At 70.7% G+C, this 57,671-nt stretch carries 44 protein-coding genes (1 of these 44 running past the window's edge); 5 read left to right on the plus strand and 39 right to left on the minus strand.

Features of this window, described 5'->3' with window-relative positions:
* From A6F73_RS38010 to A6F73_RS38075, 14 genes are all read right to left on the minus strand, one after another.
* Positions 1–262, minus strand: a 262-nt coding sequence (locus A6F73_RS38010; RefSeq protein ID WP_159398757.1) for a hypothetical protein, incomplete at its 3' end; no start/stop codon positions are given.
* A gap of 31 nt (positions 263–293) precedes the next feature.
* Positions 294–1,388, minus strand: coding sequence for a hypothetical protein (locus A6F73_RS38015; RefSeq protein ID WP_244293880.1), 1,095 nt, complete (start codon positions 1,386–1,388; stop codon positions 294–296).
* 115 nt (positions 1,389–1,503) lie between these two features.
* The gene (locus tag A6F73_RS38020; protein WP_063353028.1) at positions 1,504–2,472 is read right to left on the minus strand and encodes a hypothetical protein; all 969 of its coding nucleotides are present in this window, start codon (positions 2,470–2,472) and stop codon (positions 1,504–1,506) included.
* Positions 2,473–2,494: 22 nt separating this feature from the next.
* Positions 2,495–3,472 carry a hypothetical protein gene (locus A6F73_RS38025; RefSeq protein WP_063353029.1) on the minus strand — a complete coding sequence of 326 codons (978 nt, stop codon included), beginning with the start codon at positions 3,470–3,472 and terminating at the stop codon, positions 2,495–2,497.
* Entirely contained in the window at positions 3,456–7,640 is a 4,185-nt protein-coding gene (locus tag A6F73_RS38030) for a hypothetical protein (RefSeq protein WP_063353030.1), read from the minus strand. Before A6F73_RS38030 ends, A6F73_RS38025 begins: the two co-directional genes overlap by 17 nt.
* A gap of 264 nt (positions 7,641–7,904) precedes the next feature.
* Positions 7,905–8,438: a hypothetical protein gene (locus A6F73_RS38035; RefSeq protein ID WP_063353031.1), complete on the minus strand. Its 534-nt coding sequence runs from the start codon at positions 8,436–8,438 to the stop codon at positions 7,905–7,907.
* 76 nt (positions 8,439–8,514) lie between these two features.
* A complete protein-coding gene (locus tag A6F73_RS38040) occupies positions 8,515–9,105 on the minus strand; it encodes a hypothetical protein (protein WP_063353032.1) in 591 nt (196 codons plus the stop codon).
* A 74-nt stretch (positions 9,106–9,179) separates the two neighbouring features.
* Positions 9,180–9,617 carry a hypothetical protein gene (locus A6F73_RS38045; protein WP_063353033.1) on the minus strand — a complete coding sequence of 146 codons (438 nt, stop codon included), beginning with the start codon at positions 9,615–9,617 and terminating at the stop codon, positions 9,180–9,182.
* A complete protein-coding gene (locus tag A6F73_RS38050) occupies positions 9,617–9,844 on the minus strand; it encodes a hypothetical protein (RefSeq protein WP_063353034.1) in 228 nt (75 codons plus the stop codon). Before A6F73_RS38050 ends, A6F73_RS38045 begins: the two co-directional genes overlap by 1 nt.
* Positions 9,845–9,886: 42 nt before the next feature.
* Positions 9,887–10,420 carry a hypothetical protein gene (locus A6F73_RS38055; RefSeq protein ID WP_063353035.1) on the minus strand — a complete coding sequence of 178 codons (534 nt, stop codon included), beginning with the start codon at positions 10,418–10,420 and terminating at the stop codon, positions 9,887–9,889.
* Positions 10,420–10,743: a hypothetical protein gene (locus A6F73_RS38060; RefSeq protein WP_244293881.1), complete on the minus strand. Its 324-nt coding sequence runs from the start codon at positions 10,741–10,743 to the stop codon at positions 10,420–10,422. The genes A6F73_RS38055 and A6F73_RS38060 overlap by 1 nt, the downstream gene beginning before the upstream one ends.
* Positions 10,740–11,606 (minus strand): hypothetical protein, encoded by an 867-nt coding sequence (locus A6F73_RS38065; protein WP_063353037.1) that lies wholly within the window; start codon positions 11,604–11,606, stop codon positions 10,740–10,742. The genes A6F73_RS38060 and A6F73_RS38065 overlap by 4 nt, the downstream gene beginning before the upstream one ends.
* 6 nt (positions 11,607–11,612) lie before the next feature.
* Positions 11,613–12,062: a hypothetical protein gene (locus A6F73_RS38070; protein WP_063353038.1), complete on the minus strand. Its 450-nt coding sequence runs from the start codon at positions 12,060–12,062 to the stop codon at positions 11,613–11,615.
* A gap of 93 nt (positions 12,063–12,155) precedes the next feature.
* Entirely contained in the window at positions 12,156–12,617 is a 462-nt protein-coding gene (locus tag A6F73_RS38075) for an IPT/TIG domain-containing protein (protein WP_063353039.1), read from the minus strand.
* A gap of 959 nt (positions 12,618–13,576) precedes the next feature.
* Between A6F73_RS38075 and A6F73_RS38080 the strand changes: the two genes are divergently transcribed.
* Both A6F73_RS38080 and A6F73_RS38085 read left to right on the plus strand, forming a co-directional pair.
* Complete coding sequence (locus A6F73_RS38080; protein WP_244293882.1) at positions 13,577–14,038, plus strand: MarR family transcriptional regulator; 462 nt, start codon at positions 13,577–13,579, stop codon at positions 14,036–14,038.
* On the plus strand, positions 14,035–14,364 hold the full coding sequence (locus A6F73_RS38085; RefSeq protein ID WP_079136670.1) for a hypothetical protein: 330 nt from the start codon (positions 14,035–14,037) through the stop codon (positions 14,362–14,364). The genes A6F73_RS38080 and A6F73_RS38085 overlap by 4 nt, the downstream gene beginning before the upstream one ends.
* A 468-nt stretch (positions 14,365–14,832) precedes the next feature.
* Here A6F73_RS38085 and A6F73_RS38090 read toward each other — a convergent pair whose 3' ends face one another.
* From A6F73_RS38090 to A6F73_RS38185, 19 genes are all read right to left on the minus strand, one after another.
* Complete coding sequence (locus A6F73_RS38090; protein WP_244293883.1) at positions 14,833–16,122, minus strand: phage major capsid protein; 1,290 nt, start codon at positions 16,120–16,122, stop codon at positions 14,833–14,835.
* Between the two features lie 162 nt (positions 16,123–16,284).
* Entirely contained in the window at positions 16,285–18,162 is a 1,878-nt protein-coding gene (locus A6F73_RS38095) for a 2'-5' RNA ligase family protein (protein WP_063353041.1), read from the minus strand.
* A 218-nt stretch (positions 18,163–18,380) separates the two neighbouring features.
* Positions 18,381–18,599 carry a hypothetical protein gene (locus A6F73_RS38100; RefSeq protein ID WP_063353042.1) on the minus strand — a complete coding sequence of 73 codons (219 nt, stop codon included), beginning with the start codon at positions 18,597–18,599 and terminating at the stop codon, positions 18,381–18,383.
* 12 nt (positions 18,600–18,611) lie between these two features.
* Positions 18,612–19,040 carry a hypothetical protein gene (locus A6F73_RS38105; protein ID WP_063353043.1) on the minus strand — a complete coding sequence of 143 codons (429 nt, stop codon included), beginning with the start codon at positions 19,038–19,040 and terminating at the stop codon, positions 18,612–18,614.
* A gap of 69 nt (positions 19,041–19,109) precedes the next feature.
* Complete coding sequence (locus A6F73_RS38110; RefSeq protein ID WP_063353044.1) at positions 19,110–19,394, minus strand: hypothetical protein; 285 nt, start codon at positions 19,392–19,394, stop codon at positions 19,110–19,112.
* A gap of 182 nt (positions 19,395–19,576) precedes the next feature.
* Positions 19,577–19,891, minus strand: a complete 315-nt coding sequence (locus tag A6F73_RS38115) for a hypothetical protein (RefSeq protein WP_063353045.1) — start codon at positions 19,889–19,891, stop codon at positions 19,577–19,579.
* Positions 19,888–39,996, minus strand: a complete 20,109-nt coding sequence (locus tag A6F73_RS38120; protein ID WP_159398758.1) for a UvrD-helicase domain-containing protein — start codon at positions 39,994–39,996, stop codon at positions 19,888–19,890. Before A6F73_RS38120 ends, A6F73_RS38115 begins: the two co-directional genes overlap by 4 nt.
* Positions 39,997–40,255: 259 nt before the next feature.
* Entirely contained in the window at positions 40,256–40,468 is a 213-nt protein-coding gene (locus tag A6F73_RS38135) for a hypothetical protein (protein ID WP_063353049.1), read from the minus strand.
* The gene (locus tag A6F73_RS44315) at positions 40,458–42,977 is read right to left on the minus strand and encodes a phage portal protein (RefSeq protein WP_063353050.1); all 2,520 of its coding nucleotides are present in this window, start codon (positions 42,975–42,977) and stop codon (positions 40,458–40,460) included. Before A6F73_RS44315 ends, A6F73_RS38135 begins: the two co-directional genes overlap by 11 nt.
* Positions 42,977–43,186, minus strand: a complete 210-nt coding sequence (locus A6F73_RS42050) for a hypothetical protein (protein WP_159398759.1) — start codon at positions 43,184–43,186, stop codon at positions 42,977–42,979. Before A6F73_RS42050 ends, A6F73_RS44315 begins: the two co-directional genes overlap by 1 nt.
* Before the next feature lie 40 nt (positions 43,187–43,226).
* On the minus strand, positions 43,227–43,592 hold the full coding sequence (locus A6F73_RS38145) for a hypothetical protein (protein ID WP_063353051.1): 366 nt from the start codon (positions 43,590–43,592) through the stop codon (positions 43,227–43,229).
* A gap of 176 nt (positions 43,593–43,768) precedes the next feature.
* Positions 43,769–44,740 carry a hypothetical protein gene (locus A6F73_RS38150; RefSeq protein ID WP_063353052.1) on the minus strand — a complete coding sequence of 324 codons (972 nt, stop codon included), beginning with the start codon at positions 44,738–44,740 and terminating at the stop codon, positions 43,769–43,771.
* 197 nt (positions 44,741–44,937) lie between these two features.
* Positions 44,938–45,690: a ParA family protein gene (locus tag A6F73_RS38155; RefSeq protein WP_063353053.1), complete on the minus strand. Its 753-nt coding sequence runs from the start codon at positions 45,688–45,690 to the stop codon at positions 44,938–44,940.
* 195 nt (positions 45,691–45,885) lie between these two features.
* The gene (locus tag A6F73_RS38160; protein ID WP_063353054.1) at positions 45,886–47,244 is read right to left on the minus strand and encodes a tyrosine-type recombinase/integrase; all 1,359 of its coding nucleotides are present in this window, start codon (positions 47,242–47,244) and stop codon (positions 45,886–45,888) included.
* Entirely contained in the window at positions 47,238–47,747 is a 510-nt protein-coding gene (locus A6F73_RS38165) for a hypothetical protein (protein ID WP_159398760.1), read from the minus strand. The genes A6F73_RS38160 and A6F73_RS38165 overlap by 7 nt, the downstream gene beginning before the upstream one ends.
* Positions 47,744–48,064, minus strand: coding sequence for a hypothetical protein (locus A6F73_RS38170; protein ID WP_063353056.1), 321 nt, complete (start codon positions 48,062–48,064; stop codon positions 47,744–47,746). Before A6F73_RS38170 ends, A6F73_RS38165 begins: the two co-directional genes overlap by 4 nt.
* Before the next feature lie 62 nt (positions 48,065–48,126).
* On the minus strand, positions 48,127–48,891 hold the full coding sequence (locus tag A6F73_RS38175) for a hypothetical protein (protein ID WP_063353057.1): 765 nt from the start codon (positions 48,889–48,891) through the stop codon (positions 48,127–48,129).
* A 53-nt stretch (positions 48,892–48,944) separates the two neighbouring features.
* Positions 48,945–49,301, minus strand: a complete 357-nt coding sequence (locus A6F73_RS38180; RefSeq protein WP_063353058.1) for a hypothetical protein — start codon at positions 49,299–49,301, stop codon at positions 48,945–48,947.
* Positions 49,302–49,474: 173 nt separating this feature from the next.
* Complete coding sequence (locus A6F73_RS38185) at positions 49,475–49,699, minus strand: hypothetical protein (protein ID WP_063353059.1); 225 nt, start codon at positions 49,697–49,699, stop codon at positions 49,475–49,477.
* A gap of 223 nt (positions 49,700–49,922) precedes the next feature.
* On the opposite strand from A6F73_RS38185, the gene A6F73_RS38190 reads away from it, so the two are divergent.
* The 3 genes from A6F73_RS38190 (at position 49,923) to A6F73_RS38200 (ending at position 52,809) form a co-directional block, all read left to right on the plus strand.
* Positions 49,923–50,384 (plus strand): hypothetical protein, encoded by a 462-nt coding sequence (locus tag A6F73_RS38190; protein ID WP_063353060.1) that lies wholly within the window; start codon positions 49,923–49,925, stop codon positions 50,382–50,384.
* A 927-nt stretch (positions 50,385–51,311) separates the two neighbouring features.
* The gene (locus A6F73_RS38195; protein ID WP_159398761.1) at positions 51,312–51,938 is read left to right on the plus strand and encodes a hypothetical protein; all 627 of its coding nucleotides are present in this window, start codon (positions 51,312–51,314) and stop codon (positions 51,936–51,938) included.
* Between the two features lie 202 nt (positions 51,939–52,140).
* The gene (locus A6F73_RS38200; RefSeq protein WP_063353062.1) at positions 52,141–52,809 is read left to right on the plus strand and encodes a hypothetical protein; all 669 of its coding nucleotides are present in this window, start codon (positions 52,141–52,143) and stop codon (positions 52,807–52,809) included.
* 183 nt (positions 52,810–52,992) lie between these two features.
* Here the strand turns inward: A6F73_RS38200 and A6F73_RS38205 are convergent, their stop codons facing one another.
* The 6 genes from A6F73_RS38205 to A6F73_RS38230 form a co-directional block, all read right to left on the minus strand.
* Entirely contained in the window at positions 52,993–53,550 is a 558-nt protein-coding gene (locus A6F73_RS38205) for a hypothetical protein (RefSeq protein ID WP_063353063.1), read from the minus strand.
* Positions 53,551–53,794: 244 nt separating this feature from the next.
* Entirely contained in the window at positions 53,795–54,385 is a 591-nt protein-coding gene (locus tag A6F73_RS38210) for a hypothetical protein (RefSeq protein ID WP_063353064.1), read from the minus strand.
* A complete protein-coding gene (locus tag A6F73_RS38215; RefSeq protein ID WP_063353065.1) occupies positions 54,375–55,124 on the minus strand; it encodes a hypothetical protein in 750 nt (249 codons plus the stop codon). The genes A6F73_RS38210 and A6F73_RS38215 overlap by 11 nt, the downstream gene beginning before the upstream one ends.
* Positions 55,114–56,187 (minus strand): hypothetical protein, encoded by a 1,074-nt coding sequence (locus tag A6F73_RS38220; protein WP_159398762.1) that lies wholly within the window; start codon positions 56,185–56,187, stop codon positions 55,114–55,116. The genes A6F73_RS38215 and A6F73_RS38220 overlap by 11 nt, the downstream gene beginning before the upstream one ends.
* Positions 56,188–56,719: 532 nt before the next feature.
* The gene (locus A6F73_RS38225; protein ID WP_063353067.1) at positions 56,720–57,217 is read right to left on the minus strand and encodes a hypothetical protein; all 498 of its coding nucleotides are present in this window, start codon (positions 57,215–57,217) and stop codon (positions 56,720–56,722) included.
* Positions 57,218–57,245: 28 nt separating this feature from the next.
* Positions 57,246–57,671, minus strand: partial view of a hypothetical protein gene (locus A6F73_RS38230; RefSeq protein ID WP_159398763.1) — the end only. The gene runs 834 nt beyond the window's last position; only the last 426 of its 1,260 coding nucleotides appear in the window; its start codon lies off the right edge, out of view; the stop codon is at positions 57,246–57,248.

Here is a 57,671-nt window from a genome sequence, read left to right on the forward strand (position 1 = left end):
CCGCCTTGGCAGGTTCGATGATCGGGGCGAGCGGGGTGGGAGGCGGTGGTGAGGTGGCCACGGTGACGCCGACCGTGCCGTCCGCCTGACGGCCGACGGTGCTGATCACCGCACCGGAGTCGTCGACGACGTGGAACTGTCCGCGGGCGGCACTGTACGGGAGCTGGGAGGCGCGCTCCATGTTGGTGAGCCGCTGGTCCAGGCTCTTGAGGAGGGCGGCGAGTTCACGCTGCTGGACGGCCTGATCGAGTGCGTTGGTCACGTGTGCGTCCCCTTCTGACCGAAGCTGGTGATCAACCCATCGCGTCCGAGCGCTTGAGGGTCAACACCGCCGTGCCGTCGGGGCGTAGCTCGTCGGAGATGATGCGGTGCCAGACCTGGATGTCTCCCACCCACGGGACATGGGCCTGGACGAGGATGTCGTCGCCGGGTGACCAGGAGCCCAGGGGCGCGTTGGGGTGATCTCGGATCTCCAACATGGGGATGTAGAGGGCTTGTGTCCTGGACTGCAGTTCGCGGTTGCCGCGTGCGCGCAGGGCGGCTTCGCTGGTGGCCGCCTTGTCTGCGACGACGTGGACGCGGCGTAGCCGGCCGTCGGGGCGGGCGAGCTGGAGACGGGGCATCGTGGCGCCTTCGCCGCGGCCGAGGACCAGGACCTCGTTGGCGAAATCCTCCCCCATCGCGCGGGGCGTAGCGGTGGCGCTGATGTTCTCGCCATCAGCGAAGCGCAGGTCGGTGCGTTTTCGGCCGAGTCGGGGGGTGCCCAGACGCAGCCGGTGAACGATGGTGCGGTCGTTTCCGGTGGTGGTGGACCAGGAGTGTTCTTCGAGGTAGTCGAACTCGTGCTGGAGGGCGATGGTGTCGATGGCGTTGCCGCAGTCCGGGGTGTCCCACCAGGCGAGTTCGTAGGGGTCTGAGCCGTCTTCGGCGCCGAGGAGGATGTCAGCCTTGTGCTGGTCGAGTACCAGATCGAGGCGGGCATTGTCGTAGGACTGCAGGTGGTCCCAGATCTGGCGGACGGCGTCGTAGGCGTCGATACGGGGGCCGCCGTAGGGAGGCGGCGGCGGTGGGACCTGGACCGAGCGCGGCGGGTCAGTGAAGTCGATGTAGCCGTCGTGGTTCTTGTCGAGGCCGGCGTTGGGGTCGGGTGGGGTGATGAGCATGCCGGACTGGAGCAGGCCTTCGAAGGGCAGGCCGTGGGGGTAGGAGGTGTAGCCGGCGCACTCGACGACCCACTGGCCGTTCTCGGGCCGGGTCCTGACGACCAGGCCGCCGCCGCGGATCTGCCCGTCGACTTCGGCGAACACTGCTGTGTCCCACTCCTGAAGGACGGGCTGGCCGTCGGCGGCGATGAGGCGGGCGTACTCGGGTTCGATGTGCCCGGTCATGCCACCCGGGCCGGACAATTGGCGCACGGGAGCGGAGGTCAGCGTGAACGGCACGTCCCAATCGAGGATCTGCCCGGTCAGGACTCGGAGGGCGATGAAGCGCCAGCCCACAGCGCTACGCCCCGTCCTGGGCGGCGGCTTCCTGGAACTGCACGCGGCAGATGAGTTGGGTGGAGCTGTTGACGTCGATGCGGCCGGGGTCGATCGCGGTGGTCTGGATGTTCAGGGGCTTGGTGGTGCCGCGAAGGGCGGCGGGGATGGCGAACCTGTCGACGAGGAGCTTGTCGGCCCGGCGGAAGCCGGTGCCACCGTCGTCGTCGAGTTCGCTGTTCGAGCCAGCGATTCCAGCGAGGACGTGATGCATCTGGGCGTAGACGTTGTCGCCTGACAGGCGCAGGCCGCTCAGGTTGGTGGTGATGATCGCGGTGACCGCCCACTCCGGGATGTCGATGCTCCAGGCGGCCTGCTCCGGCCAGTTCTTCGGGTTGCCGTCGGTCGGTTCGATGTAGGAGTAGGCGCAGCCGATGACGGTGTAGACCCGCTCCTCGGTGCGGGGGCGGGTGACGCGGCGCAGGTCCTTGATGTGGGCTGGAAGGACGCTGGTGGTGTTCGGTGGCAGGTCGATGCGGGCGAGAGCGATCGCGGAGTCGCCCGGACGGGCCTGGCGTGCCGTGGTGGTGTTGGCCGGCACTCCGGAGATCACCCGGGTGGCGATGTACGGGCCGGTCGCCGGGGTGCTCGGCTGTGGCCAGGTCTCGCCCATCAGATAGGGGTTCTCGACCCGGGCGATGATGAGGTCGGAGCGCCCGGTCGGGCCGGTGGGGGTGATGGGGATACGGTCGGTGGAGATCATGCGGCCCGCGTAGGCCTCGTACTGGGCTCCGGCAGCGCGGTTGAGGATGGAGCATGCGCCGGTGAGGACTTCGACCTGCTGGCCGGGGGAGGAGAGTGCGCGAACACACAGGTCGGTGGGGCCGATGACACCTTCGGCGCCGCCGACGGAGTTGTAGGCGAGCAGGCGGGCGATCTGCGCGGAGTGTTCGGCGGATCCTTCGATGAACCACGGCACGCTGTCCCAGGGCACTTGTTCTCCTTCTCCGGGTGGGCTAGTAGAAGCGGTGGGCGGGACGCCAGGCGACGGTGGCGCGGGAGGTGCCGGTGTCGTCGACGACGGAGTAGCGGACGTGCTGGAGGCCGGGGGCCAGGAGCATGTCCTGCATGCGGGGGCTGCTGCGGGTCAGGGCGCCGGCGACGCTGGCGGTGTCGTCGCGCAGGACGGTGCGGGCCCAGGGGCGGGGGTCGATGGTGACCCACTCACCGTCGGCCAGGGCCAGGTCGAGGCCGATCGTCATCCGCTGGCGAAGGTCGCCCTGCTGGGTGCGGTCGGGTCCGAAGAAGGTGAGCTTGGGGTTGCGGCCGGGGCCGTAAACGGTGGTGACGGGCCAGGTCGGCACGGTGCCGGCCACGGGCATCGCCCCGGGGGGCTGCGGGGGCGCCGGCACGCGCTGCGACAGGGCGGCGGTCAGCGGCGACGTGAGACCGCGAATCGGCGCCGGGGCGGCGGTGGGGGTGGTCGACTCCTCGGCGTCGTCGTACCACCGTCCGTCGGCGATGAGGAACGTGGCGACGAGACTGGTGCTGCCCTGTCGGGTGAAGCGGGTGTTGGCCGGTGCGATGCTGCGCGGCCGGCCGTAAGCGCGGCGGATTCGTCCACCCTGCATGGTCCGCAGCACGGCGACCGCGCCCATGCGGCGGCGGATGGTGGCCGCGTCCCAGGCCGCGAGGAGGGTGTCGACGGCGCCGAGGTTGGCGGTGTGGCGTCCGACCGTAGTGCGTGCGGCGTTGACGGTGTCGACGGCCAGTTCGAAGCTCACGGTGGTGGAGGATGTGGTGTCCTGGCCGAAGCGCAGACCGTCTTCCTGGGGCAGTGGCGCGTCGCCGAGGACTCCGTCAGCGTGGTCGAGGCTGGGTTCGTTCAGCAGGTAAATGCCGGTATTGAGGGTGCCGAAGAGCAGGTCGGCGCCCGGGCGCAGGCCGTCGCCGTCGTAGGTCAGGTTCCACTCGCCCTCACGCAAGAACGCCATGGACGCCTCCCAGTCGGGCTCGGCGGAGCTGGAACATGGCGCCTTGGAGGGCGTCGCCGCTGGTTTCGCGTTCGGAGCGGGTGATGATCAGATCCCCGCCGACCAGTGCGGAGGCCTGCGCGGTGGGGGTGGCGCGCATCGTGTACTGGGCGCTGCGATACAGGTCAGCAGCGGTGAGGCTGGGCTGGCGCAGCGAGCCGGCCGCGTTGTAGACGACGTGGCCGCCGAACATGTCGGCGACGCGGGCGAGGATCTGCTCGGAGCGGGCACGCTTGGCGGGGCTGAGCGGGATGTACGCCTCGCCGCCGGTCTCCGGCTCGGCCCACACGCGCCACTCGCCGGGGCGGGCGATCTGCGCGATGTGCTTCTCGGTGCCGCGGGCGAACGCCTGGACGCGGCCGCGAATGCCGCCGTTGGCGAATCCGGTGAGGATGCCTCCGTCCGCCTGGTTACTGCGGGGAGGGCCGGAGGGGTAGTTGTACTGGACGTCGACGTTGACGGTGCGCCCGCGCAGCGTGTTGATGATGCTCTGGATGGCGGACACGCTCTGCGAGACCTCGGTGCTCGGCGCGGTGATGCGAACCTGGTGGTCCGGCAGCCGCTCGACCTTGAACCCGATGTTCTGGAGTTCGGAGATGGCCCGATCGGACGGGGCCTCGACGGTGATGCTCTTCTGCCCCGGGGTTGCGCTCAACTTGTCCTGGATGGACTGCAGTTCACCCATCGCCTTGAGGGTGGGCACGTCCACGTCGATCTTCTTCCCGGCCGGGAACCCGGCGAGAGTCTTCATGATCGAGTTGAGTTCGGCGTTCGCCGTCGCCGACGTGGTGGTGATCTGGACCTGCCCGTCCGGCAGGGTGATGACGGTGTAGCCCAGCCCCTGGAGCAGCGTCTTCGCCTCGTCGGTCATCGCCTGGACGGTGATCTGCTTGCTGCCGGGCACCTTGGCGTACTCGGCCTGGACGCCGGCGAGCTGGGCGAGGACGGAGTCGACGCCGCTGGCGGCGAGCAGGGTGGTGACCCGGTCGGGCACCAGGCCCATCGCGGCGGCGGCCTTCTCCGCCTGCTCCCGCGTGAGGCCGTAGCCCATCGCGGTCTTGACGGCGGACTCGTACAGGCGGGCCATCTCCGCCTTGGCGGCCTGGAGGGCCTCGGGGACGGTCTTCTTCTGGCTGATCGCCAGGTCGTAGGCGGCGCGGGTGGAGTCGAGCGTGGCGTCGCGGATCGACGTCATCGACTGGTAGAGCTGGTGGCCGTTCTCGACGCTCGTCTTGAGCGAGCCGTCCGTCTCCACCAGCGCCGAGCCCCAGCCCTTGAGGTACGAGGTGCCCTCCTTGAGGGCGGTGTTGCGCTCGTCGGTGGCGTTCTTGGACGCCTGGAGAGCGGAGAGCACCGCGCCGTCCGCGCGGGCCTGCGCGTCCTTGAACGAGAGGGTGCCGCCGGCGAGGAGGTCAAGGGCGGACTTGAGCGCGTCGGTGCGGGCGGTCGCGTCCACGGTGGCGTTGCTGAACTGGCCGACCAGCCCCTTGAGCTTCTCGTACACCAGGCCGGAGCGTTCGAGTCCGCCGGCGGCGTTGGCGACGTCCTTGGTCTTCTGGGCCTCGCTCTCCTGGACCTTGAGGAGCTCGTGCAGGGCCTTCGCGGCGTTCTCGGCGTCGCGGGCCTTGTTCTTGAGGTCGTCGGTCGGCTTGCCCCGGTACGCCTTGAGGGCGGCTTCGGCCTGCTCGTCCATGGTCTTGGACAGGGCCTTGAGGCCGCCATTGAGCCCGAGGTAGGCGGTCGTCATCTCCGGCAGGCCGATCTTGACCTTGGCCATAACGTCGAGCAGCTTCTCCTGCCCGCCGAGGACCTTCTGGTCCTGTAGGAGCTTGGCCGCGGTGGTGCGCACATCGGTGGTGACGGCGCCGTTGGTGTCCTTCAGCGCGGTGGACAGTTGCTGCTGGGCACGGCGCTGGTCGGCGGCAGCCTGGGCGGCCTTCTGGTGCCAGCTGGCCAGCAGGCCCAGGCCGATGCCGAGGCCTGCGACGGCCATGCCCATCGGCCCGCCCATGAACGACACGAGGCCGGACCAGGCGCCCTTGAGACCGACGGAGACCGCACTGCCCACCCCGGTGATACGCCCCGCTGCCTCACCAGCGGACGAGCGCGTGTCGAGGAAAGCACGGTTCATCGCATCGACGGTGGGAACCGTGGCGGCCAGGCGCGGCACGTTGGACTGCAGCGCGGAGACGGCCAGGCCGACGCGTCCGAGGGAGACGCCTGCGCGTTCGGCGTGCCACTGCTGCAGAGCCATCTGCTCGTTCAGGCCGCGGAACGTGCCGATGAGACCGGTGGTGGTGCGGGTCAGGCCGGTGGCGTTGGCGTTCGCCGCGTTGAACATGCCGTTGATGCCCTGGACGGCCTTGATGGCGAACAGGACAGCCAACAGACCACCGAGGGCGGTTGACAGGCCCGGCACGGTGCGCAGCAGCACGGCGACGACGTTGGCCAGGCCGGAGAAGACGGCCAGGATCGGGCCGAAGGCGGCCGCGCCGCCGGCGAGCCGGCCGATGATCTCGGCGATGTTGGACAGCACACCGATGACGTGGGGTCCAAGTAGGCCGAGGCCGTTGAAGAGGGCACCGATGGCGGGGACGAACTGGGTGCGGACCTGGGAGACCAGCGAGGCGATGCCACTGTCCGCGCCAAGGCGGGCGAGTCCGCGCCCGACGTCACCGACCAGGCCGATCATTTCCCGGGCGCCGGGCAGTGCCTGGTCGAAGTAGTCCTTCATCCGGTTCTTGCCGGTGTCGGAGTGCGACCACTTGTCGAACCGGTCGAGGGTGCGCTCCATCCCCGCGAGTAGGGAGTTGCCCGAGTCCCGGCCGGCGGCGAACGTGCCGCCGAGGCCCTTGCCGAGGCTGCGCAAGGAGCGGCCAAGCGAGGCCGCTACGTCGGCGCCCTCGTTCATGGCCCGGTTGAGAGAGCCGTTCTCGCGGGCAGCAGCGACGGAGGTGCGGGCCCACTGGGTACCGCGTCGTGTCGCCTCAGCGAGGCGCTCGACGAACGGGGCTCCGGCCACCACCAGGTCCTCGGTGGTGTGTCCGAGGTTCTTCATGCTGATGCCCATCAGGCCCAGCACCTTGGTGTTGGAACGGACGATCTCGGCACCGTCGGCCCGGAAAACGGGGGTCTGCATCCACCGGGCCGCGTCAGCTACGAAGCGATGGCCGGCGTCGGCAACGCCGTTCAGCTGGGTACGGACGAGCGGCAGGACGCTCGCGCCGAGCGGGGTGATGTCACGCGCGAGGTCGAAGAAGAAGCGTTTCTGCGCGTCCTGCTTGATGCTCTTCCAGACGCCCTGGAACCCGAGGAGCGCCTGGACGGTCTCCTGTACGGGCGGCGGGACGGCGTTGATTGCCGCTGTCATCTTCTGGAACTCGGCGGCGCTCATGGTGGTGCCGTCGCGCACCGCCGCGAGTTTCTGCCCGTACGCCTGCGCGGCGGTGCCAACGCCGCCGAACAGGGCCTTGGTGCTGAGCAGGCCGACGCCGAGCGCGGCCAGGACGCCGGGGATCGCGGCGAGGGTGTTCACCGCTGGCCACGCCGAGCCGACCATGGCGGTCAGGCCGGCTCCGAGCTGGGCCAGCGCGCCGACCGCTGGCTGCACGAGGGTGAGAATCGCGCCCATGAACAGGGCGCGGCCAGGCAGCTGGAACGGGATCTTGATCCCGCCGCCCTGGGCGACGTCGCCGTCCGCCTCGCGGACCCGGCGCCGCACCGCGTCGACCAGCCCTCGGGGGTCGATGTCGGGGCGCAGCCGCATCCGGGCGCCCTGCTCGCCGGTCGCCTCGGAGACGACGCGGGTCAGCTCGCGGCGGAAGTGCTCGCCGTCCGGGCTGACCTTCGCGCGGACGCCCGCGGCGGCGCCGTCGACGGCGCGTTCCATGTCGCCGCGCAGGTGCTCGCGGTCGACGGCGAGTTTGACCTTGGCGCGCAGCCCGGCGGACGCCTCCTCGACGACGGCCTTGAGCCGCTCGCGCAGGCCCTCGCCGTCGACGTCGATGCCGATGCGGGCCTTGATGCCCTCGCTGGCCTCCTCGACCTTGGTGCGCAGGCTGCGGGCGAAGCCGGCTGCCGTGGCCTCGACCTGCACGACGAGGCGCCCGGAGACCTGGCCCTCAGCCATGCTGGACCCTTCCTCGGTGCGAGGCCGCGTCAAGCAACTGGCGCAGACCTGACGTGCCGGACGACGGCGGTGGTGGTGCGGTGTCCGCGGTGCGGACGGTGTTCGGCCGGGGGACGGCCAGGGGTTCGGTGAGCCGCCGGTCGGCGGCGTAGACCGAGGTCAGCTCGACGAGCTGGGCGAGGAGTTCCTCCTGGAAGCCCCACCAGGCGCGCTCACCTGGGGCGCGGCGGGTGCGGGCCTGCTCGGGCAGCCCGTCGAGGAGGACTACGAGGCGGCGGACTCCGAGGAAGGCGGGGTCGCCGGGGCGGCGCCAGAGGTCGCGGGCGTCTCGCCGGTGGTGGTAGGCGAGGTCGTACTCGAGGTCGTCCCACCTGCCGCGGGCGAGGTCGGCGACCCGGAGAGCTTTCCCAGGCTCACGCCGTACGCCTTGACCAGGGCCTTCGTCAGACGGATGTAGTCGGCGATGCTGGGCCGCTGTGCGGTGAAGCGCTCGAACTGTTCGACGCCGAGCAGTAGCAGATACACGTCGCGCAGCGCGGCGAGGAAGGTACGGGGCAGGTGCGGGCGGGTCAGCAGCAGGTCAACGATGCCGCCGGCGATGTTCTGGTTCTTCTCATCGGCGATGACCTGCGCGGCGATGCCCATGAGGTCAAGGTTGTTCGCGAGCAGCGGGTCGAGCGCGTCCAACGGCAGCTCGGCCGGAAAGGTGAAGGTCTCCCCACCGAGCAGGACCGGGATGCCGTTGGGGTGGGTGACCTCCCGCTTCGGCGCGTCGAGGTCAATCACAAAGTCGCTCAAGGGAAGGTCCTCCAGGTCGGATGGGTGGTCGGCGGGGACGGTCGCACAGCCGCGAGGCTTGTGGCGACCGCTGCCGTCAGGACTCCTTGAACGCGGGGTCGTCGGTGAGCATGTACCAGGCATCGGTGTCGTCGCCGCCCAGGAGCCCCAGGCGCAGCGGCAGCTTCGAGCCGGAACCCTTCTGGAGGTCGTTGGCGACGCCTTCGAGCTGCATCGCCCGCGGGAAGACGAACCGGTAGTGCTTGCCGCCGTCGAGGACTTCGAGCAGCGCGGCGATTTCGATGCGCTCGCCGATACGTGGCGGGACGAACTTGTAGTGCCGGGCGTCCTTGTCGAGTCCGCCGCTGGGCATGATCTCCGCGATCTTGCCGCCGCCGTAGACGGCCTTGAAGTTCGCAGCGGACCACTGGAGCAGGTCCATCTCCACGGTGACCGCGTCGGCGGTCTGGAACTGGCGAACCGCAAAGTCGGACTGGGCAGACTTCATCGACTCAAAATTGGGCTCCTCCTTGAACTTCAGGGAGTCCTCGGTGGTGTGGCCGACCGACCGCCAGCCGGCCGCGAGCGCGACGGTTGCGTCAGTGGGCGCGACGGTCCCGACCGGCGCCAGATAGAGGTAGAGCCGGCCGGGAACGACGGTCTCGGCCGCGTTGGACTTCACGCTCATGGGGCTCCTCGGGGGCAGGGACTGCGACGAGGAGAAAAGGTGCGGCCCGAACAGGGCTTGTGTCGCGCCCTGGCTCATGGGTGCATGACGACTTGCAGGGAGATGCTGTAGCGGATCGCTCCCGAGGTGAGCTCGGTGAAGGCCAGCGGGCTGCTGGTGGCGACGTGGCTGACCACCGGCCCGGCCGGCGGCGGCTCGGCGTCGGGCAGGCCGAGCAGCGCGCCGGCCGCCAGCAGGGTGAGGCGGCGTAGTTCGGCGGAGCCGGGCCAGCCGGCCGGGTCGGAGATCACTTCGATCGTGACCTCGCCGACGGTCTCCCAGCGCAGCCCGCGCAGGTCACCGCCCGGGCCCGAGGTGACCCTCAGCCGTGGCCACGGCGCCTCGACCAGGCCGGAGACGTGGCCGGGGCCTCCGACCGCCTCCAGCACGGCTGGGTGCCGGCGCAGGTGGGCCAGTGCGGCGGCGACGGGGTCGACGGCCGCCACCTTCTGAAGGAGCGCCGGCTCGGTCATCAGCGGCGTGCGACGTAGCCGTTGGCGCGCAGCTGGCGGGCGTAGTCCGGGGCCACCCACACGTCGGCGCCGGGCAGGTAGTCCTGGCCGGAGATGAACAGGTGGTGGGAAAGCCGGACCTTCTCTGGGTCCTGGCCGGTGCCCAGGGGCGGGCCGACAACGGTCTGCTGGTCCGGCTCTCCGCTCGCGGCCGGCGGGGCGTTCTTGCTGCTGGTGTTGGTTGCCATGGCGGTGCACTGTGCAGGACCCGGGCCCTTGCGTCGCGCGCTCTACCGGTACTTGAGGGAGGTCTCGTTGACGGCTCTGGCCATGAAGTGGGTGCCCGTGGCGACCAGGCCGCCCGGGTAGACGTCGCCGAACTCGGCTTGGACGACGAGGTCCCCCTCGCAGACCACGGTGACCGTGACCCGGTTGCCGGCCGTCACGGGCTGACCAGTATTAATCCCATGGGCAACTCCCTTGGGGTCAAGGGTAGTTGTGCAGCGGCAGTTCTTGAGGTTCGCGACGGCTCGGCTGCTCTCGTCGCGCGGCGCCTTCATGTAGGTGTACTCGCCGACGCCGCGGTGCTTGCGGTCCCAGTCCATCGACGGCACCTTGAAGCGCAGGTTGTTCGGGACGCTCTGCCCCTCGGTCTGCACGTGGGTATGGCGGACCCGGTCGTCGGCGACGGTCACCCACTGCTTCGTGGGCGGGGCCAGACGCCTGGCTCGGTCGGCGACCTGGTCGGCGATTCGGCCGACCTCGGGCGCCACCATGGCAGCCACCAACTCCTCCAGCCCCGGCACCGCCTCGAAGCGCGCCATCAGGGCACCAGCGGCGGGTCGAGGGCTGCGGTGATCGCGATGTAGTCGGCCGCGCCGTCCACCGCGACGGCGCACAGCCGGGCCGTCGTGATCGTCCAGGACTCGGCTCCGTCGACGAGCCGGTCACCGGGGCGAAGCGGCCAGTGCCGTGGGTCGGCGCGCAGCGACCACGACCCGTCCGCCTGAACCACGGCGGCGCCGGGCAACGCCGGCCCCGAGGCCGCGGTCGTGCCGGGCCTCGGCGGCACGGGCAGGCCGTGCGCGTCGCGTTCCCAGGGGTGCTCGGCGACGTACGCGGTGAAGCGCCGATTCGGCAGGATCACCGCCACAGCGACGTTGTCCCCCCGTACGGCCACGGGGCAGCGGCCGGTCGGGGCCGCACGTACACCGGCGGCTGCCGGTAGCCGTCCAGCGTGACCAGCACCGGCAGCGCCCCGGGTTGGCCGGCGCTCGGCGCGGCCTCGTAGCTGATCGACTGCCCCTCTGCCGACAACGACGACACCCGGCGCCCGCTGGCCCCGCCGCCCGTGGTCGGGGTGTTGCGGATCGTCTCGGCGGCGTGCGCGGTGACGAAGCGCCGGATCGGCCGCTCGGCCGCGCCGTCCAGGCCGACGCGAAGCCGCACGTCGTACGTACCGTCCGGCAGCACCGTCCAGCTATCCACGGCGAAGTCGTCGTCCGGCGCGCAGTGCGCCCACGCCTGCCACGCCCCCAGGTCCGTCCCGGGCGCCGGGCGGACGCCGTTCAGCGTGGCCAGGCGCGGCACCAGCGAGCGGGCGAGGTACGCCTCCACGTCGGCCTGCGCGTCTTCGATCGCTGTTCGCAGGCCGTCGCGTTGCGCCTCGGTGAGCGGCAGCGGGATACCGGCGTGGTCGGCGACTGCTTCGGGCGAGGTGACCAGGCCGGTGCCGGTGGGCAGGTCGACGCGGATCGTCTGGTCCGTGTTGGCGGGCGCTCCGGCGGCCGGGGTGAAGGTGACGGTTCCCCAGTAGCGGCCGGCAGCCAGGGTGTCCGGGATCGTGAAGCGGAACGTGCCGGGTTTCAGCGCGACCGCGGCCGCGACGGCAGCGGGCTGGCCGGTGCGCTCGGGGTTGGGGTGCAGGGTGAGCGAGGTGACGGTCCCGCCGGCGGCGGCCGGGTCGAACGTGGCGCCGCCGTACGTGGCCTGCCAGTCGAGCGTCGACACCGCGGTCTACCTGCCGACCGCGTGGCGGACGCTGGCCTGGTCCCGCAGGCGCTGCAGCAGCAGCTCGACGACGGACTCGGACAGGTGGGCCCCCTGTGCAGCCAGCAGCGTGGTGCGGGTGCGGCCATACTCATCGGTTCGGTTCTCGACCAGGCGGATGGTGCTGACCAAGGCGCTGCCGTGCGGGGTGATCCTCTCGAACAGGGTGTCCAGGTCTGTGGGCGGGCGGCGGGTCTGCGAGTCGACGATCAGCCCATCGATAGCCTCCGGGAGCGCCTCCGCGACCGGCACTCGCTCGGGAACCCTGGTCTCCGGCACGGGGTCCGGTTCGGGCCCGGCCGGTGGCTCCAGCGGGGCGGCGGCCGGGACGAGCGTGCTCGCCTCCGCCATCGTGCTGTCTGGATCGACTGGTTCGGCGGCGGCAGCGGCCTTGCGGCTGCGCGGGGTGGTTGTCATCAGCTGTTCCTTCACCACGAAGCTGTTCGAGCCTCAGCAGGGTGGCGGCCGGGACGGCTTGTGTCGCGCCGAGCCGGCCACCACCGGAACGGGTCAGGAGTAGGTGAAGCCGCTCGTCTTCGTCACGGTGCCCGCGTCGTCGGTCAGCACGATGTCGACCGCGCCTGCCGCCTTCGCCGGGACGGTCACTTTCACCACGGTGTCGGAGACGATCGTCAGCCCGGTGCCCGCCGTACCGCCGAAGGTGACGGCGCTGGTGCCGTCCAGGTTCGTGCCCGTGATCGTCACCACGGTCCCGCCAGCGGCCGGGCCTCCGGACGGCAGGACCGACGTGATGGTCGGGGGCGGGAACAGCTTCGCGATGTCCGACTCCCGGATCTGCGCGCCGGGTTGGAAGGCGATTGTGCGGATCGCGCCCTCGGGCTTGCGGTCGCCCTCGGCGTAGCGGCGGGTCGCGTAGATCCGCTCGGTGACGGTCATCATCCGGTCCTGGACTGGGGTGGCCGGGAACCCGGCCTTCGTGATGCGGGCGCCGCCCACGGTGTAGAGGCCCATCTCTCACTTCCTGCTGGGAGTTGGCTATGCGGGCGTGATGCTCGCTCCCGGTGGTGCCTTCCGTCTTCTGCTCTCGACCACCTACTCGTCCGCGCGTCTTGAGCGGTGGTCACTGAGGGATCGCCAGTTCCCCTCCCGGGGGCCAGCCCCCGGACCCCCGCTGGGGACCTCGGGTCCCCAGACCCCTTACGCTGCCGCAGTCCGCTCCGTCCTCAGCTGGCGGACACCGCCTTGGCGGCGATGTCCGCCAGCTTCCGGGCGGTGCTCCCTTGCCCTCGGTCCCGGTAGTTGCTCCAGTGAGTGGTGGAGGAACTGGCTGAGCGCCTGCCTACCAACAACGGTCCTGAGTGGCTGCTCCGTGGTTGCTGTAGATACGGGCCACTGAATGCGCGCCGCCCAAGAGGGAAGTTCGCCAGTACATCGCTAAGGTGACCCGGGAGCTGGGAGGCCGTCCTCGGCCGAGCAGCGGTATGCCACGGCGGGTTGCCCCCGGGCTCATGGCGGTTACCACCCAGTGGCTCGCGGCCGGATGGCCAAGCACCCTGAGAGGTGCTCACGTGGCTGGCGTCGTTCAGTTGCAAGAGAGGGAGAAGAGCCCTTTAAGCCTTTGACCTGCGGAAATGCCATTGGAAGCCACGATCGTCAGATCTCCTACCCCGATCAAGGAGCTGCCAAGGCTGCTCATAGGACCGTGGTGAAGCGGCCACTGCCTCGTGGTGACCTGATCAGCAGATCTGGAAATCACGATCGATAAGTCAGGGAACCACGATCGTACGATCGTGGTTCAGTGCTGAAAAGTACATCTGAGGCTGCCCTTGGAAGGACGGCGCGACACGAAGTCATGAGCGCCCCCGAAGTTGGCTCAGTGACGTTTCGGTCATGTACTTTTAGGCCATCTGATCCGCTGCGGCCGACCGCAGCAGGGTCCAAAACCTATGCCCGAGGAAGGAGGGGACCACGTGGCTGCCGCCGCACGGCGCCGACGCGCGCCAGCGGACGAGAACGGGGAACTTCTCCCCTTTGCTCCGTTCGCGTTCTACGACGGACACGCGAACGTCGACAAGGAACGCGTCCGCGCCATCTGCCGCAGCAATAAGTTCACCCCGGGCGAGAAGTTCATGGTCCTGTGGTGGATCGGAACGTCGCCAGAGGGCATGGAGCCTGTGGTGATGACGGGGGCGGACATCGGCAAGGAAGTCGGCATGACGGCAGATGCCATCGGCCGGATCAGCCGCAAGCTCCTCAAACACCGGATCTTGGTTGCGGTGGGCACGTTCGGGAACTCGAAGTTGTACCGGATCACGCCCTACATCGCGTTCCACGGTCCGGGCTACGATCAGCGTGAAGCAGTGAAACGCTTCAACCCCCCGGACATCCCTGGGTTGGCCCCGAGAGTTCGAGAGTGGTGGGAGGACCGATGAGCGCTCAGACGTTTGCGCTGCATGGGAGCAGGAGCATGTCGTTCGGGGAGCTGCTGAGGCGGACCCACAACCTGACCGCCAACCAGCGCCTGATGATCGTGCTCTACAACGATCCGGAGCTCGTCGGCCTGAACGGGGCGATCGAGCAGTCGGCAAAGGACCTGGCGGGCATTGTCGGATGGACGCCGACCATGTTCTCCCGCATCCGGCAGCAGCTCGTTGATGCGGGATGGCTGGAGCAGTCCGGGGGGCGAGCCCAGGTCAAGTTCTTCCGACTGACGCCGACAGCTCACGGGCAGACGCGAGCCCTTCGGCTCGTAGACTGAACGATTCAGGACGCGCGAAGGGTTGTTGATCCACTGCGGATCAACAACCCTTCGCGCTTATGAACGTTTCGGCATGGAACCACGACCCACTGATCGTGGTTCCGTGCCGCGGTGTGCAGCTGTCGCGGGTTAGCGGGGTGCTTGTGAACGTTTCGGCACGGAACCACGACCCACCGGTCGTGGTCGGGGCAGTTGCTCTGGTGCCGGGCTGGCCGCGTCTATATGAACGTTTCGGCATGGAACCACGACCGACCGATCGTGGTTCCGTGCCGCGGTGTGCAGCTGTCGCGGGTTAGCGGGGTGCTTGTGAACGTTTCGGCACGGAACCACGACCCACCGGTCGTGGTCGGGGCAGTTGCTCTGGTGCCGGGCTGGCCGCGTCTATATGAACGTTTCGGCATGGAACCACGACCGACCGATCGTGGTTCCATGCCGAAGTGCGCAGCTGCCCCGGGCTGGCGGGGGCTGCTATGCCCAGGTGCCGACGACGAAGGACTCGGGGCGGGCGACCTCTAGGGCGACGCGTTCGTCGGCGCGGATGCTGATGACGCCGTTCTCGAAGTTCAGACCGTTCTCGCTGGAGACGGTGACGGAGACGGACTCGCGGTCGTAGAGCTGGGCGCCGGTGCCGAACGCCCCGACGAGAAACTTCTCGTCGGCCATGGCGGTGGTGTCGACGACGTTGAGGCGCCAGACCTTCTTCTCGGCACCGACGGCGACGGCGACGGCGATGCGGAACGCGCCGTTGTTGTCGGTCTCCAGCTCCAGTTCCTCCCAGAGGTTCGGGGAGATCACCAGGCCGGTCATCTCGTACTCAGCGAGGATGCCCTTGGTGATGGCCCGTCGGACCTGCACGCTTCGCTTGTCGGCCTGGAGCGCGGCGTACTCCTGGACGCCGGGGACGTTGAAGAGGCCGGTGAGCTTCTCGCCGTCGCCGGAGGAGTGCAACAGGTCATAGTCCTCGCGGTACTTGACGCCCTCGACCATCCGGTTGTTGATGAACGACTTGAGCCGGGGCTCGTCGCTGAGGATGTTCTTGTGCGCGTGGAGTACGTGGGCGATCTCGGTGACCGGGTACATCACCGGCTTGAAGTCGAGCCTCGACTCCGGGGCGCGGCCCCACTGGTCGGTCGGCAGGCCAGCCGCTGGGGAGACCCCGTCCGCGGCGGTGCGCTGGCGGATCTGTGCGGCGTTGTTGGTCCAGCCCGTCTCGCGGATGCCGTACAGGACGGACGCCTTGGTCGTGGCCTTGGGGAAGAGGTCGCGGATGCGGGACTTGCGGCGGGCCAGCTCGCTGATGCCGACGTTCTGCGCGCCGCCGAAGCTGTTGTGGGTGATGGTGCCAGCGGACAGGGCCCAGATGGACTTGCCTTCCATGCCGGCGCGGATCTGGGAGGAACCCTCGAAGCCGCGCTCACGGGCACGCTCGTAACCGTCGCTCTCCACGAAGAGGTCGCCGAGGGACTTCACCTCGGGGCCCTGGGGGCTGCCGTAGAACTGGCCGGCGGCGGACGGGGCCTCGGGGGCGTCCAGGAAGCCGGCGATGTCGTCGGCGCTCTTGCGGGCGTCGATCAGGGACTTGAGCTCCTGCGCGTCCTGGATGACCTTGCGGTACGCCTGATTCTGCTCGGTGGAGACGGTGAAGCGGCCCTGCTCATCGACCTTGAAGGTCTCGCTGATGCGGCGGGCCTCGCCCTGGCGGGTGGCGAGTTCGTTGATGAGGGTCTTGAGGGGTATGTCGGCGGTGGCGGTGCTCACGGAGCCTTCCAAGTGCTGGTGGCGGACGGTTGGCGCGCGTCGCTCGCCCGGCCAGCACCGGGACGACCCGAAACGTTCCGGGTCAGTGGAAGGGAGATGAGGGTCTAACGTCGCGTGCTGCCGCGCCTCGTAGCCCGGGCACGGCAGCACGACAGTGCTTGGTCATGCCGCCAGCGCCTTGAGCTGGGCCTCGACCTCCTCCGGGTCCAAGGTGACCTCCTCGTCCTGGTTCGTGGCCTCGTCGCTCGGCTCCGGGCTGCCTGGGGTGGTGACCGCCGGCGCGGGGGCCGGGCCCCCGGGTGGAACTGTCGCCGGAGCGGGTGCGTCGGCGTCCGGGGCGCCGCCTTGGCCGTCGGCCTGGTCCTGTTCGTCGTCGAGGTGGTCGTACAGGCCCCAGTCGTCGCCGAAGTCGTCATCGGGTTCGGCGTTGCCCTCGCTGATGGGCATCCCCTTGCGGGCCAGGGTTCGCAGTAGGCGGTCGACGGCCGGGCGGAGGTTCTCCAACTGCTCGGGCTCGACGTCGGCCACGGCGATCGCCGAGGTGGCATCAGCGAGCCGGCCGGCGGCGGGCTGCAGGAACCGTGCTTCGGCGGCCTCCTCGGGTTCGGCTTCCTCCTCGACCTCCTCGTCGCCGTCCGGGTCTTCGGTGTCGACGGCAACGACCGTCAGCTCGACCCGCTGCGGGGTGCCGAGGACAACGTCGCCGCCGGCGTTCTGGTACGGCACGGAGTAAGTGATCGTCTCGCCGGGCTCGGGGCGGGCCACGGTCGCGATTACGCGGTCGGGGAACGTCGCCTCGATGCACACCCAGGCCGCGTCGGCGCTGGCGTCCTGGTTAGGCAGGAACAGCACCTGGAGCGCGTCCCGTAGGTGGGACTGCTGCTCCTCATACGATCCGGCCATCGGCGGCTGCATGCTCTTCTCCTCGATCCGGCTGATCAGCGACTTGGCTTCGGCGACAGCCTGGTGAGCGGACTTCACTTCAAGGCGGTTGCGCCGCGTGGCGACGGACTTCGCGGCGGCGACGGCCTGGTGGGCGGTCTTCACCTCGACTGCCGGCCCCACCGGCGCCGGAACTGGCGGCGCGGGGGGCGAGGGGGCGATGTCGGGTCCGACGTCGTCCTGTTCCGCGGGGCGTCCCAGCGGTATGCCGACGCGGTCGGTACCGCGGACGACGAACAGCTCGTCGAAGATGACCGGAGTCGCATCGACGGTTGGGACGTCGTCGGGAAGGTCATAGCCGAGCGTCAGGTGCGGGGTGAAGCCGTGGTCGGTGCGGAGGGCCTCGTTGAAGACTGATCCGGCCAGCGCGGACACGACTCGCTGCTGCAGTTCCGCCAGGCCGGGCACGTCGACGGGCACCCACACCGGCACGCCGTCCTCGCCCGGAGGGAAACGGCCGATCCCACCGAGCTGGCCTTCGAGCTGTGGCGCGCCGGAGGTGGCCGTACGAATCAGGTCTGGCAGGTCGTCCGGGTACCCACCCAGCGCGTCGGCCTGGCCGAGGTACGCGAGCGTGACGTGCAGATCGCCGGCCGCGGTGCCCTGCGGGTGCGCGAGCGCGTCGGAGACCTCCGGCGGCGGGAACAGAGCGATCATCACGCCCTGGCCGACCTGAGGTTCCCCGTGCGGCCCGGTCGCCTTGTACTCCAAGGCCTGGGACTGTCCGGCCGGGTTGCCCTTGACCTCCAGCGCCATGGTGAGCGGGTGCGCGCCGTGCAGTACCGGCGACACCTCGTACAGGTCAAGGTCGTGGATGATCCTCACCCCGGCCCGCTTGGTGGCGCCGCCCTTGGGGACGACGTAGCCGATCGACCACTGGGCGCCGCCGCCCTCCTCGTGCCACTGCTTCACCTGCTCGAAGACGTCGCGGCCGCGGCTGGTGCGCAGGTTGTGGCCGACGTCGGCGACCAGGGCGCCAGCGTCCTTCGGCCAGGGCTTGCCCATCGGGGTGGTCTTCGGGAGCCGGGGGTCACCGGGCAGCCACTCCTCGACCCCGTGGCAGACCCCGATCGGGTCCTTCCACTCGTGGCTGAACACGGGTTTAACGGGCCGGGCGGCCAGGGTGCGAGTGAATGCCCCGGGGAGGATGACGTCTCCGACCTCGTCCTGCACCCCGGTGACGGCGCAGATCGCTCGGACGATGCCCTGCAGACGGCGGGGCCGGGCTGGTGGACGCGGCGGCACGGGGCACTTCCTCGGGACGGGGACGATGAGCCCCGCGACCGTGCCCCCTGTGTGCCCTTACCGTCGCGCCGTCACCCGGCGTCGTCTGGCCTGCCGTCCTGGTGCTCAGGCAGCGTGCCGCCAGCGTCCTGGAAGCCGCGGAGCCAGAAGCGGCGCCGGTACCGCTCAGCGAAGTCACCGAGCTCCGAGTACGGGCACCCCGCCGCCGTCTCGCCGGCCTTCGCAGCAGCAGCGCCCTCCGCGGCGGACTGCACAGCTGCAGCGCGGCCAGGCAGATCCTGAATCTCCACGTCGGCCTCCTCCTACTTCCGGAACTCGTCGGGGAGCTCGCTGTCCTGGCTGCCGCCGTCCGGCTCCGCCTCGTTCTCCGGCTGCTCGCCGTCTGCGGGCTGCTCGTCGGTCTGGGTACCGCCGCCGGACGGCGTCATACCGGCGTCGTCCACGTCCACGGCCCACGCATCGGCGTCCGAGTAACGGTAGACCTGGCCGGACGGATCGCGCAGCCACCCGGTCAGTGTGCCGTCCGCAGCACGCTCCAGCCACGCTTCCTCACCGCCCGGGGCGGAGAAACGAGCCGTCACTGCCGGGTCATCTGGCAACGTCTCGTCGCCGTCATCGTACGGATCGCCCGCCCACTGCCGGCCGTCGTCGGCCGGCTCCTGATCCTCGGGCCCCTGGCCGGCCGGCTGCTGGCCGGTCGGCTGCTGGCCGGCCTGTGGGAGGGACTTCACGGAGATTCGATAGGTGCGCACAAGGGCGAGGGTGCGCGGCGAGACGGGCTAGTGTCTCGCCGCGCACCCTCAGCTCGCCGGTCGGGGAAGGGCTACCTTCGGGCTGACCTCGTAGCCCTGAGCTGTCTTGAGGATCAGATCGTGCTCCTGCAGCTTGGCCAGGTCACGTTGCGCCCGGGGGCTCAGTGGGCCTTGGGTCAGGTCAACCGCACCGGCGAGAACGCCCATGAAGAGTTCGAGTTGGCTTGCAGACAAGTGCGCTGCCATCGTGTTCGCGAGCACGTCGCGGTTCACGATGAAGTGCCCGTTGTATCCATGGCGTTGGGTCGCGGCGTCGTCATCGTTACTGGTCAACAGGTCCTCCTATGGTCCTGTAGGGACCATAGCGTTGATGCCTTCTCCGGCCCAAGGAACAAGCCGCGGCGAGCGCCGTGTCGGTTGCGCTCCGACTGGCCTCGGAACCACGGTCCCTGGCCGGGCGAGCGGCGCCTCGCCAGCGACTCGCGGGGCTTTACCGCGGTAAAGCTTTTCGCCGGTCAGTACACCGTTCCGGCGACGTGCACCTCCTCCGGCCCCGGCACGGCCCCGTGGACACCGAGGATCCGGCTACTGCGCTCCTCCAGCAGCGCCAGCACCGACCTCGGGTCCGCGCCGTCCACCACGAGCGGGGCCTCGGTCGGCGACGGTCGAACCAGCACCCCGCCGTGCTGCGCCGCCTTCAGCATCGCGGCCACCAGCCGGGAGCCGATCACCGGCCGGTCGGCCTGGCCGGTGATCTCCACCTCGTACACCTGCCCGCCGGGCAGCGCGCCCGTCACCCGCAACATCGCCTTCTCCTCCGATCCGATCACGCCCGCCGTCCCAGCGTGCTCATCACGCCGAGCAGCCACTGACGTAGGTCGTCGTCCAGGTACCACGTCGAGCCGCTGAACATCGCCTCCAGCGCGGTGGGCAGTACCTCCCAGGAACGGCCGTCCGCCGGCTCCGAGCCGGTGAACAGGTCTGCCCAGCCGCCCTGCCGGGCGGTTGCCCGCGGGTGGTGGCCGTGGCCGGGGAACCACTGGGCCAGCCTGACCTGCGGAGCCCGCTGCCGTGCCCCGACCTCGCCCCGGGAGGTGCGCACCCAGTGGTACGCCTCCTCGGCGGCGGCCAGCTCCGGGATCGAGTGCTGCAGGTGATGCGCCAGGGCGTGCAGGGCGGTCGCGTCGCTCTCACCCACGGTCAGGTGCCGGCTCTGCGGGTGGTAGGAGCCGCGGTGCGCGCCCGCGCTGACGGTGAGCGGGCCGGCCGCAGCCAGCCAGTCGGCGGGCAGGAGCGCTTCCAGGCCGCGCAGCCGCTCCGCACCCTCACCGCTCGCCCGCAGCCCACCGCCGTTGCCGAGCTGCCGAACCCGGCTGAGTGCGTGCCGGGCGGCGTCGCGAAGCGCGGCCGCGTACGCCGTCTGGGCGCGCCGCTCGTCTGCCACGGCCTGCCGGGCCTCCGCCCGGGCGCTGTCCAGCTCCAGCTCGGCGTCTCGGCTGCCGGCCGCCGCCTCGGCGGCGATCCGGTCAGCGCGCTGGATCGCGGTCTGCGCGTACAACTGCACCGATCGGAGCCGCTCGTGCGGATCGTTCCCCAACTCCGGTGCCATCTGTCGCATTTGGTCGGTGACCGCCGAGTCCAGGGCCTCGCCAGCGCCGAGAACAGCGGCCAGATGCCGCAGCGCCTCCGGGCCCGGTCCGCCGTCCACCGCCCGGTCCGCCGTCCACCGCCGCTCTTCGACAGCTTCGGGCAGCCGCCCGGCCTCAAGGTCGGCGGTGCTCGCCGGCTCCCAGCGGCTGACCGTCCGCTCAACCTGGCCGAACCGCCCGGCTGGCAGCATGGCCAGCCACGGCGTCAGATCCGCGCCGGCCTCCGCGCTCCCGGCAGTCTCGCCAGCGGCAGCCGCGATGTCCGCCTCGATCTCCCGCGTCTCTGGCCACCACCGCAGCCGCCGCGCCAGCCGCTCCCGCACCCGCTGGAGACGCTCCCCGTCCTCGCCCCGCCACACCGCGGCGACCTTGCGCAGCAGTTCCCGCAGCCAGGCCGCGACCCGACGGGCCAGGCGCACCAGCGCGGCCGTCACCCGGGAGAACAGCCCGGGCCGGGCCTCGGGCGGCACGCCGTCGACGATCTCCCGCGCCGCTTGCTCCTGGCCCTCGGCCATCGCCTGGACCGTGCGCTGCACGATCTGCTCGACCTGCTGCTGGTCCAGGCGCCGGCGACGTAGCACGGACAATGCCGCCCCCAGCGCGGAGCCGACCGCCCGCCCGGCGAACGACGCCGCCGCGTGGCCGGCGCGCTGCCCGGCGGCAGCCGCCGCATCACCCCGGTCGGCGGCCGGAGCCCCAGCCGCAGAACCGGCGTTGCCGCCTGCGGACCGGTACGAGCGAGCCATGGCCACCAGCGCGAACGTGGTCGGGTCGATCCCCTCCGGGATGCGGCGCAGCAGCCGCACCGCGCGCTGCGCGGTCTCCTCCTCGCTCTCCCCGTCCAGCGGCTCCAGGTCGTTGAGGGTGCGCAGCACCGCCTTCACCGCGGCCTCCCGCGCCTTCTGCGCGGCGTGCCGAACGGCCTGGTCGGCGTGGGCGTGCGCCGACTTCTCCAGCCCGAGACGGCGCAGGGCCTCGGCGGCATCGGCGGCCGCGCGCCGCTCACCGCTCCGGGCAGCGCCGGGTGCCAGCCGCTCGGCGACGGACTGCCGCAGTGCGTGGATGGTGCCCGGCACCACGCCGTCCACCGCGGCCTCCACGACTGCGTCGACTGCGTCCCGCGCGCGGGCGGCCACGACGTCGCTGGTCCTCGGCCGCGCCGTAGACGCACCCGAGGGAGCTGGCGGCGCAGGCTCGGCGGGCTTCGCCGCGGGCGCGGGCGCGGTCGCCTGCGGCGTCGGCAGGTGGTGGACCGGAGCCGCGGCGGGCAGCACTTCCTCCTCCGCGAGACCGTAGGCGTCCTCGACCGTCAACGCCTGGGTGCCGCCCGGGCCCGGCCGGGAATCGGTCACCACCACCGGCTTCGACGTGCCGTTGCCCTGCGGCACCGCGACCACGTCACCGGGCACCAGGTCCCCGGCCGCCCCCTGCACTGGAGCGCGGTCCTGCTCCTGCGGCCGCCCGCCGGCGGCCTGCGCGAGCCGGTCCGCAGCACGCCGGGCCGTGCGGCCCTCCCCGGCGCGCGGATCGGCATGCTGACGCAGTGCCTCCTCCAGGGCCCGGGCCTGCCCCACGGTCACCGGCTGCCCGGCCTCGATCCGCTCGGCGGCCTCCCGCGCCTCGGGATCGTCCGCCTCACCGAGCCCGAGGGCGTGAATCCGAGCCCGCTCAGCAGGCGTCAACTGCGGGACGATCCCGGCGTCGGCCTGCGGAGCCGTACCAGCGGGGGTGGCCCGCCGGGTGTCGTCGATCCCGGTGACGGCCTCCTGCGGCGACAGGTCGGCCGGCTGCCCAGAGGCGCCGGAGGCACGCGGCAGCAGCAGCGCCCGGTCGGCCCGCAGCTGCCCGCGCGTTCCGGTCTCGACCTCCTCGTAGTCCACGACGACGTGCTCCCCATCGCGAACCGGCGGGCCGATCACCCGCACCGGCGTCTTGCGGCCGGCGTCGTCCACCAGCACAACGTCCCCCTGGGCCAGCTCCCCGGCCGGCACCGGCCGCAGCGCCACGATCGCGGGCCCGGCCTCGTCCGGCTGCGCGCTGCGCGCCACGGTCAACGACCCGCCATCGGCGAGTTCGATGCCCTGCGGTGTCGCGACCTCGACGGCGTCGCCGTCCACGGCCTGCACCACACCGACCGGCTGACGGGTGTCCGGGTCGACAGCGACCTGACCCGGCTTGATGTGCTGCCCGTCCGGCGTCCAGCCGGCCGGGCGGGCGGCACCGCCGTCGACGACCTCCAGGTCCCCCGGGGCGGCGTCCTGGTCGTGGCGCCGTCCTTCGTAGCGCACCGACACCGCCGAGGCGGTGACCCCGGTGACCATGCCCTCCCTGTCGCCGGGGCCGCGTACCAGCGAGCCGGGGAACAGCCCCACGCCGGTGCGGTCGGTGGGGTGGTCGCCATCCAGCCGGCTGGTCATTGCCTCCAGCTGCGCGCCAGTCAGCATGGAACCCTGCTCGGACGGCGCGTCAGCCCGGGCGGCCTGCTCACCGGCGGCGACGAACACCATCCCGCGCCGGCCCGACGTGCCTTCCGCGTCGTCTCCCATGGTGACCTCGTGGCCGCGAACCGTTCTGCCACCGCGGGTGATCACCGCCTCGCGCCGGCTCAGCACCCACCCGGAGCGACCGACCGGGTTGCCGTTCTCGTCGCTGCCCTCGACCCGAGCAACATCACCCGTACGCAGCTGCTCGACGGCTACCCACTGCGCGGACCGGCCACCGATCGGCTCGGGCAGGCCCTGCTCCTTCACCCGCTTCTGGCGGTCAACACCGTCCTGTTGCTCGGCCTCAGGCCGCTGCCCCGCCGCCGGACCGGCCGCAGACGGCCGATGCTCCGGCTCCGCCGGCACCGGCGTGGCGCCCGCGGCCGCGGGCTCGCCCGTACTGCGAGGCCGCTGAGCCTGCCCATCACCCGGAGCATCCACGACCGGCGGCGAGGCCGGCTGGTCCGGGCCGGCGGCCGCTCGCACGGCATCCTGCTCGTCCTCCCACTGAGCCCTGGCCTGCCGCTCACCGGCCAGGTGCTGCTGGTAGTACCGGGAGAACGACATCGGCCGCTCGCCGTCGTTGTGGTACTCGATCCACTCGCGCAGCTCGTCCGAGGCGTGCTTGTCGAAGACGGACTGCGGGGCCTCGAACAGCATGTAGTCCGGGTCGTCGATCCGCAGACCGTTCGCGACACGCCGTGCTGGCCGTCCCTCAGCGGCTGCCCGAGCCTCCTCGGCCTCCTGCTTGACCCGCGCTGCCCGCGCCTTCTGCGCGGACTCCCGGCGCACCAGGTAGCCCTTGGTGTAGTCCTCGACCGCCGACCTGATCGTCGGCCGGTACTCGTTGTCGTACTGGTGACGAAGCCGCTGACGCTCCGCCTCCACCCGCTCCAGGTACTCCCGGCGGGTCTCCTTCGTCGGGTACAGGCCGGCCAGCTGATCCATCAGCTGCTCCTCGGCCGCCCGCGCGACGTCGTCCGCCGGGGGAGCATCGGATGCCTGCGCAGCCAGCGGGGCGAGCGCCCGCCAGTAGTCCCCACGCTCGGCGGCGCGCCGGTCCAACTCGTCGGCGATCCGGTGAAGCTCCGGGTTGTCCCAGTCGCCGGTCGCCGCGACCTGGTCGCTTACCACGGCCAGGTGTGCCTCCAGAACACCTTCATCGACGCCCGTCAGATCGTCCGGCAGCTTCTGGCCGCTGCCGTCCATCGTCGGCAGGTCAGGATCGGTCTGCCCGGTCAAGTCCTGGGCGGCGTCACGTACTTCCTCGTGCTCCTGGGGAGCGACGTGTTCATCGCGCACCGACCGCATCGCCTCACCGATCCGCCGGCCCTCGGCGTCCCGCCAGCCCCGCCCGGCCGCCTGCGCATCCGGCGCGTCCCACGGGAACGGCCGACCCTCGGCGTCGACCAGCCCCTCGTAGCGGGCCGCCATCGCCGCCGCATCCTCCCGGCTGCCCTCCACAGAGCTGCCGTCACGCGAACCGATCGTGGCGCCCGTACGGGCATGGCCGAACTCCCAGGTCCGCCCGCCGTCCTTCGACCAGTACGCCACCCCACCACCGGGGGAGACTCCCAGCGTCGGGTTCGCGCCGAGCCGCGCCACGTACGCCCGGTTCCTCGCACTGCCAGGGATGCCCTCGCCGCCGGCGAACCGCTCACGCACCCGCGCGAGCCGCTCCTCACCCGCGCCCGCGCCCCCGGCCGCCGTCGATCCGCTGGCCGGCTCTGCCGGGAGCGCACCGGCGCCGTCCGGCCGCCCGACCGAGCCCCGCTCCTGCAACGCGGCCTTGACCAGGGCGCTGCGCCGCTCGTACTCCTCCAGCGTGCCGGGGAACCGTTCGAGCCGGACCGCCTCCGGCAGGTTGGCCACCATCGCGTAGAACGCGTCGTGCCGGGCGACTTTCAGCGGCTCCTCGACGCTGTGCGCGCTGATCGCCGCGGGCCGGTCCGGATCGGCGCCGTCCGCGTGCAGCAGGAACCGCTCCACCACATCCGCGTCGAGGCCCCGCCGTTCAGCCTCCGCCCGGGCCTGCGCGCGCTGGCGGGCGAACGCCTCCCGCAGCTCCTCGTAGTACCGGCCTTCACCGATGATGCCCGGACCGCCCCGGCGCCCGTCACCGCGGTAAGAGCCAAAGTAGACGGCCTCCCCAGCCGCAGGGCTGTCGGCGGCACGAAGCCGCTCCAGGTAGTCCGCCGTCGCGCGCTGGCCGGTCGCCTCGGCTTCGGCCCGCAGCAGGCGGGCCCGCTCGGCGAGGAACTCCCGCATCGGGCCGTCGTGTCCGGGGAGGAAGTGCTCGACGTTCGCGTCGAATTGGGCGAGCGGCGCCGCCGCACTGGCCTCACCCAGCAGCGCATTCCACTCCTTGGCGTCGTCCGGGTGCCCGCCGGCCGCCGCAGCCAGGCTCCCGACGACGTTGGGCACCTGTCCGCCCTCCTCCGGGTTCCAGCGGCTCGCCACGACACCGGTCGGCGGCTGCACCCTGCCCGAGCGCCGAACCGGCGTGTCCGCCGAACGACCGGAACCACCCGGGTGACTGCCCAGCCCGGCCCGACCACCTTCACCCGCGGCGTCGTGCCCGCCAGGCGCAGGGGAACCCTTCGGCAGGGGCACGCCGATCAGCGGGACGTCCGGCGCCCCCAGCCCGTCGAGGTCGGGCCCGCCGCCGTTCGTCCCGTCAGGACGGCCACGCCGACCCCGCCGGCGACGGCGAGAACGCCCCCTGTCGCTGCTCTCGTCCTCCTTGCCGCTGCCGTGCTCGGAGTCGTGCTCACCGTCTCGGTGCTCGGCGGCCGTGCTGTCGTCGAGCGCACGGCGATTCGCCTCACGATCGCGGTGCTCACCCGACCTCGGTCGGTCCGCGTCGACACCCTGATCCTGGCGGTCCTCCTGGTCCCCCCGCCGGCGGCGAGCCGCCTCCTCAGCATCACCCTCGTTCTCGCCGCCCAGCTGCTCCTCGGCGTTGTGATCCCGCTCGGCACCCTCCTCATGGCGAGCCTCGCCCTGGTCTTCGTGCCGACCGCTGCCTGCGTCGTGCCCGGCAGCCGTGCGCGGCACCTCGTGCAGCACCGCCTGCTCCGCGTCGGCCGCAGTGCGCTCGCCGTCCTCCCCCCGGCCGGCGTCCGCCGAATCGGTACCTGCTCCGCCGGACGCGGTAGATCGCGCATCGACGTCATCGCCGGCAAGGGCCGCCGGGCCGGAGCGGTCCTCCGCGGTGCTGCCCGAGCCCCGGTCGTGCTGCCCCACCACGGCCGAACTGCTTCCCGGCGCCATGTAGCGGCCGGAGTCGATCGCCGCCTGGAGCTCATCGTCTGAGGCGACTTCGGCACGTGGCTGCGGGTCGCCGTTGCGCCTGCGCACCTGCTGCAGGGAGATCGTGGAGGTGCGGCCCGTCTGCGGGTCGCGGACTGTCAGCGTGGTGTCGGCGTTGACGACGTCGCCGGTGAGCAGCTGCTCGCCGTCTTCCGAGACGTACAGCACGGTGTCGCCGGGGGTGAAGTCCTCGCGCGTCCAGTCCCGCGGGTAGTCGGTGTCCGGCGCCTCCATCGGGTCCTCGGATCGGGTCACCTCCCACACCCAGCCCAGGCCCCCGGCGTCGAGAGTCTCGGTGGCGCGGGTGACCGCCACGTACGACAGCCGCAGGTCCTCGTCGCTGGGCATCGTCGTCAGGTCGTACTCGCCGCTCTCGGTGAGCTCCGGGCCGCGGAAGTCGTCGGCGATCCTGACCCGGCGCCACTCCAGGCCCTTCGACTTGTGCGCGGTGGAGATCACCACGTCCGGGTCCTGGTGCTCGCCGACGATGCCGCCCTCGCCGTCCTCGGGGGCGTGGCTGTGCTGGTCGATGTACGTCTTCACGGCGGCGAGCGCGGCGTCGCGGTTGCCGGCCGGGTTCTTCACCGTCCAGCTCCGGCCGGACCGCCGGTTAGTCACCGTGTGGGTACCGGGCTGGTAGTACCAGCGCTTCGACTGGTCGTCCCAGGCGAGCTTGCCGAAGCCATTCGACTTCGAGTCCTTCAACCAGCGCGTGAACGCCTCGTGGTCCGGGTCACCGAACCTGGTGCCGGAGATCCATAGCCGCTCGCCGTCGTCACTGACGCGGATGTCGGAGGCCAGACCGCCCGACTCCAGAAGCCGGTCGAGCTTGCCGTCCGTGTCGTTCTCGATCAGCTGGACCAGGGTGCGCATCGACCCGGCCGCCTCGGACTCCTGCTCGACGTACTCGACCACGTCGTCCCAGGCAGCGAAGTCAGCGAGATCCTTGTGGTTCGTCTTCTCGCCGGCCTGGAGCTGCCGGGCCGCCTCGACGAACTTGCGAATCTCGTCCAGGCCACCCGCGACGGCGACCCGCTTGCCGCGGTCCAGGGCGTCGATCGCCTCAATCACCGCGGTGGCGTTGGTGCGGCACAGCACCGCGTCCGCGTCGTCCGGACCCAGCTCGGTGATCCAAGACTGCTTGCCGGCCAGGCCCTTGAGGCGCATCTCGGTGCCGGACAACCGAAGAAACCGGTTGCCAGCCTCCGCGATCTCGGGGCCGAACCGGAAGGACTGCGTGAGGGTGAGCCTGGCGTCGACAGGGAAACGGGCGAGCGCATCGGTGGCGCCCCGGAACCCGTAGATGGACTGGTTGGAGTCGCCGACCGCGACAACCTGCACGCCCTGACCCATCGCGGCGCGCACGACCCCATCGAGCACAGGATTAACATCCTGCGCCTCGTCGAAGAAGATCACGTCCGAGTCGACCTTGAACCCGGACAGCGCCCACTGCTTGACGATGTAGTCCTGGTCGTACGTCAGCTTGCCGTGCGGGTCGAGGACATCCGCCCACATTCGGTCGGCGATCGGCTTGAGCGCCTCGAACAGCGCGTCCCGGTGCTCCTCCTCGATCCACGGCGGCAGATTCAGGTGCTGCGGGCCCATCTCCTCATCAGCGGACTGGCACCAGCGCGCGACCAGGTCGCGGGCCTGGTAGGCGGCCGACGACGGCTTCAGCGACTTCCCGGGCGCGTACTCCACCCAGTCGTAGACCCGCATCAGGTCGGCCACCGTCTGCGCGGTCTGCCTCTTCGCGCCGCCATCGCCGTCCTGCGGAAGCCGCTGCCCGAGGTCCCGGCCCGCGTCCTGATAGCGCTTGTTGACCGCCCTGAACGCCATGCCGTTCGCGGTCTGCGGGGTGACGTTGTCCGCGTACTCGCCCTTGGCCTTAGCCTGCTTCGCCTCCTCCGCGACCGAACGGTTGAACGCCAGGTAGTCGATCTTCTTGCCGGGCATGCGCCGCGACAACTGCTTCAACGTGGAGGACTTGCCGGTGCCGGCGAGCGCCATCACCGCCGCGTTCAGCCCACGGCGGGCCACCGCCTCATGGATCAGCGACTGCTCGACGGTCGGCGGGTACTCCTCCAGGCCTGCGGCCGCGGCGTCGATCTGCTCCCACTCGGCGTCGGACGGCGCCCCGGGCTTCGCTGGCGGCATGTCCTCGATCCGCTCGACATTGCGGCCCTCGCCCTCGTCCGCGCGCAGCCCGTAGCCGTCCAGCCGGTTCTGAATCTCCTCACTGCGATCCGCCGGCTTCGTGACCTCCGTCTTGCGGTTGTACTCCTTGAGCGCTTCCCACTGGCGCAGCTCCGCCCGGCGCCGCCACGCAAGATCCAGCGGGTCGGTGGAGTTCTTGACCTGATCCAGCGCGTCATCGAGACCCGACAGCTCGTCATCAAGCTCCTGGCGGCTCATCTCGGCCACCGGCCGCTCGCCGATCACGTTCCGCGCAGCACCTTGAGGCGCCGAACCTGTCCCCGGGGACACATTCCCGGCCCCGGAACCCGCTGGCGCTTCGTGGGACACCCCGGACGGTGGCGAGCTGCCCGCTGCCCCGGTGGTCGGGGTTGAAGGCTCACCGGGCCGGATCGAGTCCAGCTCCGCCTTCACCCGGCCGGGGTCGAGCGACACACCCTCCCTGCCGTCACCCTCACGCTTCCGGCTGTCTTCCCCGGCTGGTACATCCTGGCCGCGCTCATGCCGACCACGGTCCTGCGTCTCTTCGCCGTCCCCTCCATCTGGCGTGAGGGAACGCAGGTCGGCATCAACCTCATTCGGTGGCAACGTGACGTGCTCGATGTTCTGAGACTCGTCGAGGTCCGACGCAGTCGGTGCTTCACGGTGCTGAGCGCCTGCCCGGTCGGCATCGAACCGTGCGCGGGCCTGGCGCATCCGTTGCGCGTACGACACCCCGTTGACGTCCCGCACTTCGTCGGCGCGGCGAGAAATATCCCACGGGAGCCCAAGCGTCGTGCCCTCGCCGTCATTGATCGACTCGAAGGCGAGAGCGAGTCGGTGGGCGTCTTCCTCGGTGCCAGCCACCTTGCTCAGCTCGGGGTCACCGACGTACTCACCGAGGGTGCGGGTGGTGATCGACCAAGTCTTCCCGCCGTCCTCGGTCCAGACCCAGTAGTGCCCCATCGGGCTGAACTTCATCGTCGGGTTCTTGGACTGGCGAAGTGCGAACGACGGATCGGAAGACTCGGGCGCGCTCGTCGCCAGGCTTCGCTTCGCATACCGGACCGACTCCGCGTTCGGCTCCGGCTTCTTGCTCCAATTCTTCTCCCACGACTGCTGAGCATCCGCCCAGTCGGCATCCGCCAACCGCTCCGCCGCCTCCGGCAGCGTGGTGTCGGGCACGGTTGAGCGCGACGGCTGGCCCGGTGTCTGTTCGTCGTGCTCGGCGACCGGCCCCGGCAATGTCGGGCCTGTCCCCGGGGACACATTCGTCTCGTCGCCGGGACCCGCCGGCGCTTCGTGGGACGTCCCGGACGGCGGCGAGCTGCGAGCCGTCTCGGCCTTGGGGTTCGGGTCCTGCCGGGCCCGGTCCTTCACGGCGTCGCCGCCGCGCACAGGCCGCACGTCCTTGCCGTGTGGCGCAATCTGATCAGCGTCTACCGGGAACGTGGCCGTACTGCTGGGCTTCTCCACCCGGATCTGCCCGTCCGGGTCGACACCGAGAACCCGGGCGTTCCACTGGCGGCCAGAGGGGTGGAACCGAACCAGCACCTCGTCGCCGCGCCGGAACGGCGTCGTGTCGTCACCCGGGTTCAGCCCGGTCTCCGGCCGTTCCTCCCAGTAACGATCCCGGTCCTCCCAGCCCCGGTTGACGTCCAGCTCCTCCTGCCGCGCGCTGACCTCGTTGAGAATCTGCTGGCGGGCGACGGCACCCGGGCCCGTGCGGGGCCCCATCCACGGTTCGGCGATCGCCTGAAGCCGGTTGAACTCGGCTTCGCGCTCCGTCTCGCTCAACGTCTCGGGGTCCGGGTGCTCACCCATCGCGGTGAAGGCCTCCGCGACAGACACTGGGCCTTCGTCGCTGGTCGGCTCGGCAGCTCGGTACAGGTTGTTGTAGGCGGTGACGGTTTCGGGCTTGCCCTTGGGCTTCCCGGCCTGGTCGTACCACTGGATCTGGTAGTACACGTTGTCCAGGTCCGGCTTGCCCTTCTCCGCCCAGGCATCCGTGACCTTGCCATACGCGTGATCCACACCGAACACCGCGCCGCTGTGACGCACGGCGTCGTCTACGGCGATCGGCCCGCCCGATCGAATCCGGCGGCTCCGAGGGCCCCGCCCCGGCACCGACTCGCCACTCAGCACGATGCGAGAACTCTTCGGCCGATTGCCTCCGAACGCACCGGTGAGCTGCTCCAACTCCGGCTTCGGTTGGGCCCAGTGCGGCAACGCCCGGTCACCGGCGGCCGGGGTCGACGACTCACTGGGCCGAAGCGAGTCCAGCTCCGCCTGCACCTGCCCGCGGTCGAGCGACACACCCTCCCCGCCGTCACCCGAGGCCGCGACCTCGGGCCTGGCGGTAGCCTCCGGCATCGCATCGGCGGGCGGGGCATACGGATCGGCGAACGGGTCGGACTCGCCCGGCTTCGGCAGGGTCGCCTGCGTGCGGTCAGTCTCGTACGCCTCGCGGTCCAGCTTCTCCGCTGCGTTGAGCAATACCTTCTGCCGGCGCCGGCCAGCGGCGGTCCCGGTGTCCGCCTGGTCGGCGGCCGCCTTCGCGGCGTCGCGCAAGGTCCGCATATGGTCCGAACGCATCTGGTAGCGCCGGAAGACGCCCGGCCTCCACCCGATCGGTTCCTCGGGGTCAGGCTGCGCGAGCTGGGAAAGCTCACGCACCTGGGCCTCGGTGAACGTCACCTCCTGCCGGGCACTACCCGGCCGTGAAGGCCCGGTCTTCTCGCCGCGGTGCCCCAGATCAATGCCCTGCGCGACGTGGGTCGCCACGCGGATCGGCGGGATGCCAGCCTTCGCCGGCATCTTGTCGTGCCAGGTCATGCCTTCCGGAGCGCCGCCGCGGCCGTCCTGGCCCCACCAGGCCGTGCGGCCCTTCTGGTCCGGCCGGGAGCGCACCCAGCCGATGGTGTTCCCGTCCTTGTCGGCGATCCAGCCGTGTCCGGCCTCTTCGTCGAGGCTGTGCAGGCGGGCGCCGTAGTCCAGGGTGATGCCCTCGGGGGTGGCGGCCCGCTCCAGCTTCGCTCGACGCGCTTCGTCCGCAGCCGCCGTCTGGTCGGGTACTTCGGCAGGGGGGTGTTCGCCCGGGCGGTGAACGGCGTGGTCGGGGAACGCGGCGTAGCGGCCCTCGACGTTGACGAAGTGCTGGCCGTCCGGGTGCGCGCCGACATACCAGCCGGGACCGTCCGGGGTGACGATCTGCTCGCCGGTGTCGTAGTGGCGTAGCGTCGCGTCCCCACCAGACACTGCAGAGGGCTGGTTGTCCCCAGCCGTCACCGTCGGCGCGTCACTCTTCGAGGCACTCGCCTCGGGCGTGGACGGCTCCGCGACCTCCGGCTCGGGCGTCCTGCTGCCGTGAGCCTCCTCGACCGCGGCGGCCGGCTGCTGCCCGGATGGGGTGGTGTCGTCGGCCCGACGGAAGACGTGGTCGGACCGGTGCATCAGGGTCCGGCCGTCAGTGGTGCGCACCCGCACCCCGCCCTTGCCGCCCTTGCCGAGCTGCTCGGGCTGGTCGGCGACCTCGGCCACCGTGCCGTCGTCCGCGATGTACCGGTCCCCGCGATGTAGGCGCGAGGCCTTGAGGCGGTCGGTCACGCCTTCGGCGTCGGCGAACATGTCCGGCGTGCCGTACTCGTCGGCGGTCTGCTGGGTGGGCTGCGCGGCGTGCACGTCGGCGGCGCCGAACAACCCGGCGTCCTGGCCGTCCGCCTGTTCGGCCTGCATCTCCTGCCAACTGCCGCCTGGGCCCTTGGCCGTGTCGCCCTCGGCCTTCTCGGTGCGACGGGCTTGCTCATTGGTCAGTACGGCGTGCCGGGCGACGTCCTGAGAACCGACCTCGCCGTCCCCCAGCAGGTCCGGCTCCAGTGAAGCCATCTCGTGGGCGATCTGTTCGTCCGTCAGCGTCGACGGGTGCGCACGCTCGCCCGTGGAGGACTGTGGAGCGGCGGACACCGCGTCCTCCCCCCGAGCCTGCGAAGCCGCCGGCCGCTCGCCGTACCCACGCCGTTGCTCCGGTATCGAGTTGCTGCTGTCGCGCCGCATCCCCGGCACGTCGACCTTCACCTTGCCGTCGGGGCCGGTAGAGATCACGGGCGTCGGGTCCGGGCTGTCCAGCCGAATGTCAGGGTCCGGATCGACTGCCATCTCGATCAGGTCCTGGGGCGGCCGCTCGGCGTCGAGACGCGACTCCAGGTCCTCAACGCGCTTGGTCGCCTTGACGAGTTCCTTGTCGTCGCGGCCGCGGCCGCGTAGTTCCTTCTTCTTCTGCTCGGCCGTGATCAGCTGCGCCAGGAGCGCAACACGCCGCTCGGACGCCTTCAGCGCCTCCCCATACGGCGGCTGTCCACCCAGCCCACGCCGGGCCTTCTCCAACTCGTTCTCGGACTCGACCAGCTGCTGCCCGCCGTCCTTGACCAGATCGTCGAGACCATCCAGCCGGTTCTCCAGCGACGCGATCATGCCCGCGCCGGCACCGTCCCCCAGCTCGTCGCGGCCATAGGTTCCGGACGTGCCCGATATTCGACGGCTGTGCAGTAGCGGCCAGTCGAACCCGACCCGCGCGATCCGGTTGCCGCCGATGTCGTAGCCGATGGTGGCATGCGCGGTGTGCCCACCGAGCCGGCCGAGCTTCACCCGGTCCCCGGACGTCAACGACTTGTCGCCAAGCGCCGCGCGTACGGTGGCCAGCACCTCGGCGCCGGCCTCCTTGCGCTTGGCGGACTCCTGCCCGCCAGGCAGGGTCATGGTGAAGGCGTCGCCGCGGGTCTCCGTGCGCTGCGCCCGGGCGGCGTGCCAGGTGTCCAGGGCGCCGTCCAGCCACGAGATGTGCTGGGTCAGGACATCGGTCGCACGGCGCTTCTCGTCCTGCTGCCGGTGCCACCGCACGTCTGCACGTTGGAGATCGACCCGCTCCTTCACCGCCTTGGCGTGGTCGAGGACCGTGGTGTTGCCGGTCGCCAGGGCCTTCATCACCGCGAAGGACACCGCGGTGTCGCCGATGTCCTCCATCTCGCGCAGGTCGAAGTTCCGGCGGTTCATCTGCGCGATGAACTTGGCCTTGCGCTCCAGCGTGCCGGCGTTGAATGCGTCGAACGTCTCCTCGGTGATCCAGGAGATGATCCGGACGTCCTTGTCCATCAGGTAGTGCAGGTTGCCCTGTCGCTCGATCCTGCCCTCCCGCTGCGCCATGTCGGCCGGCCGCCACGGGTAGTCCATGTGGTGCAGGGCAACGGCACGATCCTGAATGTTCGTGCCCGTACCCATCTTGGTGGTGGATCCGATGAGCACGGCGATCTTGCCGTTGCGGGCGTCCTCGAACAGCTTGGCCTTCGCCTTGTCGCTGCCGGCCTCGTGGATGAATCGGATCTGCTCACGGGGAACGCCGGACTCGACCAGACGCTCGCGCATGTACTCGTAGGCGTTCCACGCCGGCTGCTCGTTGCCGTACTCGTCCAGGCCGCCCTTGGCCTTCGACCCGGGCACGCCCTGATCCATGAAGACCAGCTGCAGCGCGCCCTTCAGCGGCTGCGGCGTCGGGTCATCCTTGGACGTCGGGAACTCGACGTCCTTGTTCTCCCGGTAGATGGAGGCGATCTCCCGGGCGGCATGGTCGATCTTGCCGCCCTCTTCGCCCGAGCCGCCAACCAGCCGCGGGTCGATCGCGGCCCGCTTCCCCAGGCCGATGATCTTGAGGATGCCGCCCGGCTCCTTGGCGTCCGGGTGGTTGGGCAGACCCTCGATGTACCGCTTCTGTTCGGCGCTGATCGGCACGACCCGCAGCTCGCCGCGCTTGCCCTCCTCGTTGCGGCGCACCCGCGGCGTCGGCAGGTTCAGATCCGCGGCGGTCTGAACGTCCGCCGCCACCCGGTACATGCGCAACAGCTCGGGGACGTTGCGGAACTGCGCGAAGCGGGCCTTCTCCTGGAACCCGGAGCCGTCCGGCTTGACCTCCACGTCGGTCACGACGTCGCCGAACGTCGCCGCCCAGGCGTCGAAGTCGTTGATGCCGGCGGCGTCCAGCAGGTCCGGCCGCAGGTACCGCTTCATCGTGTACGCCTCGGTCACCGAGTTGGCGATCGGCGTACCGGTGGCGAATGTGAGGACCCGCCCGGACTCGCTCTTGCCGCGCAGGTACTCGACCTTCATGTGCAGGTCGGAGGCCTTCGCCGAGCCCGTCACCGCAGCGCCCGGGATGCTGCTGACGGTGCGCAGGTTCTTGAACTCGTGCGCCTCGTCGATCATCAGGTAGTCGACGCCGGTCTGCTCCCAGTAGACCGCCCCGGTGTCCTTGGACTCCTGCTCCAGGCGCTTCTCCATCGCCTCCTCGGCGTTGGTGAGCGCGTTCTCCAGCTGCTTGAGCGTCAGGGATTGGCCGTCTCGGGCCTTCGCGTCCGCGATCTGCTGGCGCAGCCGCGCCAGCTCCTCCTCCATGTAGGCGCGGCGGTTGGCCGGCGTCATCGGGATCTTCCCGAACGCGGAGTGCGTCAGGATCACCGCGTCCCAGTCGCCGGTCGCGGCCCGGGCGATGAACTTGCGGCGCTTCTTGCCGGTCAGGTCCGCAGAGGACGCAGCCAGCACCTTGGCGTTCGGGTACAGCTCCAGGTACTCGCGGCGAAACTGCGCGAGCATGTGGTTGGGCACGACGATGGCCGGCTTCTTCGCCAGGCCGGTACGCCGCAGCTCCTGCGTCGCGGCGACCATGGTCGCGGTCTTGCCAGCGCCGACCTCGTGCGCGAGCAACGCCGACGGCTCGTTGAGGATCCGGGCGATGGCCGCGTTCTGGTGCGGACGCATCCTCCAGCCCGCAGTGATCCCCGGCAGCGTCAGCTGGACATCGCTGTAGTCGCGCAGCGCGATGCCGTTGAACCGGTCGTTGTAGATCTTGGCCAGCCGCGCGGCGCGGGCCTCGTCCTCCCACACCCAGGCGGCGAACCGGGCGGCCATCGCGGTGGCCTTGTCGCGCGCATCCGCGGTCGCCTCGTCGTCGACGACGGAGCCGCCGTCGGGCCGCTTGCGGGTGACGGTGATCTGCTTCTGCTGAAGGACCGCCTCGGCGATCTCTGCCGCAGACCGGGACTTGGTACCCCAGGTGACCCGGGAGGCGATGCCCTGTGACGGGCCCTTGACGACCCACATCGAGCCGCCGCCGTACTCGGCGCGCACGTGGGGCGTCTCAAGGATTTCGCGCAGGAACGCGGTGACGTCGGCCTCGCCGATCCACGGCGCGCCCATCTTGGCGCTGATCTCCCCGGGGACGAGGTCGCGGGGGACCACGGCCTCCAGCGCTGCGACGTGGCTCGCCATGTCGTCGCGGCCGGCCGCGAGGTGGCGGCGGGCGACAGCGAGCTTCTTGCGGACGTCGCCGGACAGGTAGTCGGCGGCCGGCAGCAGGTGGCCGCTGCGCGGGTCGCGGAACACCCGAGTGCCGAGCTGCTCCAGGGCGTCGCTCTCGCTGGTACCCATGAGCCGCGCGAGAGTCGACAGACGCAGTTCGCCGTCGTGCTCCATCGCGAGCGAGACCGCCTGGTCGGGGCTGTCCGCGCGCTCCGCGATCTTGCGCGGCGCCACCACCCGCTGGTGAAGGATCTCGGCCTTCGCCGCGGTCTTGGTGCTGTCGTTCCACCGGTCGAGCCCGTAGGCGAACGCCGACGCGAAGTCGTCGTCGAACAGGGCGAGGGCGGTCGGTGCCTTCCACTCATCCGGGACCTTCTCCAGACCGCCGTCCTTCGCCCGGACCCGGGCCTCGTCCGGGGTGAAGACACGGTTTTGGCCCGGCTTGTCGAGCGGCGCGTACGCGGCCGTGTAGGCGGCGTAGGCGCGGTTCAGCTCGGCGCGCAGCGTCGCCATGTGTTCGGTCTCGCCGTCGCCGTCGTGCGACGACTCCTCATCCAGCAGCGCGGTCGTCAGGTTCCGTAGTTCCAGCAGGTCCCGCAGCTGCGACACCTGCGAATGGTGGACGTCGAGCTTGCGGACCTGCCCGTCCACGACCTGGGTGAACGTGCCGTCCGGGCGCGCGTTGATCGCGCCCTCGTGCTTGCGGTCGGCGGCGGCCTGCAGCACGATCCGCTCACGCGGCCCGGCCTCGTGCGGGGCGAAGCCACGCCCCTCGGCCTTGGCCTGCGCGGTGATCCGGGCCAGGGCCTCGCGCAGCGCCGGTGCGGCGTCCTTGTCACCGCGCACGGTCAGGTCGTGGTCGGTGAACTGGCCGCGGCCGGTGGTCAGCTCGCCGAGGACGTTGTCGGGGTGCTGCTGGAAGTACCGGTTGATCTCGATCTGGTGGCCGTTCACGTCGACCGGCGTCGACTCCACCCACGACTGGTCGCCGGGGGCCTCGCCCTCGGCCCGGCGGCGGAACACCAGCACGTCGGTGACCACGTGCGTGCCGGCCGCCTTCTCGTGCGCGCCCTCGGGCAGGCGTATCGCGCCGACCAGGTCGCCCAGCTTCGCCATCTCGCGGCGGGCGTGCGGGTCCTTGGAGTCCATCGTGTAGCGGGAGGACACCACCGCGACCAGGCCGCCCGGACGGGTCAGCTCCAAGCTCTTCTTGATGAAATGGTCGTGGATGGAGAGCTTGCGGCCCTTGTTGTGGACCGGGTCGGTGAGCTTGATATCGCCGAACGGCACGTTGCCCACCACGCCGTCGAACCCACCGTGCGGTGCCCGCGTCTTCGCGAACGACTCGGTGAGGATCTGCGCGTCGGGGTAGAGCGCCCGGGAGATCGCCGCGGTGGTCGGGTCCAGCTCCACGCCGGTCATGTGCGTGCCGGCCGGCGCCGCCCCGATGAAGTTGCCGGAGCCGGAACCCGGCTCCAGGACGTTCCCGCCGTCGAAGCCGAGCGCCCCCATGGCCTGCCACACCGCGTCGACCAGCGACTGGTCGGTGTAGTGGGCGTTCAGCGTGTTCTTCTGCGCGGCCGCCCACTCGCTGTCGTCCAGCAAGGCGCGGAGCTCGGCACGCTCGCCGGCGAACGCCTTCCACCGCTCGACGGCCCGCTGAAAGGCTTCGTCGCTCTTGTGGTTGCCGCGCCGGGGCTCGTCCGCCAGCACGGTGGGTAGCGAGCCCCAGCCCGACCAGCGGGCCAGGACCCTCTTCTCCCCCTCCGTCGCAGGCCGGTCGTCAACCTGGATCCGGCGCAGCGTGCGCAGCGCCTCCACGTTGGCGCGCAGCCTCGCCCGTTCGCCCGCCGGGGCGAGATCGTCCTGCGAGCGGGCCCGGAACCGCCCGGCCGCTACTCCGCGTCGAGCGGAAGGTCCAGATCCTCCGTCCCCGGCTCCTTCGGCAGGAACACCTCGTCGGCCAGCACGATCTCCCGCGCCTGCGACGCCGCCACGTTCCTCGCCTGCACCTGCTCCAGGTATCCGCTCGGCTCCGGCTGCATCGCGAGTAGCTCGCTCGTCAGCGTCGCGATCCGATCGGTCACCCGCAGGCCCACCCTCGTGAAGTGCGTCTGCTGCTCCGCCTCGCCGCCCAGCGACGCCGTCGCTGTCGGCCGGTACGTCTTCGCGTACGCCCAGGCCTGCTGCCCGTACTGATTCACCGTGCTCCCCTCCTCGGCCGTTCGCGGCCTGATCATGGCCATCGTCATTGTGTCCCGAACGGGCGTCGTTGATCGCACGGTCGAAGGCCTCACCGAACTCCGGATCGTCCAGCCGGTCCCGCAGGTGAGGCCCGTCCCAGTTGAACAGCTCACCCCGGTCGTTGCGGACCTGCTCCGCCGCGTTCGCGACGAGCAGCGCCTCCCGCTTCCTCACGAACAACTTGCCGGACTTGCCGACGTTGGCATGGCGGTCCGAGAGCAGAATGCCGGTGCCGGCGTGGTGCACCACGTACTTGCCCCGCGGCGTGCGCGCAACGATGAACCGGCCGCCAGCCGACAACTGCTCATTGCTGGTCAGCTGAACGACCTTGAAAGCGCTCTGGCGGTCCTTGTTCGCCTGAGCTTTGTTGGTGGTCGTCGGGTCGGCGCCGTCGTCCCAGTGGTACCGCACCTCGGTGACGGTGCGGAACCGGCGCGGGGCGCTCTCGCCCGGCGACAGCCAGCTTCCCCCGCGGTGCTCGCCACCGCCATCGGCCTTGTCCCCGGCGCCACCGCCATCGCGGCCGGCCGGGCGGCCCGTACGCTCCCCGGCCTGGCCGGCCTCCGGGACACCAGCGTGCCTCTCCGGATGCCCGGCGGGCTTGGCCGCTCGCTCGGCGGCCTTCGCCCGAGCCTCCTCCTCCATCCGCGCCGACGGCACGCTACTGCCGTGATCCCGCTCCCACCGCTCATGCGAGTACGGGTGCCCGACCACCTCGAAGCCATCGGCGGCGCCGTCATTGACGACGGTCAGCGTCTCCTTCCGGCCGCCGTGCCCCTCCCACGTGAGCGTCGTCTTCTCACCGTGCTGCTGCCGGTCCAGAACCCGGCGCGTGTACCAGCCACCATCGGCCCGCGGGTTGCCGGCCACCACAAAGTCGCCCGGCTCGATCTCCCGCGCCGCAGCACGCCGGTGCCCCGGCTGCTCGGACGCCGGCCCCTTGGGCGGGCCAACCTTCTCCGCCGCCCGGCCCAGCTCCTCCGGCGTGTAGGACCGCCACCCCTCCTGCTTGTGGATCGGACCGGACTCGAGATCTTCCGCCGCTCGCAGCGCATCCCGCTTACTGGCGTGCTCCCGCTCCTGAACACGGCCGGTCGCGGCCTCATAGACCCGCCACCGATCGCCCTCCTGACCCACCATGTGCCGACCCGACGCAGTCAGCTGCGCCGAGGAGACCATGTCCGCGCGCTCGCGGGCGGCCTCCGCGCGCACCCGGGCGTCCTGGGGCCGCTCCGTGTCCGCGGCTAGCGGCCGGACCTCCCCACGCCGCCACGACTCCAAGGTGCTCGCGACGGTCGGCTTCTCGTCCGGGATGTGCTGGTCGTCGTCGCCCTTGGCGTGCGGTTTCACCGGCACCCGCGGGTCACCGACATCCGGCTTGGTGATGCCGTCGCCGCGACCGCCGGCCGCGGCCTGCACCTCGCGCTTGGCGTCCTCCGCCAGGACCTTGTCCTCGCTGGCGGTCGGCGCGCTACCGTCCGGCCGGGACACCATCGTCAGCCGGTTCGCATACAGCTTCTCCCGCGACCCGTTGTCGAGACGCTCGACGAGTACCTTGTCACCGGCCAGCGCACGCAGAACCCGGGCCAGGCCGCCACCCCACAGACGGGCGATCCCGCCCGTCTCCACGAAACGGCCCTTGCTGTCACGCGGATGCAGAGCAGGATTCCAGGGCCGGCGGGTGACCTTGACCTCAAGGCGGGCGGCAGTGCGGTTCTCGTGGGGCATGCCGCGGACCATGCACATCCGCAACCGCTACCGTCGCGCCCTCGCGGCTGGCGGCTTTACCGCGGTAAAGCCGCCAGCCGCGAGGGCGACCCTCGGAAACCCGTCTGCGGGTCGAGCCTGGCTTTACCGCGGTAAAGCCAGGCTCGACCCGCAGACACCTCAATCCCGCCATGCGGGGAAGTGAGCACGGAGACGGCAAGTGTTGCCCGCTGACCGCAGGCAAACTCACTGGGCTTTACCGCGGTAAAGCCCAGCAGCCTCACATCGTCTCGGTGAGGATGTGGAGCAGAAACCATACGGAGAAGCCGCACCACACCACGGTGAACACGGCCCGGCCAGGCTTCGTCCGAACCCGAAACCAAGCCCGCGTCCGTTCGGACAACGTGTCCCCAGCCTCCCGGCTCCACAGCCCGTATACCTCGGCGGCGGCGCCGGTACCAAGCAGCAGGCCCCACACCAGATCAGCGGACATCAGGATCTCCTCCGTCAGTGAGTAGCGGCTCGGCCTGGTAGCGGAGCCGACAGCGGCAGTTGCGGATCAACGCCGGCGGGGCGATCGGATCGCCCGGATACCTCAACGGGTAACCGTCGGCGGAGAAGGCTTCCAGCACCGGAAGCGTCTGTCCGTCCAATTCCTGGTGTGCCGGCCGGACCCGCTCGTCCCCGCGGCTCATCCAGGTACGAGTGACCTGTGGCCCGCACGCGGCGGCCGATGCCTCGGCCGCGCCGTTCACGGCGGCCGCGGCGATGCTACGCGCGGCGTCGTCGGCGAGCCGGCGGGCGTTGTCGGCAAACAGGCCCCGGGTGTGACCCACCAGCTGCTCCAGCGTAAGCCCCGGCTGGTCGTTCTGGACGGCCGTGATCGCGTCCGCGACATCGGCGAGGAACGCCCGGATCGAAGCGGCACCCAGAGTGACGGCGTCCAGGGTGGCGGCGTGAAGTCCGCCGGCAGCGGCACCGAGGACCGCCGAGTTCGCAGCCACGCCAGTGAGAGCGGCGATGCACTCCGCAGCGGTGGCCTGCACCGTCAAGGCGACGAGGGGCTCAAGGGTGGCCACGCTCTCCTCCACCCACCGGTCCGGAACAACGGCCTTCGCCGCGTCGATCGGGGTGTCCCCGGACCGGGTGTCAACTTCGTACGGCCCCGGCTGCCAGTACCTCGTCCGGCTGCGTAGCTTGGGGGAGCGTAGCCGGGCCGCGATGACCTCGGCCTGGCGGGCGAGCAATGCGTCCAGGGCGGCGCTCGCCGCACCGCGAAGCCGTTCTTCCTCCGCTTCCGGCACCTCCCACCCTGCCACCGCCGGAGTGGCCCCCGAGACCGGAAGTGTCTTCACCTCCTGGGCCGCGGCCACCGCAACCGCCGCAGGGCCAGGACCAGGCCCTCGATCTGCCGCCGCACGGACCCGGTCGACTGCCGCCGCAGCCGCGCCGGCGGTGCTGATGCCGCCCACCCCCCGGACCTGGGCCACCGCCTCTGCGGCGGCTACGCCGGGCACCGGGCGCGCGGGTCCGCGCGCGGCGCCGACCGCATCGGCGGCCGCCCCTCCTCCGGCCGGGTCCTGGTCGTCGGCACCGCGCGCCTCCGCGACGGCAGCGGCAGCAGCAGCCCCGTCCTGGCCGCTGGGCGGCTGACCGTTGGTCTGCGCTGCGCCGACGAGCCCAGCCGGATCGCCAGCTACCTGGCCGCCGCCAATCCCAAGCTCTGCGGCGTCCTCGGGACGGGCCGGCACCGGGGCCTTCTGCGGAGAAAACCAGAGCGCACGCGTCTGAGGGTTGTCGATCGTGTCCCGGCCAGCCGCCTGGCGGTACTCGTCCGCGGATATCAGCCCAGCCGTCCACTCCTCCCGGAGAACCTTCAACCGCTCCCGGCGGGGCAGGTCCAGCACCTCGACGTCGGAGGTGTCGATGTATGGCCGCCACCCCTCATCGACGTCGATGTCCGGCAGAAACGCGGAGGCGATCACGTCGAGATGAGGGATGGCGGTGATCGTCCAGAAGGTGAACTCGTCCTGCTCGGCATTGGCATATGTCTTGCCCGCGGTGGAGCCGAACATCGCCTCACTCACGCCGAACGCGGCCAAGATCTCGTCCTTGCTGGTGCCCGCCAGCTCCTTGTAGGCCATGTCGCGCGGCCGGGTGCTGGTGTCGATGAACTGCACCCCGCCCGGCCCAGTGCCGATCACCGCGAGCTGACCGGCGTGGTCGACCCCGGGTGAGAACCGGGCCTCGATGCGGTCAAGCTGGCGCTCGGTCGCCCCCTTGAGATCGACACCCACGATTCCGCCCGGACGTCCGTCCCGACGCAGGAAACTGACGTTGTAGAGGCGGGCCAGGTGGTCCAGGTCGATCGAGATGCCAGCGGCCTCCAGCGGCGTGATCCCGCTGAACGGATCGGTCGGGTGCGGGTCGCGGACCCACCGGACCCGCTCCGGCGCGAGCTCCCGCAACCGACCCGTCCGCGTGGTGAACTCGAAATGGGAGAGGTAGTCCCCGCTCGGGTCCGGAACCGGCCGCACCCGGTCGGGTGGCAGGAGATCGAGGCGAGTGATCGTGCCGAGCCGAGACTTCGTGACCTCGACGAAGGCGCCCTTTTTGCTGAGCAGCACCTGCGCACTGAGACGCTTCCTGAACACCCGGCCGGTCTCCAACGGATTGGCCTGACCGTTCAGCACCCGGTAGAGCGGATGGTCGCTCAGGATCTCGCTGTGCTCGCCCGGCTTCTCGCCCCGGCCGATTGAGAACGGCCGGCGCGCCTGGTGCCCCGAGATGGTCTCCACCGACTTGAACACCCAGACACCTTGCTCGTACCCCTCGCTGATGACCCGCTCCAGGTCCCACCCGTCAGCCCGGCCCTCCGTGCCGTACTCGGCGGTGATCCCCGGCAGCGACGCCCACGACCCGTTCCACCCCTTCGACTCCATCTCGGTTGGCGCCGGCCGGGTCACCAGGCGGCGCAGCCCCGGTGCGAGGCGCCACCCCATCAGGCATCCTCACTGGCCAGCCACAGGCCAGCCGCCATCACGAACGCCGAAATCACGGCCGCGCCGCACAACGGGTGGACCATGAACGCCACGGCGGTCACGGACAACGTGCCCACGACGACCAGAAGAAGCCCGACAAGCTCCCGGGAGGGGAGCGCCAGCTGCGGCGGCGAAGGCGGGGAAGGCTGCGAGGCCGGAGGAGTCGTCACCCGGCGGACCGTAGGCACCGGTGCCCCTTACGTCGCGCCCTCACACCAGCCGGTGCACATACGCCTCAACACCCCGCCGGCTGTACGTGTGTCCGGGCACCATCCGCGCCCCCGCCGGAGCCTGCGGCGTCGGCAAGCGCTTCGCCCGCCGGCTCTGATCCCCGCCGATCAGATGCCGATTGTCGAGCAGCGCCGAGCACTTCTCATCGGCCACGTCCTCATATGGGCGCCTGCACCCCTTGCAGTACACCTCCAGCGCCGTCACCCGCTGCTGCGCCCGGGACAGGAAGCTTCCGCGGAAGTCGGCGTACCGTGCAACATCGGCAGGGACAGGAAGCTCAGCGGCGACCACCCACTCATGGTCGGCGGGCTTGGTGCTCTTCGTGGAGTCGGACGTGTTGCTCACAGGCTTCCCCTCGTCGGTCGTTGAGAAGCCCTGTCTCCACTCCAGAGCCTCACATCAACAGGTACGGAGAAGCCCCCTGTTTGGTTACACCACCACCCTAGAACAGCGAAAAGCCGTGGCCTCGCACCATTTGAGAGGTACGAGACCACGGCATACAGTCGCTGTCCCTTGCTAGCTCAGGCGGACTGCTTGGTGTGTTCGTCGAGACGCTCAAGCACGATCCGTGCGACCTCAAAGGCCTCATTGAGTGTCATGTTGGCGCAGAGCGCGTTGGCCACGGCAACGGGGTCCGTCCAGTTCAACCCGTCTGACAACGGTTCCTGGGTGGTCCCCGGAAGGGTACCGCTCGCTGCCGAACCGCGAGGTGTGGGGAACTCGGAGGCAGCACGATCAGGCTCTACCGCGGTAAAGCTGGGTCGTACCTCCGGGCTCTCTTCAGCAACGGGGCTGCGGTTCGGCTCCCCAGCCTCTGTGGAGTCCTCAACAGTCGATGGTTGCAGGGAGGTCGTCGTTTCAGCGCCCGAGGACCTGCCAGACAGATCCTCCTCAGTCCGGCCTGGGCTCGATGCCGGTTGGTCAACCCGCTGAGTCTGTGGACTGGTGCGTACCGAGCGGGCAGTCTGCTTCCGTGCACCCCTCGGGATCTGAGCCTTCTCTTGCCTCTCCTGTTCCAACTCCTCCAGGAAGTCCTTCAGCGCTGCACGCTGAGCCTCAGGGAGAAGATCGCGAACGGCCTTCGTTGCGAATCGCCGGAGCTCGCGGAAGGGGATCCCTTGGGCGGCTGCCTGCACCTGAGGGTGAAGCCCAAGGATCGCCTTCCGCTGGGAGATATATCCCTCGGACCAACCCTCTGCAGCCGCAGCCTCACGCTGGCTGGGGTACTCGGCCACAATCGACATGACGGCTTGCGCGTCCTCGACCGCGTCGAAGTCGCGCCGCTCGACGTTCTCGTCGTAGGCAGCACGCATCAGAGAAGCACGAGTCTTCGCGACATCGTCGTTGACGGCACCGAACAGCTCAGCCCGGCCGTACTTCGTGGCGGCCATCTGGCGACGGCAGCCATTGATGACGATGTAGTCGTAGCCGCGGGTCAGCTCCCCCTCGTCCGGGTAGAGCTTGAGGTATGCGGCCCGGGTGACGACCAGCACACTCTGCCGCTGAATCCTCCCGATCGACGCCAGGTCCGACAGATCCCCCACAGTGCTGCGAGGGTTGTGCGGATTGGGCAGGAGACGGTCGGTTTTGAGGGTGACCAGACGCGAACCGGGAGGCTCGGTGGGCGGCCGATCGTCGCTGGCCTCGGGACCGGGAAGGAGATCGGATGAATTGATTCGCCTACTACCCATCAGCGGGACATCCCCCGGCGCAGCTGTCGAACGATGGTCATCTGAATCTCCAACGCGAGGTTCGTGAAGTCCGCGAGGCATTCCTGAGCGACTCGCGACTTCGGGTACTGCGTCACGACATGGCCAGTGATTGCCGCCTTCGAGTGCAGCTTGTAACGGCGGATGACGGTGTTCGCGACCTTCCATCCGAACTTAGTGAAGTGCTTCCTGGTGTCGTCCCGGTCCGCCTCGCCATCGCGCGGATCCCAGTTAGATACGACAATCGTGAACGGGATACCTCGCGGAAGGACGACCTGCTGGATGGTCTCCTGAGTGGTTGGCCAGCCCAGCGGCTCTGGCTCAACCGGGACGATCACGTGATCGGCATTATCGAGTGCCGCGCGGATCGCGTCGGCTACTCGGCCCTCACCGAGGGGATCGCCCGAGTTGTCATCGCGGGCCTCGGGGGGGTACCAGCCGGGAGTGTCGACGATGACGTACTCGACGGCCGTGGAGTCCCGAAGCCGCTTGAGCGTCTCAAGGTCGTTATGCGCCTCGGCGAAGACGAATGGCAGCGTCTCCCCAACGCGGCTGGCCCACCAGGACGCGGACCCTTGAGGGTCGACTGACAACGCTGCTACGGGTGCAAGCCAATCGATCGGCTTGACCTCGACGCCCGCGAGCGCCTCAGCGATGGTGGCGGAGAGGTTGACGGTGATGGTGCTCTTGCCGACCCCGCCCTTGCGGTTGAGGACGACAATGATCGTGGCCATGCGATGGTGCTCCTAATCCGTCGACTTCCCAGGCCTGACAGCCTGGTACTTCGGACTTCCGTTGACTTCCCGAGGTGGTCCCCGGTACTTCGGACCGGGACAGCATGTCAGATACCCGCACAAAGCTCACAACCCGCGTCGTGTCTGTGTGTCTCCGGCCTTGAAGCATCCCAGCTTTACCGCGGTAAAGCTCCGTCAGCCGGCTCGATACCCCGGATCCGACGCCGACGAGCTGTCGGTTGACCGGGAGGCTTCGCGTGCTTGTCGGGCGACGGCCCAGGCGTTCTCGCCGGACAGTTTGATCCGGCGGAAGTAGAGCTTCATCGCGGTGCTGTTCCTCGCCCAGTCGCCGAGTTCGGCGATCGTGTCTTCGGGGACGCCTGATTCGTACAGCTCGGTCGCACCGCCGGCCCGCAGGCCATGGGCAGTCACCGATGTTGCGGTCGGCAAGTTGAGCAGCGCGTTGTAGCCGAGCTCGGCCCGCTCGACCTCGGATAGGTGCGCGACCCGTGCGAACGCCTTCTTGGCCAGGTCCTTGACGTACCCGTTGATGGCCTCGCCGGAGAGCATGCTCAGCTCCACCCAGTCACCTGTGGTGAGCTCCTGGTCCTCCTTCGGCCGTCCGTCCGGGTGCTTCGGCCGGGTCTGCGGGGTGAGCCGGATGGCGAGGCGGCCGGCCTTGTCGAGCGCGCGGAACAGCGCCTCGTCCTGCGGTTGGTGGATGAGGCGGCCGTACTCCAGCCAGGCCCGCATCCGGCGTACCGGGCAGATGTGCGGGGCGTCGTCCCGGGCCGGGATCCACGCCTCGAACACGCTGCCGTCCTTGCGGGTCTTCCGGTCGACCAGGCGCACAGCGATGCCGTCGCGGTGCAGGGTGATGTGGGTGACGACCAGGTGGGCGAGCTCGATCCGGCGGCTGAGCAGGTGGAAGCCGAGGGTGGCGATGGCGGCGTTGCGCCGGTCGGCGGGCCGGCCGCGCGAGTCGCAGACTGCGACCATCTCCTCCAGGTCGAGCTCGCGGACCGCCGGGCTCTGCTTGTTGGTGTGCTTGCGGTTCCACGCCGTCCGGTACGCCGCGATCATCCTGGTGACCTCGCGGGTGCCGGGCCTCGTGTTGCCCGGGGTCTCCTCCTCCTGCCAGGTGACCACCGCGCTCTTGTAGACCGCGATGGTGTCCGGGTCGAGCTCCCGCTTGATCAGGTGACCGACGTACTCGATCAGCGTGGCGGTGGTGCACGGCAGCGCGACGCGGCCGCGCTCCCCGCACCAGGTGCGGAACAGTCCAATCTGGCTGCGCCGGTTGCGGCTGGTGTTCTCCGGCGCCGCCGACTCCAGCAGCTGGGCGACGTCCTCGGAGATGACGTAGTCCGCGGCGCTGTACTGCGGCGCCACGAAGGCGGCCGGGAGCGGGCGGCCGGCGACCAGCACGGTGTCCCGGGTGAACGTGGACACGTCCAGGCCCAGCCCCGTGGGCCGGTCGGGCACGGCCGGGAACGGGGAGCCGGCCGTCTCGACCAACTCCCCGTCCACGACCTCGACGTCGCTGCTCACCATGCCGTGCTGTCGTCGTCCGGGGCCAGCCGGAACGAGGTGGTCTGGATGTCTCCCGGCGCGAAGTGGCTGCTGCCGACCGCACCGTCCGGGACGGCGGCGACGGTGATGCCCAGGGACGCGAACTCGGCGTGCTCGCGCCACCGTTCGGCCTGCCCCACCAGGTGGGCGATGTGGGCGGCCGCCTGGTCGGGCCGTCCGGCCGAGAGCGCGGTGTCGGCCGCGCCGTGGGCGTACGCCGCCTTGCGCAGCGAGACGCCGTCACCACCCTGGCGACGCTCCTGCTCGGCGCGGCGGTACACGAAGCCGGCCAGCTGGTTCACTCGCTCCAGCGCGGCCGCCACCCGGCCGGGGTCGACGGCGCCCCGGTGCGCCTCGGTGCGCAGCTCGTCAATCTGCCGGCCGTAGCGGCGCAGCTCGGCGGCGAGCCGCTCGTTGGCCTGCTCCGCGAGCTCGGCCCGCTGCTCGGCGGCCGCCAGCGCGGCGGCCTGGTCCGGCGCGCTCATGCGGCGACCGGGCCGGCGGCCCACGGGTCCGGGACGGGGGTGGCCGCGACCCAGCCGGTGGCCGTCTCGTACTCCATCTGCGAGGTGACGTGGCAGAGGCTGGGCTGCTCGTCCCCGTAGAACATGACCTTGAGCCGCTGGCCGGCGGTGTCCGTGATGACGCCTTCGCGCCCGTCGTGGCGGACCCGGCCGCCGAGCGCGACCGTGACGCCCAGGCGGCGCTCCAACCGGTAGTAGGCCCGGATGTGCTCCAGGGCGGCGGCCTGCCGCTGCCGGGTCTGGGCCTCGGCGCGGTCTTCGGGGTCGTCGTACGTCATCCGGGTCTCCTTGACGGGGTGTGAGCTGCGCGGGAGCGGCGGGCGTGTGGCCGGGGGCGTGTTCACTCGGTGGCGGGGGCGGCGTGGGGTTCGAGGATGTCGATCACCGCGCGCAGCGACTCGCGGATGGCCTTCTCCCGCCGGTCCCACTGCCGCCGGAGCTTCTGCGGGTCCGGGGTGGAGACCAGGTTCGGCTGCTGCAGCAGCAGGTCGACGGCGGCCAAGGACTCCCGGGCCCGGTAGTAGGCGTCCATCAGCGGATCGAACCGGGCGACGGCGGTGGCCTCGATCCGGCAGGCCCGGTCGGTGCAGCGGATCTCGGCGTGGACGAGGAGGTAGCCGTCGTCGTCGGAGGTGACGGTGACCGGCAGGACGGCGTCCGGATCCCGGAGGCACGGGTGGTTCTCGGCCAGCCCGGTGCGGGCCTCCTCGTGCAGGCCCGGGTAGCCGCCGACCCCGGCCAGCAGGTCGGCGGTGATGCCGCGCTCGTAGACGTGGGTCACCGAGACGGGCAACTCCCGGCCGGGCACGGCCTGTTCGGGGGTCGGCCGGGTGGTGCGGGCGCCGGGGTAGTCGGGGTGCGCGCGCCAGCGCTGGGCCAGGTCCACCAGGTCGACGCCGTTCGCCGCCCGGCCGAGCAGGGAGGCCGGGGTCGTGCCGTCGGCCTGGTCCGCGATCTCGCCGACCCGGGCCAGCCGGCGCTGCAGGGCGCGCCGGGTGGAGTGGTGCAGCCCGGGGGCGGCCAGCTCCTCGTGCAGCCGGGAGCGGACGAAGCCGACGTAGTCGTGGAGCCGGTCGGCGGGACGGCTGGGCGGTTCGGGCGGCACGGGCGGTCCTGTTCGGGTGGCTCAACTGCACTGCGGCAAAAGTGTGTTGGTGATCAGTCTGCCATGCCGTCGACCCGCCGCTCGACGTCCCGCAGGTGCCGCAGCGCGGCGTCGGGATCCTTGGTCGCGAGCTCTTCGAGCCACGGGTTGCCGGGGTGCTCGTCGTGGCCGTACCAGAGCAGCGACATCTCCCGGAAGAGCCGCAGGGCGTGGAGCTGCTGGATCGGCCCGGTGGCGTGGGCGTGGGCGAGCACCTGGTCGAGCTGCGGGAGCAGGTGGGTGAAGTGCTCGCGCTCGGCCGCCGGCACGGCCGGGTCGGCGGTACGCTCGGCGATCCGGGCCCGGACGAAGGCGGCGAGCTGGTCGAGCAGGTGCCCGATCGGTGCCCGGGGGCCTGTCGACGTCGCCACGGTGCTCTCCTGCGCGCGAAGGGGTCTGACGGGGGAAAGCCTCTCACACCGGTTACCTCGTATATTTGACATTATACGAGGCTAACGGGATTAGCCAGCGACACAAGGGGCCGAGTGGGTGTAGGGGACGCGGTGCGCGGCCGGCTTGCTGGCGGCCGCGCACCGCCCCCGGGTCAGCGCTTGCGCCTCTCCCGCTTCTTGCGCTCCTCCTCCTTCTCCAGCTGGTCGATCGCATCCGCCACCCGGCGCAGCCGCCGGGTCAGCGACCCGCGCTCGGGCGCCAGATCGCCCATCAGCCACCTGGCCAGCGGCAGCGCGACCACTGCGACCAGCCAGATCACAGCCTGCTCCGCGCCCGGCAGCCGCGGGCCGTCCTCCGAGTTCGTGTTCGTCGTCATGGGCCCGACCGTAGGGCGGCGGCCCGCCCGACCCGGGCGCGATCCGCCGAGAAGTACCCGAACGGGTGTAGAGCGCCACGGCGAGGAAGAGCAGCGTGTCACGTGATTCACAGGTCCACGCAGCTCATCCGGCGCCGGCCGGTCGGAAGCGAAGAAGGCCGTCCGGCGAGCCGGTCGCGTCGCTAGGGTGGTCTCATCGAAGCACCTGCCGCAGGAGAACCCGATGAGCGACGCCCCCGTAGAGATCGACCCGCTGGACCATCAGATCTACCAGGAGTTCGAACTCCTGGCCTGGCGACTGGAGTTGCTGACCGGCGACCAGGAGCTCGCTGACGCGGTGCGGTCCAGCCTCAGCCGGGCCTCGGCGCGCTACGCCGCTCAACTGCGCTCGGACGACGACACGGTGGCCGGCGCGGTGCTCGACCTGGTCACCAACCTCTACCCCGGCGACACCCCCATCCCCGACGACTGGTGGGCCACCCCGCTCGGCCGGGCGGTCGCGGCCAGCACGGGCCACCCCACCGCGGAGTCCGTCACCTACAGCGTGGCCGGTGCCATGCTCGGCATCGACGCCGACGCCGTCCAGCTACTCGCCCGGACCGCCCAGCTCGACGGCCACCCCGATGGCGGCGTCACCTCGGTCTCCGTCCAGCAGTACCTCCAGGCCCACCCCCGCCGCCCCTGACCGCACGCCCAGCGGTGGCCGTCGGCACTGTGGGAGGCCGTGACTTGGATCCTGAAAGCGGGGACGGAACGCAGTGACCGTCACATAAGTGACGGTCACTACCGTTAACGCAGAAGTACAGAACTTCTGAGTCTTCAGGTTGTTCTACTCCGGTTTGTCTTCCGCGAAGCCCCCAGTATAGACTTACGTCATTGAAAGGGCTTTCTTGTTGTCGCCACCAACAAGGAGAGAACTTATTCGCCTGTATCGCTTGCGATTATTACCCGAATCGCGAGTAATCTGAGTCGAAGCCTGACTAACTTTGATCAGATATTTTTCTTCTGGGTCGAATATTTCCGACATCAATATGTCGGGAAGCATGGTGATGCCGTCCGGTCTCACCCCTCAGAGTGCACACCGGACGGCTGGCAACCGCTACGCGGGCGAAATCACCTAGGGCGCGGCCGGGGCTCGTACCCCCCGGCTGCGCCCGGCCTCAGAACCGGCGGAAAATCTCCACCAGCACCCTCAAGACCTCAATGGCGATCATGCGCCACTGCCAGCGGCGTCCCTGGTCATCCGGACCGGGGTTCGACTCGTCGTCATCTCCCGGCCTCGTTCGAACCGTCATGGAACGCTGCTCCCCTCCGATTTTTCGAACACTCGGACCGGGCGGTCCGAGCGTACACGGGGGAGGGTCAGGAAGTCCTGAATGCAGTGCCGATGCTGATCCTAGAGCCACCATCCGGCCGATAACAAATTCAGCCCGAATGCGCATATCGTTTCGATATGCATTCCCTGAGGTGTCATCCGCCGACCTGCGATGACGCATTTTGCTACCGGGTAGCACACCGGTCGACACGCGCCGGGCCCGGCTGTCGTAGCCGCCCGTCATCATGAGGGTGGTACCCCGTTGCCCGACCGATTTCCCCGCCCGAGAGGTCGCCGATGCCCTCGCAGCCCTCCGTTGCCGCCCGCGCTGCTGCCGTCCGGCGCCTGCGCGACGACCCGGCCGCCAGCGACGGTGAACGCGCCTCTGCTCAGGAGCAGTTGAACCGGATGCAGGCCCGGTACGGCACGCTCGACGAGCCGGCGGCCGTCCGTCCGGGCACCGCCGACCGGCGCGTCTACGGGGCCAAGGCCGTATCCACCGAGGACCTGACCACCCGGGAGATCGCCAACCTGATCAAGGAGGAGCTGAAGGCCGCCCGCGTGCCCCTGGCCCGCACCCGCGACCGGTCCGCCGTCCCCTCCACGCGCAGCCCGATCCGTGACGCCCCGAAGGGCACCCGGATCACCGTGGGGCACCGGCAATTCACCGGCAACTCCGCGATCGACGTCACGATCCGCGGCGTCCCGCTGGACTGGGCCGTCGACGGCGTGGAGGAGATCGGGCCCGGCCGCACCCGGCGGCGGCTCTCCGAACCCTGCGCGGCCCTGGTCGACGCCGTGGCGGCGATCAGCGCGGCCTACAACTGGCGCGGCGACGACACCCTGATGCGCGACTTCGTCGACGTGCGCTTCTACTCCCACGTCAACCTCTACACCGCCTGCGGCGAGCACCTGGTCACCTGACGACCGGACCCCGCCTCCGACATGATGGTCCGTCAGGATCCGGTAGGATTCTTGCGGGTATCGCAGCCCCAGACCGCCGTCCGGCCCGTGGCAGAGACGGCACACCAGGTCGGACCCGCGACGCGGCGAGCGGACACACCCTCCCCCGTCGTGCCGACCAGGCGCCCGGGCCACGGACCGCGGCGCCCCTTGGACGGCCACGATGACCGACCCCCGCCGCGCCCGCAAGGCCGCCGTACGCGCCCGCATGGCCGAGACCGGCGAGAACTACACCCAGGCCAACGCCGCGATCGCCGCGCAGCGCGACAGCAGCACCAGCACCGCCCGCGTGATCGCCGACATGGACGCCCGCCGGCACCGGTACGAGGCGGCCGCACAGACCGCCCGCGACCACAACATCCCCGTCTACACCGCGCTGTGGCGCGCGTTCGACGTGGTCCAGCCGTCCGACAGCCGCATCGAGGCCGCCCTCGCCATCCCCACCGGCGACGTGGTGGCCTGGACGAGCTTCACCGAGGGCGGCCGCGAACTCGCCGAGAAGATCGACCGCACGGCCCACGACGAAGGCCTGCGCCTCGCGGACGCCCGGCTGCTGCGCCGCCGCCACCAGCCCCGCCGCTACGCCGACGGCCCGCTCGTCACCAGCGTCTGGAACCTGCGCGCCGTCCTCGCCGACATCGAGGCCGGCGTGCGGGCCGGCCAGGAGGACAGGTGCGAGGCCCAGGAACTCCTCGACGAGAACTACTCGGCGTCCATGCGCCAGGCGATGGACACGTGGATCAGCTTCGCCTGGGTGGGCGAGCGGATCGCCATCCTGGAGCCGCCGAACATCGACCTGACCGGTGTCGACCCGGAACTGGAGGACCTCTAGGCCCTCACCCCGGGGGCCGTGTCCAGCGCGCGACGCAACGCCGCGGCCCCCGGTAGGAACGGGGGCGTGGCGCGGATGTGAGTGGCCAGTGCGGGCAGCCGCAGGAGCTGACCCCTGGAGGGCTACCGTCCGGGCCGCCCTTCGGGGGCGCGGTGGCCTTCACCGCGCCCCCGATTCCCGGCCTCAGGCCCTCGGTACCAGCCCGAACGGGTGGCCGACGAGCGCCCGCTCGGGCAGGGGACGGCCGACGTCGAGCAGGCCGTGCTCGGGGATGCCACCGGTGAAGATCCTGAGGGCGTCGCGGGCGACCTGCACCTTGGCGTCGAGGACACCGACGAACGCCGTCTTGGTGAGGGTGCGCTGCTGGAAGACCTCGACGAACGCGATGGCCATCGGGATGCCGAGGTAGGCGGTGGCGGCGTGGTCGGGCCAGGTCGGATCGAGGACGAGGCCGTCGGGGCCGGAGCACCAGGCGTGCGGCATCGCCGTCTCCCCGGCGGCGAGGAAGGCGAAGCCCTCCACGTAGCCGGTGCCGGTCAGCTGTGCGATCCGCAGGGCGTTGGGGTGACAGCGCCCGGTCAGGCCGCGGCGGGGTGCGCGCCGGGGCCACGGCGCGGGGCTGAAGAATCTGCCCTGGGCGAGGACGACGTTGGGAGCCGACAGGCTGCCCGAGCCGGCCCAGGCCTCGATCACGGCCAGGAGGTCGTGCTCGGCCGGGTTCGGGTGCTGTTCGAGGGGCACGCTTCCAGTGTGCGCCGGGTCGTGGCGACCGGCGCGCGGTTCGCGGGCGTGCCCCCGGGCCTGTCAGTCGTTGGCTGACGCTGGTGGGCGCAGGGGCGCGGGTGAGCTCACCACAGCCGGCCTGAGCGTGGCCACGGTGGACGAGATCCTGCACCCGCGGCCGGAACCGGGGTGGGGCGGGGACTACTACGACGATCCGGTGTGACGGGCACAGACGACACACCGGACCCGTCCGCAGCGCTCCCTAATCAGTGGCCAGGCAGAAACGTGCGGCATGCCAGAACAACTGGGGCCCGTACCACGGGTGCTCGGGGCAGTCCTCGCGGACGGGAGCCAACCCTCCACACGGCGCGGTGCCGCAGGTGCACCCCGGACCGCGCGGCGCCACGGTGGTGGCGTGGGAGTGCACGGTCTCGGGTTCGAGCTCGACCAGATCAGCGCCATCGTCGTGGAGTCGCTGGCGGGGTGTCTCGGTGGTGCGGTCGCGCAGCCCGTACCGGCCGTAGCGGTCCCGGCCAGCCGGCCCGGGAGCGACCCGAGCCCGAACATCACGGCCGTACCCGTCCACCCCGGCGTAGTCGTCCCCCACCGCCTCCGACGAAGCGAACACCGCGCGGGCCCACTCCGGGCCGGCCCCACAGTCCGACCCGACCACGAACGGGCCCACCCTCAGCGTGCCGTCCTCCTCCATGTGGCTGAGTTCCAGCAGCATCTCCACCACCCGGGGCACGGAGAGCCCCCGACGGCCAGCGAACAGGGCCAGCCGGGCCGCCAAGTAGCGGCCCACCTCGACCTCCACGCGCATCGTGCCGGTGACCATCGAGTCAGACACCATGCACCGCCACCGGGTTCAAGTCGTAGCCGAGCCGGGCATCCACCGTAGCGGTCGCCTCGTCCAGGCGACTCTTGTGCGGCTGCTCACTGATCCGGCCGGTGGACGTCCGGCAGTGCTCACCTTGCGCGGCCCGGCACTTCGGCGACGAGCACTCAGTGACCATCAGCTCCACCTGGATGGACTTCTCCCGCTCGGCCGCGCGCCGCGCCCGGGCCGCCTTCGACTCCACGAACGTCACCCCGACCATCGCCTCCACGAAGGTCGTGGTGACCGTTTCCCGGCCGAAACGCTCCCGCCGCCAGGCCGGCGCCGAGGGATCGCGGGGAGCAACCCTGTCGGCAAGCAACTCAAGCTGGCGCATCGTCGGAACGACGGCCGGCCCGCCGTAGGACTCCCGGCGCTCCTCGCCCCGGGCGGCTGCGCCCCAGGGCGCGCCGTCAGGCATCGTCGCGGCGAGCGGGACATCCCCGGCCGTGATCGCGGTCAGGCGCTGCGCCAGGGTGGCCATGGTGGTGAGGTCGGCGGCCTGGTGGCGGAGCTGCTCGATCAGGTCGGCCAGTTCGACGGGCTGTTCGGGGGTCTCGGCGGCGTGGGCGAGCTGGCCGAGCAGCACCGCGGCGCCGGACAGGTGGAGGGTGATCTCCTCCAGGGTGATGCGCTTGCCGGCGCGCAGGTGGGCGGTGTCGGCAGGGTCGGTGCTGGTCTGCATGGCCGGGGTGGTGGTCTGGTCAGCGGACATCGGCGCACAGCTCCTCGGTCAGGGCCTGCTGGCGGTTGCGGGGGAAGCCGGACATGCCGGCGGCGATGCAGAACAGGAAGCGCACCACGCCGTCGAGTTCGGCGGCGGTCAGGTCGTCGCTCAGGATCCGTTCGGCGCCGGGGCGGCCGTTGGCGATGAACGCGGACACCAGCAGGTGCAGGGTGGTCAACGCCGGGGCCTGCATCATCGGCGGCGGCTGCTGGCGGTAGTAGCGGACGGCCGCCTCCGTGCCGGTGCCGTAGTACCCGGTGGAGAGCATGTACTGGGCCAGGAGGAGCGCGGCTTCGCGTCCGGCGGCCGGGCCGCGCTCGGCCAGGGCCTCGAAGAGGTCGTGGGCGTGCTCGGTGATCTGGTCGTCCACGGTGCCGGCCAACGCGGACTGCACGAGCATCGGCAGCGGGATCCCGTCGGCCAGTTGCTCGACGGTCAGGAACATCATCCCCTCGCCGGTGAACGGGTTCTCGGGCGGCGCGGTGGCCTCCGGCAGGTCGTCCTCCGCGTCCTGTTGCGGACCGTCCCCCGTGGGCGGCGCGGCCGCGGCGGCGGGCTCGCCCGGGGCGGCGTCGAGCGCGGCCCACAGGTCGAGGGCGTCCTCGACCACGTCGCGCACCTCGGCGGGGCTCAGCTCCTCCAGCACGGCGAGCATCGACGCGGCCGGGGCCGGACCATCCAAACCGGCCGCCAGCATCTGGCGGCCGACCGTCCACACCCGCACCGAGGCGGGCGCCATCAGGCCGGGCGAGGGCAACAGGCTGAACGGGAGCCCGGCCAGGTTCGCCACCACGAGCCGGTCGCCGGCCACCAGGGCCGGGATCGCGGAGTCCTGGCACGGCCGGCACCCGGCGCGGGCGGCGCCGACCAGCGCGGCCGCCGGCGCGAGGTTCACCTGTCGGGTGACCCCGTACAGGCGGGAGTCCATCACGCCGAAGTCGGGGGCCGGATGCTGGTGCCGGGAGCCGCCCGCGGCGGCCGTGTACGGGGCTCCGGTGGCCCGCTGCTTCGCGCGGGCGGCCTGCTTCTTGGAGCGCTTGTTCTTGGGCACGTGATGCCTCTCGGCGCGGTGCTCGGTCCCGCGACCCGGGCCCGCGCGCAGCATCAGCGCAAGGCAGTGGGTGGACCTGACGGACGTTCAACATCGCGCGGTGCGGGAGCTCTTCGACTCCTACCACCTTGACCGCTGTGCCGCCCGTCGCGGGCAGGATCGGCGGGACTCGGGCTCGGCGCGCTAGCCCATACCTCTACAGGTACGGACAACAGCATAGCGGCACTCTAGGCAACGAGATAGCACGAGATACCACTCAAGTCCACGCGCGCATACGAAAGTGGATGCCGCCTCCCCTCGCCGAGAGGCAGCATCCGACTTTCTCGCCAGAACCCTATCGGGCGCCGCCGCGGTGCTCCTTCGGCGCTGCTGTCGTCCCCCAGGGACAGCGCCACTTCGCTGTCTCGGATGCCACCACCCCCCGTCAGCCTACGGCTGACGCAGACACCGGCCGGACCAAACCCTGGAGCCGCCCGACGGACCCCCGCGAAGTCCGCCGGTTACGCACCAGAACCGACGGCGTGACGAAGGGTCAGCGCGGAGTGTTGCCGTGGACGGTGGTGCGGCCCGGGTAGCGGGCGTCCAGGTAGGCGCGGGCCGCGGCGAGGTCGCCGACGACGCCGACCGTGGTGCGGCCGCCCTCGGCGCCGGTCTCGAAGACCTGGAAGCCCGGCTCTTTGAGGTCCCTGAGAGTGCCTTCCAGGGGGTAGTCGTGGCCCGGTTCCCACACGGCCGACACGACGCTCTGCCCGTGCACGACCCTGGTCTGGTGAGGGAAGCGCGCGTCGAGGGCCCGGCGAGCGTCGTCCAGGTCGCCGATGACGCCGACCGTCAGGGTGTCTGCGCCGGGCTCCTGGCCGACGGTGGCGACGCGCCAGGTCTGCGGGCCGAGCCCGGCCCGGTAGACGGCCCGGTGCAGATCGGCCAGGGCCTGGCCGTGGGGCAGCGGGGCGGGGACGGCCGCGGCCGCGCCGCAGGCGACGGCCAGCACGCCGAGGGTGGCCGTCAGCCGGCCGGTGAGCGCGTTCACGTCGGTGTTCCTTTCCAGGTGGGGGTGGTCAGGCGAGGGAGAGGCCGAACTTGGTCACGATCGGGCCGATCGGGACGAACACGACGGTGTCGAAGCAGGTGACGCCGCTCGCCGCGGTGTCGGTGCCCCACTTGCAGGCGACGGTGCTGCCGCCGCCCGCGCTGATGATCCCCCTGGCCTGCATGTCGTCGCCCCCGCTGATGCTGGCGACGACCACCCCGCCGCTGTCGCCCTGGGCGACGGTGATGGTGGTGCTGTCGGTGCGGGCCGCGTTGTCCAGGTCGGTGCGCCACACCCCGTCGATGCTGGTCGCGTAGTCGGTCTGGGTCACCTTCAGCGCGCAGTGCGCGCCCGTCATCGCGCCGCTGGAGCAGACGAGGTCTCCGACGTTGTTTCGGCCAGCACCCACCGCGCGTCGGCGTTCGCCCTGGCCGTTGTTCCACGCGCCGTAGAA

Source organism: Streptomyces sp. MJM8645 (assembly GCF_001625365.1).
Lineage (GTDB): Bacteria > Actinomycetota > Actinomycetes > Streptomycetales > Streptomycetaceae > Kitasatospora.

Excerpts from the sequence above, each read along its gene's own strand:
- A6F73_RS38015 (WP_244293880.1), bottom strand. The coding sequence starts at position 1,388 with ATGACCGGGCACATCGAACCCGAGTACGCCCGCCTCATCGCCGCCGAC.
- A6F73_RS38025 (WP_063353029.1), bottom strand. The coding sequence starts at position 3,472 with ATGGCGTTCTTGCGTGAGGGCGAGTGGAACCTGACCTACGACGGCGAC.
- A6F73_RS38030 (WP_063353030.1), bottom strand. The coding sequence starts at position 7,640 with ATGGCTGAGGGCCAGGTCTCCGGGCGCCTCGTCGTGCAGGTCGAGGCC.
- A6F73_RS38040 (WP_063353032.1), bottom strand. The coding sequence starts at position 9,105 with ATGAGCGTGAAGTCCAACGCGGCCGAGACCGTCGTTCCCGGCCGGCTC.
- A6F73_RS38045 (WP_063353033.1), bottom strand. The coding sequence starts at position 9,617 with ATGACCGAGCCGGCGCTCCTTCAGAAGGTGGCGGCCGTCGACCCCGTC.
- A6F73_RS38050 (WP_063353034.1), bottom strand. The coding sequence starts at position 9,844 with ATGGCAACCAACACCAGCAGCAAGAACGCCCCGCCGGCCGCGAGCGGA.
- A6F73_RS38055 (WP_063353035.1), bottom strand. The coding sequence starts at position 10,420 with ATGGCGCGCTTCGAGGCGGTGCCGGGGCTGGAGGAGTTGGTGGCTGCC.
- A6F73_RS38070 (WP_063353038.1), bottom strand. The coding sequence starts at position 12,062 with ATGACAACCACCCCGCGCAGCCGCAAGGCCGCTGCCGCCGCCGAACCA.
- A6F73_RS38075 (WP_063353039.1), bottom strand. The coding sequence starts at position 12,617 with ATGGGCCTCTACACCGTGGGCGGCGCCCGCATCACGAAGGCCGGGTTC.
- A6F73_RS38085 (WP_079136670.1), top strand. The coding sequence starts at position 14,035 with ATGAGCGCTCAGACGTTTGCGCTGCATGGGAGCAGGAGCATGTCGTTC.
- A6F73_RS38120 (WP_159398758.1), bottom strand. The coding sequence starts at position 39,996 with ATGCCCCACGAGAACCGCACTGCCGCCCGCCTTGAGGTCAAGGTCACC.
- A6F73_RS38135 (WP_063353049.1), bottom strand. The coding sequence starts at position 40,468 with ATGTCCGCTGATCTGGTGTGGGGCCTGCTGCTTGGTACCGGCGCCGCC.
- A6F73_RS44315 (WP_063353050.1), bottom strand. The coding sequence starts at position 42,977 with ATGGGGTGGCGCCTCGCACCGGGGCTGCGCCGCCTGGTGACCCGGCCG.
- A6F73_RS38155 (WP_063353053.1), bottom strand. The coding sequence starts at position 45,690 with ATGGCCACGATCATTGTCGTCCTCAACCGCAAGGGCGGGGTCGGCAAG.
- A6F73_RS38160 (WP_063353054.1), bottom strand. The coding sequence starts at position 47,244 with ATGGTGAGCAGCGACGTCGAGGTCGTGGACGGGGAGTTGGTCGAGACG.
- A6F73_RS38165 (WP_159398760.1), bottom strand. The coding sequence starts at position 47,747 with ATGAGCGCGCCGGACCAGGCCGCCGCGCTGGCGGCCGCCGAGCAGCGG.
- A6F73_RS38170 (WP_063353056.1), bottom strand. The coding sequence starts at position 48,064 with ATGACGTACGACGACCCCGAAGACCGCGCCGAGGCCCAGACCCGGCAG.
- A6F73_RS38185 (WP_063353059.1), bottom strand. The coding sequence starts at position 49,699 with ATGACGACGAACACGAACTCGGAGGACGGCCCGCGGCTGCCGGGCGCG.
- A6F73_RS38190 (WP_063353060.1), top strand. The coding sequence starts at position 49,923 with ATGAGCGACGCCCCCGTAGAGATCGACCCGCTGGACCATCAGATCTAC.
- A6F73_RS38195 (WP_159398761.1), top strand. The coding sequence starts at position 51,312 with ATGCCCTCGCAGCCCTCCGTTGCCGCCCGCGCTGCTGCCGTCCGGCGC.
- A6F73_RS38200 (WP_063353062.1), top strand. The coding sequence starts at position 52,141 with ATGACCGACCCCCGCCGCGCCCGCAAGGCCGCCGTACGCGCCCGCATG.
- A6F73_RS38210 (WP_063353064.1), bottom strand. The coding sequence starts at position 54,385 with ATGGTGTCTGACTCGATGGTCACCGGCACGATGCGCGTGGAGGTCGAG.
- A6F73_RS38215 (WP_063353065.1), bottom strand. The coding sequence starts at position 55,124 with ATGTCCGCTGACCAGACCACCACCCCGGCCATGCAGACCAGCACCGAC.